At 53.0% G+C, this 57,671-nt stretch carries 49 protein-coding genes, 1 tRNA gene, 1 other RNA gene and 1 pseudogene (1 of these 52 only partly in view); 23 read left to right on the plus strand and 29 right to left on the minus strand.

Annotation, left to right across the window (positions count from 1 at the left end):
• Both IVG45_RS08875 and ade read right to left on the minus strand, forming a co-directional pair.
• Nucleotides 1-62 carry the beginning of a 2Fe-2S iron-sulfur cluster-binding protein gene (locus tag IVG45_RS08875; RefSeq protein WP_196437467.1) on the minus strand. Its footprint begins 1,363 nt before the window's first position, so only the first 62 of its 1,425 coding nucleotides appear in the window; it begins with the start codon at nt 60-62; the stop codon falls past the left edge of the window.
• A 3-nt stretch (nt 63-65) separates the two neighbouring features.
• Nucleotides 66-1,727, minus strand: a complete 1,662-nt coding sequence (gene ade, locus IVG45_RS08880) for an adenine deaminase (protein WP_196437468.1) — start codon at nt 1,725-1,727, stop codon at nt 66-68.
• A gap of 175 nt (nt 1,728-1,902) precedes the next feature.
• On the opposite strand from ade, the gene IVG45_RS08885 reads away from it, so the two are divergent.
• Nucleotides 1,903-2,427, plus strand: a complete 525-nt coding sequence (locus IVG45_RS08885; protein WP_196437469.1) for an O-acetyl-ADP-ribose deacetylase — start codon at nt 1,903-1,905, stop codon at nt 2,425-2,427.
• Here the strand turns inward: IVG45_RS08885 and IVG45_RS08890 are convergent.
• Complete coding sequence (locus tag IVG45_RS08890; protein ID WP_230874813.1) at nt 2,418-2,927, minus strand: class I SAM-dependent methyltransferase; 510 nt, start codon at nt 2,925-2,927, stop codon at nt 2,418-2,420. The two genes, IVG45_RS08885 and IVG45_RS08890, sit on opposite strands and share 10 nt — an antisense overlap.
• Nucleotides 2,928-3,134: 207 nt before the next feature.
• Here IVG45_RS08890 and IVG45_RS08895 point away from each other — a divergent pair.
• Nucleotides 3,135-3,211: transfer RNA gene (locus tag IVG45_RS08895), tRNA-Asp, on the plus strand.
• 126 nt (nt 3,212-3,337) lie between these two features.
• Nucleotides 3,338-3,766, plus strand: coding sequence for an Hsp20/alpha crystallin family protein (locus tag IVG45_RS08900; RefSeq protein WP_196437471.1), 429 nt, complete (start codon nt 3,338-3,340; stop codon nt 3,764-3,766).
• Between the two features lie 259 nt (nt 3,767-4,025).
• On the opposite strand, the gene IVG45_RS08905 is transcribed toward IVG45_RS08900, so the two are convergent.
• On the minus strand, nt 4,026-4,529 hold the full coding sequence (locus tag IVG45_RS08905; RefSeq protein ID WP_196437472.1) for an NUDIX hydrolase: 504 nt from the start codon (nt 4,527-4,529) through the stop codon (nt 4,026-4,028).
• A gap of 70 nt (nt 4,530-4,599) precedes the next feature.
• Here IVG45_RS08905 and IVG45_RS08910 point away from each other — a divergent pair, with 70 nt between their 5' ends.
• On the plus strand, nt 4,600-5,211 hold the full coding sequence (locus IVG45_RS08910) for a TetR/AcrR family transcriptional regulator (RefSeq protein ID WP_196437473.1): 612 nt from the start codon (nt 4,600-4,602) through the stop codon (nt 5,209-5,211).
• On the opposite strand, the gene lplT is transcribed toward IVG45_RS08910, so the two are convergent.
• Nucleotides 5,168-6,340 (minus strand): lysophospholipid transporter LplT, encoded by a 1,173-nt coding sequence (lplT, locus tag IVG45_RS08915; RefSeq protein WP_196437474.1) that lies wholly within the window; start codon nt 6,338-6,340, stop codon nt 5,168-5,170. The genes IVG45_RS08910 and lplT overlap by 44 nt on opposite strands.
• A 3-nt stretch (nt 6,341-6,343) precedes the next feature.
• A complete protein-coding gene (locus IVG45_RS08920; protein WP_196437968.1) occupies nt 6,344-8,497 on the minus strand; it encodes an AMP-binding protein in 2,154 nt (717 codons plus the stop codon).
• A gap of 55 nt (nt 8,498-8,552) precedes the next feature.
• Here IVG45_RS08920 and IVG45_RS08925 point away from each other — a divergent pair, with 55 nt between their 5' ends.
• Entirely contained in the window at nt 8,553-9,590 is a 1,038-nt protein-coding gene (locus tag IVG45_RS08925; RefSeq protein WP_196437125.1) for an IS630 family transposase, read from the plus strand.
• Nucleotides 9,591-9,830: 240 nt separating this feature from the next.
• Here the strand turns inward: IVG45_RS08925 and IVG45_RS08930 are convergent, their stop codons facing one another.
• The 10 genes from IVG45_RS08930 to IVG45_RS08975 all read right to left on the minus strand — a co-directional run bounded on the left by IVG45_RS08930 (nt 9,831) and on the right by IVG45_RS08975 (nt 22,265).
• Nucleotides 9,831-10,760 carry a glycosyltransferase family 2 protein gene (locus tag IVG45_RS08930; protein WP_230874814.1) on the minus strand — a complete coding sequence of 310 codons (930 nt, stop codon included), beginning with the start codon at nt 10,758-10,760 and terminating at the stop codon, nt 9,831-9,833.
• Nucleotides 10,753-11,955, minus strand: a complete 1,203-nt coding sequence (locus tag IVG45_RS08935) for a glycosyltransferase family 4 protein (protein WP_196437475.1) — start codon at nt 11,953-11,955, stop codon at nt 10,753-10,755. Before IVG45_RS08935 ends, IVG45_RS08930 begins: the two co-directional genes overlap by 8 nt.
• Nucleotides 11,956-11,992: 37 nt before the next feature.
• Nucleotides 11,993-12,847 (minus strand): glycosyltransferase family 2 protein, encoded by an 855-nt coding sequence (locus tag IVG45_RS08940; RefSeq protein WP_196437476.1) that lies wholly within the window; start codon nt 12,845-12,847, stop codon nt 11,993-11,995.
• Nucleotides 12,844-13,635 (minus strand): glycosyltransferase family 2 protein, encoded by a 792-nt coding sequence (locus IVG45_RS08945; RefSeq protein ID WP_196437477.1) that lies wholly within the window; start codon nt 13,633-13,635, stop codon nt 12,844-12,846. The genes IVG45_RS08940 and IVG45_RS08945 overlap by 4 nt, the downstream gene beginning before the upstream one ends.
• Nucleotides 13,636-13,645: 10 nt before the next feature.
• Entirely contained in the window at nt 13,646-14,590 is a 945-nt protein-coding gene (locus tag IVG45_RS08950; protein WP_196437478.1) for a class I SAM-dependent methyltransferase, read from the minus strand.
• 39 nt (nt 14,591-14,629) lie between these two features.
• Nucleotides 14,630-15,970 carry a lipopolysaccharide biosynthesis protein gene (locus IVG45_RS08955; RefSeq protein WP_196437479.1) on the minus strand — a complete coding sequence of 447 codons (1,341 nt, stop codon included), beginning with the start codon at nt 15,968-15,970 and terminating at the stop codon, nt 14,630-14,632.
• A gap of 11 nt (nt 15,971-15,981) precedes the next feature.
• On the minus strand, nt 15,982-17,232 hold the full coding sequence (locus tag IVG45_RS08960; RefSeq protein ID WP_196437480.1) for an O-antigen ligase family protein: 1,251 nt from the start codon (nt 17,230-17,232) through the stop codon (nt 15,982-15,984).
• Between the two features lie 3 nt (nt 17,233-17,235).
• Complete coding sequence (locus IVG45_RS08965) at nt 17,236-19,617, minus strand: polysaccharide biosynthesis tyrosine autokinase (RefSeq protein ID WP_230874815.1); 2,382 nt, start codon at nt 19,615-19,617, stop codon at nt 17,236-17,238.
• Nucleotides 19,618-19,729: 112 nt separating this feature from the next.
• Complete coding sequence (locus IVG45_RS08970; RefSeq protein ID WP_196437481.1) at nt 19,730-20,830, minus strand: polysaccharide biosynthesis/export family protein; 1,101 nt, start codon at nt 20,828-20,830, stop codon at nt 19,730-19,732.
• Nucleotides 20,831-20,843: 13 nt separating this feature from the next.
• A complete protein-coding gene (locus IVG45_RS08975) occupies nt 20,844-22,265 on the minus strand; it encodes an undecaprenyl-phosphate glucose phosphotransferase (protein WP_196437482.1) in 1,422 nt (473 codons plus the stop codon).
• 336 nt (nt 22,266-22,601) lie between these two features.
• Here IVG45_RS08975 and IVG45_RS08980 point away from each other — a divergent pair, with 336 nt between their 5' ends.
• The gene (locus IVG45_RS08980) at nt 22,602-23,462 is read left to right on the plus strand and encodes a transporter substrate-binding domain-containing protein (protein WP_196437483.1); all 861 of its coding nucleotides are present in this window, start codon (nt 22,602-22,604) and stop codon (nt 23,460-23,462) included.
• A gap of 9 nt (nt 23,463-23,471) precedes the next feature.
• Nucleotides 23,472-25,607 (plus strand): ATP-binding protein, encoded by a 2,136-nt coding sequence (locus IVG45_RS08985; protein WP_196437484.1) that lies wholly within the window; start codon nt 23,472-23,474, stop codon nt 25,605-25,607.
• A gap of 234 nt (nt 25,608-25,841) precedes the next feature.
• Here the strand turns inward: IVG45_RS08985 and IVG45_RS08990 are convergent, their stop codons facing one another.
• The gene (locus IVG45_RS08990; protein WP_196437485.1) at nt 25,842-26,603 is read right to left on the minus strand and encodes an ABC transporter permease; all 762 of its coding nucleotides are present in this window, start codon (nt 26,601-26,603) and stop codon (nt 25,842-25,844) included.
• Complete coding sequence (locus IVG45_RS08995) at nt 26,600-27,553, minus strand: ABC transporter ATP-binding protein (RefSeq protein ID WP_196437486.1); 954 nt, start codon at nt 27,551-27,553, stop codon at nt 26,600-26,602. Before IVG45_RS08995 ends, IVG45_RS08990 begins: the two co-directional genes overlap by 4 nt.
• A 241-nt stretch (nt 27,554-27,794) precedes the next feature.
• Here IVG45_RS08995 and IVG45_RS09000 point away from each other — a divergent pair, with 241 nt between their 5' ends.
• Both IVG45_RS09000 and IVG45_RS09005 read left to right on the plus strand, forming a co-directional pair.
• Complete coding sequence (locus IVG45_RS09000) at nt 27,795-28,844, plus strand: threonine aldolase family protein (protein ID WP_196437487.1); 1,050 nt, start codon at nt 27,795-27,797, stop codon at nt 28,842-28,844.
• A gap of 540 nt (nt 28,845-29,384) precedes the next feature.
• Nucleotides 29,385-33,086, plus strand: a complete 3,702-nt coding sequence (locus IVG45_RS09005) for an AAA family ATPase (protein WP_196437488.1) — start codon at nt 29,385-29,387, stop codon at nt 33,084-33,086.
• Between the two features lie 436 nt (nt 33,087-33,522).
• On the opposite strand, the gene dmeF is transcribed toward IVG45_RS09005, so the two are convergent.
• Nucleotides 33,523-34,482 carry a CDF family Co(II)/Ni(II) efflux transporter DmeF gene (gene dmeF / locus IVG45_RS09010; RefSeq protein ID WP_196437489.1) on the minus strand — a complete coding sequence of 320 codons (960 nt, stop codon included), beginning with the start codon at nt 34,480-34,482 and terminating at the stop codon, nt 33,523-33,525.
• A gap of 151 nt (nt 34,483-34,633) precedes the next feature.
• Between dmeF and IVG45_RS09015 the strand changes: the two genes are divergently transcribed.
• The 4 genes from IVG45_RS09015 to IVG45_RS09030 are packed head-to-tail and all read left to right on the plus strand — an operon-like array spanning nt 34,634 to nt 37,659.
• Complete coding sequence (locus IVG45_RS09015) at nt 34,634-35,065, plus strand: YeeE/YedE family protein (protein ID WP_196437490.1); 432 nt, start codon at nt 34,634-34,636, stop codon at nt 35,063-35,065.
• A complete protein-coding gene (locus tag IVG45_RS09020) occupies nt 35,062-35,478 on the plus strand; it encodes a YeeE/YedE family protein (protein WP_196437491.1) in 417 nt (138 codons plus the stop codon). The genes IVG45_RS09015 and IVG45_RS09020 overlap by 4 nt, the downstream gene beginning before the upstream one ends.
• Nucleotides 35,479-35,480: 2 nt before the next feature.
• Nucleotides 35,481-36,824, plus strand: a complete 1,344-nt coding sequence (gene xseA, locus IVG45_RS09025) for an exodeoxyribonuclease VII large subunit (protein WP_196437492.1) — start codon at nt 35,481-35,483, stop codon at nt 36,822-36,824.
• The gene (locus IVG45_RS09030) at nt 36,817-37,659 is read left to right on the plus strand and encodes a M23 family metallopeptidase (protein WP_196437493.1); all 843 of its coding nucleotides are present in this window, start codon (nt 36,817-36,819) and stop codon (nt 37,657-37,659) included. Before xseA ends, IVG45_RS09030 begins: the two co-directional genes overlap by 8 nt.
• 38 nt (nt 37,660-37,697) lie before the next feature.
• Here IVG45_RS09030 and IVG45_RS09035 read toward each other — a convergent pair whose 3' ends face one another.
• The 8 genes from IVG45_RS09035 to rluC all read right to left on the minus strand — a co-directional run bounded on the left by IVG45_RS09035 (nt 37,698) and on the right by rluC (nt 44,426).
• Complete coding sequence (locus tag IVG45_RS09035) at nt 37,698-38,873, minus strand: GGDEF domain-containing protein (RefSeq protein ID WP_196437494.1); 1,176 nt, start codon at nt 38,871-38,873, stop codon at nt 37,698-37,700.
• A 201-nt stretch (nt 38,874-39,074) separates the two neighbouring features.
• Nucleotides 39,075-39,671 (minus strand): recombination mediator RecR, encoded by a 597-nt coding sequence (recR, locus tag IVG45_RS09040; protein ID WP_196437495.1) that lies wholly within the window; start codon nt 39,669-39,671, stop codon nt 39,075-39,077.
• Between the two features lie 2 nt (nt 39,672-39,673).
• Nucleotides 39,674-39,997 carry a YbaB/EbfC family nucleoid-associated protein gene (locus IVG45_RS09045; protein WP_196437496.1) on the minus strand — a complete coding sequence of 108 codons (324 nt, stop codon included), beginning with the start codon at nt 39,995-39,997 and terminating at the stop codon, nt 39,674-39,676.
• 12 nt (nt 39,998-40,009) lie between these two features.
• Entirely contained in the window at nt 40,010-41,650 is a 1,641-nt protein-coding gene (gene dnaX / locus IVG45_RS09050; RefSeq protein WP_196437497.1) for a DNA polymerase III subunit gamma/tau, read from the minus strand.
• A gap of 34 nt (nt 41,651-41,684) precedes the next feature.
• Nucleotides 41,685-41,781, minus strand: an RNA gene (gene ffs, locus IVG45_RS09055) — signal recognition particle sRNA small type.
• Between the two features lie 74 nt (nt 41,782-41,855).
• On the minus strand, nt 41,856-42,824 hold the full coding sequence (gene sppA, locus IVG45_RS09060) for a signal peptide peptidase SppA (RefSeq protein ID WP_196437498.1): 969 nt from the start codon (nt 42,822-42,824) through the stop codon (nt 41,856-41,858).
• Between the two features lie 11 nt (nt 42,825-42,835).
• The gene (locus IVG45_RS09065) at nt 42,836-43,483 is read right to left on the minus strand and encodes an HAD-IA family hydrolase (RefSeq protein WP_196437499.1); all 648 of its coding nucleotides are present in this window, start codon (nt 43,481-43,483) and stop codon (nt 42,836-42,838) included.
• Nucleotides 43,467-44,426 carry a 23S rRNA pseudouridine(955/2504/2580) synthase RluC gene (gene rluC, locus IVG45_RS09070; RefSeq protein ID WP_196437500.1) on the minus strand — a complete coding sequence of 320 codons (960 nt, stop codon included), beginning with the start codon at nt 44,424-44,426 and terminating at the stop codon, nt 43,467-43,469. The genes IVG45_RS09065 and rluC overlap by 17 nt, the downstream gene beginning before the upstream one ends.
• 415 nt (nt 44,427-44,841) lie before the next feature.
• Between rluC and IVG45_RS09075 the strand changes: the two genes are divergently transcribed.
• The 9 genes from IVG45_RS09075 (at nt 44,842) to IVG45_RS09115 (ending at nt 55,723) form a co-directional block, all read left to right on the plus strand.
• Nucleotides 44,842-47,013 carry an Rne/Rng family ribonuclease gene (locus tag IVG45_RS09075; RefSeq protein ID WP_196437501.1) on the plus strand — a complete coding sequence of 724 codons (2,172 nt, stop codon included), beginning with the start codon at nt 44,842-44,844 and terminating at the stop codon, nt 47,011-47,013.
• Nucleotides 47,014-47,246: 233 nt separating this feature from the next.
• A complete protein-coding gene (locus tag IVG45_RS09080; RefSeq protein WP_196437502.1) occupies nt 47,247-48,833 on the plus strand; it encodes a peptide chain release factor 3 in 1,587 nt (528 codons plus the stop codon).
• A gap of 251 nt (nt 48,834-49,084) precedes the next feature.
• Nucleotides 49,085-49,768 carry a thiopurine S-methyltransferase gene (locus tag IVG45_RS09085; RefSeq protein WP_196437503.1) on the plus strand — a complete coding sequence of 228 codons (684 nt, stop codon included), beginning with the start codon at nt 49,085-49,087 and terminating at the stop codon, nt 49,766-49,768.
• A gap of 321 nt (nt 49,769-50,089) precedes the next feature.
• A complete protein-coding gene (locus IVG45_RS09090) occupies nt 50,090-50,242 on the plus strand; it encodes a hypothetical protein (RefSeq protein WP_196437504.1) in 153 nt (50 codons plus the stop codon).
• A gap of 9 nt (nt 50,243-50,251) precedes the next feature.
• Nucleotides 50,252-50,776 carry a cytochrome C oxidase subunit II gene (locus IVG45_RS09095; protein WP_196437505.1) on the plus strand — a complete coding sequence of 175 codons (525 nt, stop codon included), beginning with the start codon at nt 50,252-50,254 and terminating at the stop codon, nt 50,774-50,776.
• Complete coding sequence (locus IVG45_RS09100) at nt 50,769-52,388, plus strand: b(o/a)3-type cytochrome-c oxidase subunit 1 (RefSeq protein WP_196437506.1); 1,620 nt, start codon at nt 50,769-50,771, stop codon at nt 52,386-52,388. Before IVG45_RS09095 ends, IVG45_RS09100 begins: the two co-directional genes overlap by 8 nt.
• Before the next feature lie 2 nt (nt 52,389-52,390).
• Entirely contained in the window at nt 52,391-53,038 is a 648-nt protein-coding gene (locus IVG45_RS09105; RefSeq protein WP_196437507.1) for a c-type cytochrome, read from the plus strand.
• A 230-nt stretch (nt 53,039-53,268) separates the two neighbouring features.
• Nucleotides 53,269-54,060: an elongation factor-1 alpha gene (locus IVG45_RS09110; protein WP_196437508.1), complete on the plus strand. Its 792-nt coding sequence runs from the start codon at nt 53,269-53,271 to the stop codon at nt 54,058-54,060.
• 55 nt (nt 54,061-54,115) lie between these two features.
• Entirely contained in the window at nt 54,116-55,723 is a 1,608-nt protein-coding gene (locus IVG45_RS09115) for a methyl-accepting chemotaxis protein (RefSeq protein ID WP_196437509.1), read from the plus strand.
• An 87-nt stretch (nt 55,724-55,810) separates the two neighbouring features.
• Here IVG45_RS09115 and IVG45_RS09120 read toward each other — a convergent pair whose 3' ends face one another.
• Nucleotides 55,811-56,194, minus strand: coding sequence for a DUF302 domain-containing protein (locus tag IVG45_RS09120; RefSeq protein ID WP_196437510.1), 384 nt, complete (start codon nt 56,192-56,194; stop codon nt 55,811-55,813).
• A 173-nt stretch (nt 56,195-56,367) separates the two neighbouring features.
• On the minus strand, nt 56,368-56,790 hold the full coding sequence (locus tag IVG45_RS09125) for a hypothetical protein (RefSeq protein ID WP_196437511.1): 423 nt from the start codon (nt 56,788-56,790) through the stop codon (nt 56,368-56,370).
• A 321-nt stretch (nt 56,791-57,111) separates the two neighbouring features.
• Here IVG45_RS09125 and IVG45_RS09130 point away from each other — a divergent pair.
• Nucleotides 57,112-57,609, plus strand: a pseudogene (locus tag IVG45_RS09130) (transposase); the annotation flags it as partial.
• Nucleotides 57,610-57,671: the final 62 nt, after the last annotated feature.

Here is a 57,671-nt window from a genome sequence, read left to right on the forward strand (position 1 = left end):
GTAGCGGGCGCGGCATCGATTTCGACCCGCGTCCTGTTCAGTAAAAAAACGCTGGTGGCCATGGCTTAAACACTGACTGAAGTGAATTGAAAAGTCCGGCCGTCGAACAGACCTTTGTCACTTAATTTAAGCTCGGGAATCACCAGCAAGGCCATGAACGACAGTGTCATGAACGGCGCGCGCAAGGTCGAACCCATTCGTTTGGCGAGCGCGTCCAGTTCCGCGTAACGGGCCGCCACGCTATCGCCGTCGGCATCGCTCATCAATCCGGCGATCGGCAGCGGCAGGCTGTCGAAACTATCGTCATGAACGCAGGCGATGCCGCCCCGGCTATCGATAATGCCGTTCACGGCCCTGCAAATCGACTCGGCGTCGGTGCCGACGACTATGAGGTTATGCGAATCATGCGCGACGCTGGAAGCCAGCGCGCCCTGGCGCAAACCAAAGCCCTGGATGAAGGCAACCGCCGCTTGGCATGGCTGATAACGGTTCACCACGGTCAACCATAAAATATCGCGTTCCACATCCGGCATCAGCATGCCGTTGTTGACCCTGGGTTTCAGCTGTATTTGCCGTGTCAGCAATTCGCCATCCAGGGCTTGAATGACCCGAATCATGCCGCCATGATCGGCCAGCGCCAGATCAACCGGCTGAATTTTGCGGGCATCGAAGCGGTTGACCCGTTCCGATTTAATCGCCGGCAACAGGCTTTGGCCTTGGTCGGCGAGCAATTGGCCGGCTATCCAGGTCTTCAACGGTTTCAAGCTTTGCGGGTCGGCGACCAGCACCGCGTCCATGCTATCGCCGATGCGCAATTGACCTACCGATAGGCCATAGTGGCGGATGGGATTGATACAGGCGCATTGCAACACATCGAACAGGTCATGGCCCTTGGCGATAGCTCTGGCCGCCAACACATTGATGTGGCCGGCCAGCAGATCGTCCGGATGCTTGTCGTCGCTGCACAGCATGACTTGGTCCGGATAGCGGCTGATCAAGAAATGCAAGGCCACGAAATTACGGGCCGCCGAGCCTTCGCGGATCAAAATTTTCATGCCGAAGGCCAGTTTGGCTTCGGCCTCCCGCAAGTCGGAACACTCATGGTCCGTGCCGATGCCAGCCGCCGCGTAGCGGCCCGCATCTTCGCCGCACAGGCCCGGTGCGTGGCCATCAATGGGATAGCCGTACGCCCGCGCCAAATTCAGTTTTGCCAGGATGTCCGGATCGTCCGCCAATACGCCGGGATAATTCATCATTTCCGATAGGTAATGAATATCCTGGGTTTGGAACAAGGCTTTTAATTGCTCGCTGTCGAGCCGGGCGCCGGCGGTTTCGAACGGCGTTGCCGGCACACAGGACGGCGCGCCGAAAAAAAATTTGAATGGCGTCATCCGGGCATTTGTCAGCATGTATTCCACGCCTTCTATCCCCAGAACATTGGCGATTTCATGCGGATCGGACACCGTCGCCACCGTGCCATGCCGAACGGCCAAGCGGGCAAATTCGCAAGGCGTCAGCATCGAGCTTTCGATATGCACATGGGCATCGATGAAACCCGGCAACAGGTAAGCCAGTTCCGAATCCTGGCCGCCCAATTCAGTAATTGCGCTAATCACGCCGTCGCGCCAATGCAATTCCCCGGCAAAAATGCGTCTTTCAAGGACCTGGACTATGTTGGCGGTCAGCGAGCCATCGCGCGAGCCGGCTAGATAAGTATCGGAAGTCATGACCTACACCGCTTAATGTTAATTGGCTGAAATGGTTTGATCGTTTCCATTCTGTCAGACAAGTTTTAATATGGCCTAAAATTTACCGTAACAGTATAGAATCATCAGGGCAAGGAGCCGCTTTCAAGCCTACATTGATGTATTCACGGCGGAGTGATTTTTAAGGTATCAAACGATGAATCATCCAATCAGTGTGGTACAGGCCGACCTGACTTACTTGCCAGTCGACGCCATCGTCAATGCCGCCAACAGCTCGTTGTTGGGCGGTGGCGGAGTCGATGGCGCGATTCACCGCCGGGCCGGGCCACAATTGCTCGAGGAATGCAGGCAATTGGGCGGTTGTCCGACCGGTGAAGCCAAAATCACGGCCGGTTATCATCTACCGGCAAAATACGTGATCCATACCGTTGGCCCGGTCTGGCAAGATGGCAAACACGACGAACCGGCCCTGCTGGCAGCCTGTTACCGTAATTGCATGCAATTGGCCGAAAGCCATGCTATCCGCAGCATGGCGTTTCCCTGTATCAGCACCGGCATTTACGGCTATCCAAAACTATCGGCCGCCCGGATAGCCGTGGCCACGGTCAGCGATTATTTGCGCCGCCAGGGTTTGAATCTCCAGGTGACCTTCTGCTGTTTTTCCGCCAGCGACGCGGAAATATACCGCCAAATCTTGGCCGAATATCCGGATCAAGCCTGAGTCTGGAAAATTATCACATCCTTGCCGATAAATTCTACCCGGCATTGGTAGAGCTGCGCCAGCCATTGCATGGTCTCGGTGGAAAAAAAACTAATATGGGTAGGATCGTTTTTGTAATGCCATCGGCCGAAGGCTTCGGCATCGATCACCAGCTTGGTCATGATGGCCAGCAGCCCCAGCGGCTTGAGCATGGCAAACAAACGCTGAAACTCCCGCCCTGGCCGCCGAAAATGTTCCACCACTTCGGTGCAGGTGATGAAGTCATAGCTTTGTTGCAAATTTTGCGGATGTTTGGCGTAGTAAGGATCGTAGGTTTTGACCCTATGACCCCGCCGTGACAGCATACTCGCCAGTAATGGCCCTGGGCCGCAGCCGTAATCCAGACCGGCCGAATCCATTGGTAACCTGGCCAGTAATGGCGTGCTCAAACGCGACAGAAAACCTTGATAAGCGGGATCGTCCGCATCATTTTCGTGTAAGTCATAAATGGCTTTTTCCATTGTTGGCTCCAGATGCTGATACTCCGGCACAAACACTAGTTGACAACAACGACAGCGTAAATAATCGCGTTGCTTGTCCCGTTGAAACGCCGATGGGGTATCGCTGGCACAGAGTGGACAATGAATAATTGGCATGAATTTTGGCGAGTATAGTGATTAAACTTGACGAAGGCCGGATTTACTGTAGAATGCGCGGCTTACAACTGCGGAGCGGTAGTTCAGTTGGTTAGAATACCGGCCTGTCACGCCGGGGGTCGCGGGTTCGAGCCCCGTCCGCTCCGCCAATTTAGTTTTGCCCATCCGTTTTCCGACGCATTTTCGCGTATTTGCCTGACTTGAAATTCTCGATTCCGGCACCATAATTCCCCTGCAACTAAAACATTTTTCGTACAACGCAGAGGAGATTTGAAATGAGTAGCTTAAGCCCATTCGTTAGTCGCGGTCTGTTTGATGAATTGTTTCGCGATGTCAATCCCGGTTATTTTATCAAGCCTTTACATGGCGATCCGTTGCCGGCCCAAATCAAGGTCGATGTTAAGGAAAATCCCAACGAATATGTCGTTGAAGCGGAGATACCCGGCGCCGGCAAAGACAATATCCAAGTCAATATCGACGGCAATGTCGTCAGTATCCGCGCCGAAATCAGCCAAGTTGACAGCCAAACCAAGGACGATAAATTACTGCGTAGCGAACGCTATTACGGCGAAGTATCGCGTAGTTTTCAGCTACCGACCGACATCGACGAAACCACCAGCAAGGCCCGTTACGATAACGGCGTATTGACGCTAACCCTGCTGAAAAAGCAGAAACAAGGCGGCCAACGCATGTTGATCGAATAACGCGGTTCTGTTTCAGGGTGGACGATCATCGTCCACCCGATTTAAGGCTATTGCCGAGAAAGCTTGTACCCAATAGCGATACCCAATATATCGTTCACTGATGGGAGTCGCTAACGGACTTGTGCCGAGCGAAGCCGAAGCAGGCGCAGCGAATAGTTGACTTCGGCTCCTCTCAGTCAACGGCAGCTCAGCCAAACGACAGTCTTATCGGCGGTCAGTCAAAGACAGTTTCTTGGTGGGGGTAAATTTATTGCCCGACCTAAAGCTCTTCCGCTTCCCGGCAACGCCGCCAGATGATTTTAAAAGTCTCCGTCAACGTCGGGTCGTTTTCCTCAACCCGTTGATTCACTTCGTCCGGCTCCAGCCAACGGCTGTCATCGATTTCATCGGCGGCTGGACTGAATGGCCCGTTGTGCCGGCAACGATACACCTGGATAAACTCCATGCCCAATGCCGGCGTCGGCTCCAGCTTGAACAACTCGGTCAAACAGGCCGAAACGCCCAGTTCTTCCAGTAATTCTCTCGGCGCGCAATCGGCATAGGTTTCGCCGTCATCGACATGGCCGGCCGCCGAGCTATCCCACAGGCCTTTATTCAAGTCTTTTTTCATCGAACGCTTTTGCAGCAACAGCTGGCCCGAATCGTTAAAAACCAGAATATGCACCGCCCGGTGGCGCAAGGCCAAGGCGTGAATTTCACTGCGCGGGCGGCGATCGATGATGCGATCGTGCTGGTCGACAACGGCAAGGAGCTCATTATGCATGACTGACTATCGATTCCGGGTTAAAGGTCGTGTATGGTATCGCTTTTTGATTGCGCCTCGCAGAGCAAATATGGCCAGAAGAAGTGAACACACTCAAGAACAAATCCGGGAGATGGTGCTGAAGGCGGCGGAAAACATCGTCATCGAAGAGGGATTCAAGGCCTTGACCGTCCGCAAGGTGGCGATGGACATCGGTTATACGGTGGGCAGCATTTATATGGTCTATGCCAACATGGACGATTTGATCATGCATATCAAAGCCAAAACCCTGGACGAATTGGCCGAACATATGCGTAGTATCAAGCCACCCGCCAATGTCGAACAACATATCCAGTCCCTGGCCGACATCTACTTGGCGTTTGCCCACCAACATTTCAATCGATGGCGGATGATTTTCGATGCCCAAAGCGACGCCCCGGTGCCGGACTGGTATCAGCAAAAAGTGCAAAACATGTTTGTGATCGTCGAAGACCTGTTTCAACGCTTGCTGCCCGAGCAGTCGGCGGAACAGGTGCGGCTGGCGGCTCGCGCGCTTTGGTGCGGGGTACACGGGGTTTGCGTGCTATCGTTGAATGGCAGCCTGGGCGGAGTCGGCGCCGAAAACGCCGAAGCCACGATCGGTTTACTGGTACAAAATTTTATTCAGGGCTGGAAGCAGAAGGTGCATCAGGCAGATGCATAACCACCAGAAAAGTCGCCAACACCAATAAACCACCCAGCGCCAGCAGCGCCACAATCGGGCCGACCTGTTGCGAGGCCGCCAGGGTATAAGTGCCTACCGCCAGCAGCATCGCCGCATTTTGAAAGAAGTTCTGCAGCGCCACCGCCCCGCCGCTACCTATGCTTTGCTGCCCCAACTCCTGCAGAGCCGCGTTGATCGGCACGATAAACATCCCGCCGGCAGTCCCCATCAAGAACAACACGAATCGGGCCGGCCAAATCGCATCGGTAAAACTCAGCGCCATGATCAACAAGCCCATCAGATAGGCCGGAATCCGCGCCCGGCGCAGATGCTCCAACGGAATGATATGCGGCACTAAGGCCGAGCCGGCGATGATGCCCAGGGCCAGAAACAAGGTCAGATTAGCAATATCGCTGGCGTTATGCGTCATCAGCACCAGCGGCGCCCAGGCGATAATAATCACCCGCACACTGGCGGCGGCGGCCCAAAACAACGACGCGCCCAGCACCGCAAAGCGAGAACGCGGCAGCGATAAAAAGCTACCCACTTCCCGCGCAAACAGCACGATTTTCGAACCGGCTATCGGGGTTTTACTGATGTTGACCGGCAGAAACAACGTGGTGGCCGCCGAAATCAGGAACAAAACGACGGTGCCGATCAAGGCCCAACTGGTCGAATAATCGGCCACTTTGGCCCCCACCACCATCCCGGTCAGAATCGCTAGAATAGTCGAGCCTTCTATCCAGCTATTGGCTTTCACCAGACCGTTATGACCGGCCAGTTCCGGCAAAATGCCGTACTTGGCTGGACTATAAAGAGCGGCGCCGACACCGACGATACAATAGGCAATCAGCGGCTCGACTTTCAACAGCAACAATCCCGCACCGGCGGCCTTAATCAGATTGGCGATAATCAACACCCGCGACTTGGCATGATTGTCGGCGAAGGTTCCAACCCAGGGCGCCAATAACACAAAAGCCACCAGAAACACGCTTTGCAAGGCCGGCACATACCAGCCCGGCGGCTGGGCGGTTTGCATCACCAAGGCGATCACGGTAAACAAAATGGCGTTGTCGGCAAAGGCGGACAAGAATTGGGCGATCAGCAATGGGTAGATGTGTTTGCTCATGCTCTATGCCTCGTAGGACGTCAAGGCCGCGGCCTGCTTGGTTGATTCGATGTAATCGGTTTTCCCGGTGGGCAATACCGGAATCTTCTCGACCACGAACACTTTTTTCGGCAATGTGATTGAAGCCACACCAGGCGATGCCTCGGCCAGTTGCTTGGCTGTGGCATCGCGCCGGGTGGTCAACAGCACCAGTTGTTCGCCTTTTTTCGGGTCGGGCAGGCTGACCACGGCATGCTGGGCTTCCGGCCAGGCATTGCCGGCCAATTGCTCCACCGCCGTCAGCGACACCATTTCACCGCTGATCTTGGCGAAACGTTTGCTGCGGCCTTGAATGCTGATGAAGCCTTCGTCGTCGACTTGCACGATGTCGCCGGTGTCATACCAGCCTTCACCGTATAGTGAACAAGGCGGCACCAACACGCCCGGATTGTCCGGCAATAGATAGCCTTTCATGATGTTGGGGCCGGCCACATGCAACTTGCCGCCGTGCTCGATGCCCGGCACCGGTTCCAGCTTATACAACATGTCAGGCATGAAGCGGCCGACGGTGCCGGCCTTGTAATCCATCGGCGTGTTGACCGAAGTGACCGGCGCGGTTTCGGTGGCGCCGTAACCTTCGAGGATGCGAATGCCGAATTTATCCAGCCACATCGCCCGGGTACTCTCCTGCAATTTTTCGGCACCGGCCACCACGTAACGCATGCTGAAAAAATCGTAAGCGTGGGCTTTTTTGGCATAGGCCGCCAAGAAGGTATTGGTGCCGAACATAATGGTGGCGCCGACTTCGTAGGCCATTTCCGGCACGACCGCATAATGCAGCGGAGATGGATAAAAAAACGTGGTCATGCCGTTCATCACCGGCAACAGGGTCCCGATGGTAAAACCGAAGGAATGAAACATCGGCAAAAAATTCAACACCACATCGGTCGGATTGAAGTCTATCCTGGATTTGACTTGCTGATGATTGGCCAACACATTGGCATGCGACAGCACCACCCCTTTCGGCGCGCCTTCCGAACCGGAGGTAAACAGCACCACTGCGGCATCATCGGCATCGTAGGCATGGCTTTTGTACCAGTAGTCGGCGGTTTTGGCCTCGATCACGGCCTTGAATTTATCGACTAGCGTTAGCGATGCCGCCAGGTCTTCCAGATATACCAGCTTTACATGCTTGGATAGGGCCTCTGCTTCGTGCTCCAAATGCGCCAGCCCGATGAATTTGCGCGAACTCAGTACCAACTTGATTTTGCCGGTATGGCAGGCCGAGGCCATGCCGGCCGAACCGATGGAATAATTCAACATCCCCGGCACGCGTCCGTACAACTGCAAACCCAAGATCGCACACAGGGTTTTGGTCGAATTGGGCAACAACACGCCGACGTTTTCCCCGTCGACGGTCAGGGGGCGCACCAACTGGCCGAGAATGATGCTACGGGTGATCAAATCATCGTAGCTCAACGGTTTGCGTTCCAGGTCTTCGGCCACAGTATGACGGCCGCCATGAGTCCGGCGAGCCTCCAGCAAGGCCGAGAACAGCGTTTGCTGGTAATGGCTGGTGGCAAACAACATTTCGGTCATGATGTCGGCCAGAATATGACCACTCTGCTTACGTCTGACCTTGCCGGTAAATTTGCCGTGGGTATCGATCCGGGTCGGCGGCATGATATGAATGGTGATAGCCGGAAACCAGCGCAAACGCACGATGTTTCTGAGCTTGGAAAAGTGGCTGTACTGCGCGCCGTCGATGCGTATCGGCAGGATCGTGGCGCCGGATTTGTCGGCCACCATGCCGGTGCCGTCGTAAATTTTCATCATCGAGCCGGTCACCGTGATCCGGCCTTCGGGAAAAATCACGGTTTTGGTGTCGTGTTGCAGATGATGGATCAGGGCTTTTAACGACAATGGATGGGTGGGGTCCATCGGAAATACTTTGGATAAACGCAGGAAAGGTTTTAACCACCAGCGTTCGGAAATTTGGGTGTTGATGGCAAAGGTAATGTCATCGGGTAAAAAAACCCCTAGTAATAACGGATCCAGAAAGGATACGTGATTGGCGACGATCAATACCCTGTCGCCGGCTCGAGCGTAATTATCGAGGCCGATGACCTTAACCTTGAATAGTAATGTCAGTAGCCAGTGTAGAAATTTCTTTAACATATAGATACGGCCCCATGAAGTTTGAACTAAGGCGTTCATTGATTGTCTTGATGGCATGGATAAAGAAGACGCAAGATATCAAACACTGGCGCAACTGCATGAAAGGCGAAAGCAGGTCGTGCGATTGCATAATAAAGGCATCAAGATCATGGCCATTGTCGGCTTGACGGGCCTGACCTATCCGACGGTCAGGCGAACGTTGGATTTGTATCAGCAAGGTGGTTGGCGAGCGATAAGTCCGACGAGCCGGGGCCGAGAAAAAGGCCAAGGTCGCATGCTAAACGCTGAGCAAGAACAGCAGATTCAGCGAGCCATCATCGACAAACGCCCGGAACAATTGAAAATGGATTTCTGTTTATGGAGCCGGGCCGCCGTGATGCAACTCATTGAACAGGAATATGGGATAAAACTGCCGGTGAGAACCGTGGGCAAATATCTGGCCCGCTGGGGGTTTACGCCGCAAAAACCCATCAAAAAGGCTTACGAACAACGCCCTGAAGCGGTTCAGGCTTGGCTGAATGAACAGTATCCCGCCATTGCGGCCAAGGCAAAAGCCGAAGGCGGCGAAATTCACTGGGGCGATGAAACCGCATTGACCAACACCGATGTGCGAGGCAGAAGCTATGCGCCAGCAGGACAGACTCCGGTGACTTATGCGCCAGGCGGCAAACGCGAAAAACTCTCCATGATTGCCACCGTCACCAATCAAGGAAAAACCCGTTGGATGATCATTGACGAAGCCTTCAACGCCGACAAACTCATCGAATTCCTTCAGGCGCTGATCAAGGATGCCGGCAAAAAAGTCTTTCTGATCGTCGATAACCTGCGCGTCCATCATGCCAAGCCGGTCAAGGCTTGGTTGGCAGAACACAGCCACCAAATCGAAATGTTTTATTTACCCAGCTATAGCCCGGAACTGAATCCAGAAGAACGCTTGAATGCCGATCTGAAGCAGGCGATGGGCAAAAAAGTCCCGGTCAGAACCAAAGCCAAATTGCGCGATGCCGCGAATGAACACATGGTGCGATTAGAACAATCCCCTGATAGGGTTCGGAGTTTCTTTCAGGATCAACCGGTGAAGTATGCCGCTTAAAACTTCATGGGGCCGGATCAATAGTATGCCTCCTGGGGGCGCATCTTATCAGACGAATTGCGATTTGCAGGCGATACTATAAGGCTTAATTAAACTATGTTCAATTTATTATTGGTTTTCCCCCTTGTTGTTTGAGGTTGAAATACGCTGTTGGCTTCGATTGCACCGTTGGCTGAGCGGAGCCGAAGCCAACGTAGACTTCGGCTCCGCTCAGCCAACGAAAAAGCCCTTCAACAGACCTCAATTTGCGCGCTGAAAGCGCCAATAAGCCTTATGCAGACTCAGGCATTGGCTGACGACGACGGGCAAGCGATCTTGCAAGGTGGCGCCCATTTTGTATCCCAGCCATTTCAAACCTGTTCTGAGGATGGCCGAAGGGATCAGTCCCGGGGCGAATTTGAGTAAATAGAGCATTTCGGACCGCACAAAGCGCAAACCCTCGCCCGAAGCGCCACCGAATGTTTGTTGCAGCCATGGCGTTTGCGCATGGAATACGCCGATGTCGAAGTAACGTTTAAATTCGTCGCTAAAACCGTAATCGTGCGAATGAAACACCCTAGCCTCGGCGCAATAGGCGATTTTCCAATCGGCAAGCAACAGCTTGCCGGCCACCCAGGTATCTTCGTTCATAATGGTGTTCAAAGGAAAACCGCCGACCTGCATCAAGGCGGCGCGCCGATAACCGGCAAACGAGTTGGAGATAAACACGGTTTTGATGCCAAAAACGCCGCGATCTTCCAATCCGCGCAGCTGACTCCGATCGGGATAATTAAATAAGCGGGCGTGCGCGCCAATCGGCCCGGCGTTTTGATGCGGCAGCTGGCGGCCATAGGCCGCGCCCACCCGTGGATTTTCGAATGCCGCCAGCAAATTCTGGATCGCTTCCGCATCCGCCAATAAGGCATCCTGGGTCAGAAACAGAATCAGATCGATATCGGGCATTAAATCCACGCCCCACTGCCGGGTACCGCCGTGATTAAACGCCGATTTGGCTATTACCTGAATCTCAAATCCCCGTTCCCGCGCCAATGCCACCGTATCATCGTTGGAGGATGAGTCGATCAACAGCAAACGATCCGGTTTCCGGGTTTGTTGCACTAACGCGTCAAGCCAGGCAAGCCAAAGCCCGCCGGCATTCAAGGTGGGCACGATCAGCCCGGTTTTAATCATAGGAAGCTCCTTGGCTTAATTGATCAGCGGTTTTGGTCCGAAGCGGTTTCATCATGACTTGCCAGATTCGCTCCCCCAGTCTGACCGGATTTAATTGCTGTTCAACATAATCGCGGCCGCTTGAGGACATGCGTTGCCACTCCGATTCATTCAAGGCTTGCGCCTTTTGCAGCGCTGCGCAAACGGCAGCTTCATTTCGATCGAAAACCAGACCTGCGCCTAAGGCTTCGATATGATCCCAGGCCAAGCCCTTGGCCACCAAAACCGGCCTGCCGGCGGCCAAGGCTTCCGCCACCACGTTGCCGAAATTCTCGCGCATGCCGCCAGCCTGCTCCAAACCGGACGGTAATACCAGGAAATGACTGGCCGCCAGTAAATCCATCACGCCGGTTCGCTCCAGATACCCCCGATAGCTGATTGCACCCTGGGCTTGTTCCAGCAAGGCCTGAAATTCCTTGAAATATTCGCCATCGACACTGCGTCCGGCAATTACCAACCTATCCGCCGGCCGGCGCACTTTCAACCAGGCCCGAATAAAGGCATTGATACCCTTTTCCTGCTGCACATGCCCCAGGAAACACAGTTGCATGCCTTGTTCGGCCGGGTACGGAGCCACTTCAATATCCCGGCTGTCAATGCCGTTCGGTACCAGTAAAATACGGGCATCTTGGCCCAACACATTGCGCACGCCTTCGGCTTCGGTATCGCTGGTGCAATGCACCGCTATTGCCCGGCGCAAAGTCGGAAAGGTCAACAGTTTGTAATACAACCATTTATGCGGCTTGCGCCGGCGTATCAATTCGACATGTTCCGGCATCAAACCGCCATGCACGGCCACCATGAACGGCTTTCCGAGCAGGCTACAAAACACGGCCGCCAGGGTCGAGGGCCAGGTGGCAATGCCGTGGATATAAATTACCGGAGCCCGCAGACACAATTTGAATAATTTGGCTATTGCACCCAGGCCAAAGCCCCAGCGCCGGAAGCCATAGCAGCGGTACAATCCGACATCGACCTTGGCGCCAAAATCCACTTCGTCGGGACGCAAGCGACCGGCAATGGATTCGTCCGAAGCCACCAAGGCCATATCATGCCCACTTGCCGCCCAAGCTCTGGTCAATACCCCGCACGTCACCGACACCCCGCCGTAACCTTGGGCCGGCGGCACATGCGTGGTCACAATTCCTACATCCATCTTGTTTCTCCCGATTTAAGCCGTGAATAATTTTGTTTCATCTGCCATAGGCCATAAAGCCGCGCCAGATGCCGATCAGGTTGTAAAACGAATACGACAGCTTGCCGGGATTCAGCGTCAGCAGGGCCAGCGTCATCTTCAATACCGGGGCCACCAGCATCTTGCGCAGGATGTAATAAGTGATGAACAAATCATGCTCATTGGCGAATTTGCGTATGTAAGCGCCGATACCGGTGGAATACTTCAACATGCGGGCGGTGCCCAGCGTGTAATGATCCTTATCGGCATGGTAAATCTTGATTCTTGGCGTATAAAAAGCCTTACCGCCGGCCCGCAACAAACGATACAACAGCTCAAAGCCTTCGGCGCCGGCATATTTGGAGCCGATGCCGAAATCGTGATCCAGATGGAATTGCTGTCTATCGACCCTATCCAGCGCAAAAAACTGGGTAAATTCCACCCCCATCATGTTCAGCCGGGAAAAATAACGGGCTCTGCGGCTGTTGACGCCTATGCTGAAACGGGTATCGGAAAAATCGTACGATCCCACCACCAGAATCGACAGTTTTTGCCGGTTTACGAATTCGCGCACGACTTTTCTGAGTACGTCCTTGTCATATACGCAATCGTCATCCGGAAAAGCGACGATCTGTCCCCGCGCCAAGCCGATACCGTGATCCCTGGCCCTGGCGTTACCGACAAAATCAACCTTCACATGCTTCAAATCCAGGGATTTTGCAAACATTTGCATGATGTTATCGATCTTGCCGTCTTTATTTTGATCGATGACGATCAGCTCGAAATTCCGGTAGCTCTGAAACAGCAGCGACTTCAAAAAATCCAATAATTCCAAATCCCTGCCCAGGGTGGCCAATACCAGTGACACTTTCATGAGTCTCTCCTTGCCTGATTAGCGGCTTTTGCTTGTACATAAATGGTGGCTTCATACCAGGTGAACATCAACGCGAATTCCAGACCAGCCATGCCGTCCATAAAGCCTCCCCTCAAGATAAAGTGATATAAAAAGCGGGCGATGATGCGTAGCCAGGACCGCCCCAACAACACACTCAAGCGGCCGCGGGTGGTCATCACCGCGCCGTGGGTGGGTTGCAGCCGCACTTCTTGCGCGGCCTTGTCGACATGCTTATGCATCCATTCGATGATCTCGCCGTGATAGAAATAATGCTCGTAGGCCAGTTCGGTATAAGCGATGCGGCAGCTGTCGGTCACCGCTTCGCCGTGGCCGGTATGGTTACGAACGAAGCGTACCGTTTCCCGCCGCGCCAGCCTTGGGTGATAAATCGGATAACCCGGCGCATGATTCAGGCGTTTACCGCGTAAATACAGTATCGACGGCACCATCAACACATCGGCCTGCTCCAGCTTCAGTTCCCCGGCATCGAAGCTCTGGTAAAACGCCGCTGGATAGACTTCGTCGGCATCGACAAACAACAACCAGGGTGTACCGATGTCGCATCGATCCATGGCAAAGTTACGTTGCTCGGCGAAGCCGGGCCAGGGATTGCTATAAATCCTACAACCGCGTTCCTTGGCGATCGCCAGCGTGTTGTCGCTACTGCCGGAATCGACGATCACGATCGGATAACGCGCCGGAATCGCCGCCAAACAGCGCGGCAGGTTCGCTTCTTCGTTTTTGGTCAAAATAACCACGGTCAACATAGCTAAACTTTTATCCCTTCACCGCATACACGTTGATATAAATTCCCAATCCCAATGTGTTCATTAATCGGGAAAATGGTTGTTGCAGCCTTTTGACCAAAGCATCAACCGCCAACGCCGTCCGGCCGCTTAATTTCAGCCGCTTCGACAAGGCATTAAACGGGATGCGGGTGATCTGTTCGGTTTTCACAATGCGTAAGCCGTTCCGTTCCAACAGGACTTTCAAGCCTTGTTCGGTAAAATAATTGACATGTTCCGGCACCCATAAGCAGGCGTTATCCCGCGTTCCCAGCAGCTTGACCAAAAACGAGTCGTAATTGGGTACCGCGCAAGCCAAGACGCCACCCGCAGCCAATAAACCGGAAACCTTTTTGATGGCCGTATCCGGTTGCAACAGATGCTCCAATACCTGCGACATCACCACCGCGCCGAACTTTTGCTCGGTTTGATATTGTTCAAACATTACCGGCAAGGGTTCATGCCCATTCAATGCTCTGAACACCCGGTTTTCGTATTGGCCGGGATTGATACTGACCGTGCCATAACCTTGGCGACGTAAAGCCTGAGTGTAAAAACCGAATCCGGAGCCGATGTCCAGCGCCAGCCGATTGCCGGACCGGTTGAGCCGATCGGCCTCGGTGCTCATGCGTTCGGCGTCGACCATACAGTTGGGAAACTCGACCTCTTTCGCCAATACTTGTTCCAAGCTGACCGGTTGGGTCAACGCTTGGCCGGAATACTGATAGATGGCTTGCAGCCACCGCGGATCCGGCGGCTGATTCAAAAAGCCGGTGCCGCAACAGTCGCAGCGAAAAATATCAAACGCCTCGTGTGTTTCACTGTGCGTGTACTGATAGGTTTTCCGGCGCCAATAGCTGATTTTCTCGCCGCCACAGCTGACGCAGCTGTGTAAGGTTTGTCCATAGGTGCCGGTCAGGCTCGATGCGTAATTCATGGTATGTCTCTTTGATCAGCGGTTATGACGAATACAGGTTTAAGGATCGGGATGCAACACGGCTGGAACTAAGCTTTGTTCAGGCAAGCCTATTCCACGGTGGCTATAGCCCGGCGCCTTGCGCCAGGGTTTGGCCAACAACGCCAACACTAGCGCTTCGATACCGAAATATAGCGGATTGGCGATCGCGGCCCCCGCTAAGCCGTAATGGCCTACCAACAGCGGCAGGCTGATCGCTGCTGCCAGCGCGCCGCAAATCCGCCCTTTTAATACGGACTGCGTGCGTTTTTTCGCCAGCAAGGGTTGCGCCAGCACAGTTCCCAGCGCACTCAACGCCGCTCCAACCGCGATGGCGGGCATCAACACCACGGAGGCCTGATAGGACTCGGCCAATAACAAGGCCGCGACCCAATCCTTGCACAGCATTACCAAAACAACGCCGAGGACGCCGACGCCAAAAACGCTGGCCAACCACAGCTTCAACACCGAAAAGGCTTCCTTGGTATTGGCCTCGGCAAAGCACTGGAAATAAGCCGGTTGAAACGTGCGCAGCAATACCATCGCGCTGCGATTGAAGGCTTCGTTGATAATGGTGTAACTGGCGGCATACAGCCCCACCTCGGCGGCGGTCAGCATATAGCCGATCACGTAACGATCGCCCAGGCCGTTGATCCAAAAAATTAATTCCATCGGGATCAACGGCAAGGCATAGGCCCAAACCTGGCGTTTGAATTGCGCGGCCACCAAGGCCTGATTGAGATGATGGCTCCCTGTCTCGCCGCCATGCACGATGGACCACAGTGTATTGGAGGCTACGCTGGCGAAGATGTAACCCAGCAATACCGCTCCCGGATTTTGACCTCCGCCCCAAACCAAACCAATCGCCAACAAGGGCCGCAGCACGCTGTCGGTTGTTTGCCAAAAACTGGCGCCGCGTTGCTTGCGTTCGCCTATCAATAATTGAATACCCAATTCGCGTCGCACGGTGACCGCCAGCAGTAGCCCGGTCAGTGCAAACAAGCCGAATTCAGCACCGGCCCAATAACAATAGATTCCGCCACCCAGCATCAATAGGGCCATCGCCGTCGCGGTGGATTTGGCCGTCAGATTGAACACGGTCCTGTGTAATGCGCCTCGTTCCCGCTGATTGCGGCATTCCGGTATCAGCCGCATGCCGGCGCAAATAAAGGGATAGGAAAACACCGCCACCCCGAGCGCGACAAAACCGTTCAACAAGGCCACCTGGCCGAAAATATCGGGCGTGACCAGTTCGGTCATCACCCGCGTACCCAGCAGCAAGGCCAGCGCCGACATCACCTGGCCGGATAATGCCCAGAAAGCGTCACCTAATAAGCGTTTTTGTTTCAATACACCGAACATAAGCTCATCCGTCACGACCAACGTTGGCGATAAGCCGGGGATAACACCGGACCCGCCGGAACTGTAGCTGCACCAGGCTTGCGTCGGGTGCCCAGCACACTACCCCACAAAAACATCAACAAGGCATTCTGTGGAAAATACTCCCACATATTGAATGTCAGCCCCGCAACGAAAATAAACATCACCACCAAGCCTTTATGGGCGTGGACAGACATCCGTGTCGTGATCCACAAAAACAGCAGATAGGCCAGTAACCCGATCAATCCGTAACCATTCAACAAAAATAAATACAGGCTGTCGGAGTCAAACTGCCCCGGAAAATGCTCGGCGCCAAACAGGATATTGATGGTATTGGAACTCAAACCTAGCCCCCAGCCGAACAGCAAATCCATCGGATCGTGAATATGATTGGCAAACACTCGCTGCCACAAATCGATTCGGCCATCCTGGGTCGGATCGGCATCATCCCGGCCGCTCAACATCGGGCTCGAAGCCAGCAACAGCGCCGCCACCGCCAAAATCGGCGCGGGCATGATCAAGGCCCAACGATCACGCGGCCGCAACACCGCATATATCTGAAAAAACATCACCAGCAGCGAGCTGATAAACGCGGTACGCGAGCCGCTCAACAAGGCCAGAAACACACTAACAGCCAGCCAGTTGCGCATGCCCGGCACCAGCGAAAATACCAAGGCGCAAGTCGCCATGCAGGCGCCGAATAAATTGGGGCTGACGAAGGTGCCGAACGGCCGCCCTCCCCCCAAAAAAGACACGCCGAACAAGGGCGGCGCCCATAAAGCCTGGGCAATCGCCAATACCGTCTGCAAGGCGATGAAATAGCGCAGATAGCTGGCGAATTTAACCAGCACATAATCGCCTGCCCCCAAACGGCTGGTGACGAATCCTATCAACGCCAGCGGCAGATATTCGAACACCCTCAGACCAGCCATCGGCACCACCAGCGGCAAGTCCAGGTACAGAGCATAGCCCACTTCGAACAATACATAGCTGGCGATAACGGCCATGAACGCCAGCACCGAACTGGTCAAGGCGCCTTGGCGCAGCCTCGGTTCCAAAAACGCATAGACAATCAATACCAGCAGCATGGCTTCGCGTAGGATACGCAAACCGAAATCCTGCTGGCCGTAGACTTCCTTGACCCCTTTCCAGGCCGACTCCACCTGCGGCAAGGCCGCCACGGTAGAGGCACAAACCAACAGGAACAACAGCGCCGGCAAGTCTTTTTCCAGACGAATCCGCATAGTTTAAGCCCGCACACTCTCTTCGACGGCTTCATCCTCGGCCATCACCGGCAGAAACTCGGCATCCTGCGGCTTGCTCATCCAATCGCCCCAATTCTGGAAACGGGCATGCCACGGCGTGGAATCATTATTCCGCATGTCGCTACGTGGGTAAGCATAGCCGTAATAGGGGTAATACGAAGAGCCTTCCTTCATGTCGTTGATGATGAAGCCATTCGGTTTCACGCCCACTTGCTGCAAACGCCGGAAACTGACTTCCAATTCCTGCGCGGTGTAACGGCCTTCCTTGACCACCAGAAAAGTCGCGTCGGCATGTTTGCCCATGATTGCGGCATCGGTGGCACCCAGAATCGGCGGCGAATCGATCACGATATGGTTGTAAAAACTTTTCAATTGCTCCAGCGTTTCGGCCAGGTCGCCCAGCACCAGCAACTCGGCCGGATTCAACACCATGTTGCCCCTGGGGATCAAGTCCACGCCGATTTCCGGCAGACTGACGATCACCTCGCCCAGCGTGGCTTTACCGGACAGCAAATCGGACAGTCCCGGTTGTTTATTGATGGAAAAGGTTTCGTGCAAGCGGCCGTTGCGCATGTCGGCATCAATGATCAATACCCTTTTCTTGATACTGGCCAACAGGGCCGACAGGTTGGTGCTGACGAAGGACTTGCCCATGCCGGGCGCCGGACTGCTGACCATGATGACCTTACTCATGTCGCTGGCCAGGGTCGCTTCCAAGGTTGTGCGCAAGCCTCGCAACGATTCCACCGAAATATCCAGCGGGTCCTGGCTGACCAAAATACCCGGTTCGCGATCCTTGCCTTGATCGATCAAACGCGCCAGTTGCCGCTGCTTCTTGCTATGCGGTATCGCGGCGAACAACGGCATGCCGACTTGATATTCCAGCAAGGCCGGATAATTGTCATGCCGTTGCAGCGAATGGCGTAAAAACACCAGTGCCGAGCCCAGGCTCAAACCCAACAAACCGGCAATCGCCAACAACAGGCCCGGCTTGGGCCAGTAGGGTTTTTCCGGAGTCACCGCGAAATCGACGATGCGCGAGTTGCCCAAGGAACCCGCCGCCGCGATCCGCTGTTCCTGCGCGCTATTCAGCAACGAGGTATACAGCTCGGTGTTGACCTGCACATCCCGCGCCAGACTGACCATATTTTGTTGGGTTTTGGGCAAATCCTTGATCCGTTTTTCCAGGGCGGCCAACTTGCCATTGACGCGTTTAATTTGAGCATTGGTGGCGATCATGTCGGGATGCTCGGCTTCCAGACGTTGATTCTGCTCGTCGTACTTTTGTTTCAGTTGAATGCTCAAGGTCTCCATTTCGGAAGCCTGTTTCAGCAATATCTCGGCTTCGGCGGAAATATCGACCGCGCCGTGTTGTTGCCGGTAAGCACTCAAGCCCTGCTCGGCTTTTTCCAGGCGTTCCTTGACGATAGGCAACTGGTCTTCCAGGAAGCTCAATTTTTGCGAGGCTTCGGCCGATTCCCAATTCACCGTCGCGTTAACGTAAATATTGGCAATGTCGTTGACCGATTTAGCCAGTTGTTCGGGATCGCGGCCCTTCAGTTCGACGCTAAGAATATCGGTATCCTTGGATACTTCCTGCACCGCGAAGGCTTTTTGCAAGGTCTCTATGGCCGCCAACGAGGTCTTGCGGGTCAATTCAAATTGGGTGCCCGGATGCGCGACCAACTCGCCCAGTTTGATCATCACCGGCTGGCTCTCGCCGATGTCGGCGCTAACCAAGTCTCCCACCACGCCTTCCGCCAATGCCTGATCCTTGGGTCCGCGTAATTGAAACCGGCCCTCTTCCAGCGCAATCAGGGTAAATTCCTTATGCAAATAACGATCCGGCACTTCGAATTGATCGATTTTCAATTGTTCGCCGCCCCAGGCCCAGCGGCTGAATCCCCACCAAGGTTGGGCAATGCCCTCGTGCTTGTCGTGCTTGCGGGCCAGGGTTTCGCCGATGACGGGAAAATAACGCGGTGAATACTCGACCATCAGATTCAGATCTTCCACCACCTTGCCCAAGACCGAACGCGAGCGCAAAATTTCCACTTCGCGCTGGGCACGAGGGTTTTCCGCTTCGGTGGAGGCACTGTTCGCCTCGCTGCGTATAGTGGTGGCAAGCAGCGCCTTGTTCTTGTCGATCCGGAGCAAGGCATCGGCCTTGTAAGTACGCGGCGCCAACACCAAATACACGGCGGTCACGCTCAGCACGGCCGCCAGCGCCAACAGAATGGTTTTTCTGCCTTCGATCAGCAGATCGACATAATCGCGGATACTGACGCCCTGCTCTTCTATCCTAGCCTGGTTAATCGGCGTAAATACCGGTGTGGCTTCATTTTGAGAATACATAGTTTTCATAACCTATTCGTTTGAAAATGATCAGTTCCCCTGTTTGAAAAAGAGGGGCTAGGGGAGATTATTTAAATAAATCCCCCTCGGTCCCCCTTTTTCAAAGGGGGAAAATCAATATCTACATCCCCATCATCGCGGCTTGCGACATGATCGCGGTGAACGAGCCCGGTAAAATCTGGTTCAGCACGCGCGACCATTGCGTCACGCCGGCCGTACCCACAAACAGTGTGTCGTGGGCCTGTAACGGAAATTGATCGGCTAAAATCATCGCATCCGGTGATTCGGCATTCAGTTGAAAAATCTCGGGATGCATATCGCCGGCGCGAATCACATAGATATCGCCGGGCCGCGAAGTATTGAAGTCCACCCCGGAAGCTTCGGCCAACGCCTGCGACAAGCTCATACGGCCCTTATTGATCTGTATCGCCTGCTGGCGATTGGCCTCGCCCATCACAAACACTTTGCTGTCTTTTTGATCGGCTATGTTCAGCACATCGCCGTCTTGCAACAGCAGGTTCTGGGTAGTCTGGCCTTTTTCATACAACGATTGCACATCCAGCTTGTAGAGTTTGCCGTCGCGGGCCAACGCCACATTGGCAAAATCGGAGTCCTTGGTAGCGCCGCCGGCGCGGCTAATGGCCTCGGCAACGGTCATCGGGGTTTCGTTCAGGGCGAGTACGCCAGGGTTTTTGACTTCCCCCACCACCGCTACCCGATGCGCTTGAAACGACAGCACGCGAATATCGAGTTTGACCTTTTTGAAATATTTGGACAGCTCGCGGGTCAAGTCCTCGCGCGCTTCGCTGACCGTCTTGCCGGCGACATGAATATTGCCGACATAGGGGTAATACAGGTCGCCATTCTCGTCCACTACCTTACCGGCCAACTCGGGCATGATTTTCTCGCCGCCGGGATCATTCAGTTCCGGATGCTCCCACACCGTGATTTGCAATCTGTCTTGAGGGCCGATGCGATAGCTGGTTTTGCTGCTATCCAGTGGTGGAAAGTTGTTGACCACTTGGCGCCGAGCCGTTTCGCGTTCGATGATCAGGTCGGCGGTAATCGGCACGATACGGGTTTTTTCCTTGACCAGTTGACCATCCTTCATGGTCGGCAACTCGATCTCAGTCATGTCGCCATCGCTATTCATATCCATACCCGGCGCCAAAAAACAGCCTGGTAACAGCAAAGCCAGCATGATGGGAATCAATCTAAACATGGCAAATATTTCCTTAATAAGCATTTTTATTGATGAAGCCGGTCAACACGGTACGGAAGGCGATTTCCAAATCGAACCAAACCGACCAGTGCTGGATGTAATACAAATCGTGTTCGATGCGCTGATTTAAATCGGTGTCGCCCCGCCAGCCGTTGACTTGAGCCCAGCCGGTGATGCCGGCCTTGACCATGTGTTTTTTCATGTAATTGGGCACTTGCTCTTTAAAGACTTCGACGAAATCCGGCCGTTCGGGACGCGGACCGACCAAGGACATATCGCCCCTCAGCACATTGATCAGCTGCGGCAGTTCGTCCAGACTGGTCTTGCGCAAGAAGGCACCGAAAGGGGTCGCTCTATTTTCGCCAGGCTTGGCCCACACCGCACCGGTCTTGGCTTCAGTGCCCACCGGCATCGAGCGAAACTTCAGCATCGTGAACTTGCGGTTGTTCCAGCCCACCCGTTCTTGTTGATAGAACACCGGCCCGCGCGAACTCAATTTCACGCCCATGGCGATGATCAACATCAGCGGACTGATCAGCAGCAATAGAATCAAGGCCAGCAAGCGGTCTTCCATTTCCTTGATATAGCGATTAATGCCGTGCAGCGGCGACACCGAGACATCCAGGGTCGGTATACCGGCCACTGTATTCAGACTCAGAAACTTGCTTTGCTTGAAGGCGAAGCAATCGATCACCAGCCGGATACTGACCGGCAAATGCCTTAATTCGTGTTGCACCCGTTCGGCCAGCGATGCGCCGGGGAAAGCCACCCAAACTTCGTCCACCGCTTGCTTGGAAATCAAACCGGTCAAATCGCTTAATTTGCCCAAACGCGGCAGCGAAAAATCACCGACATCCAGCCTGTCTTCCAAGCGGTCATCGACAAAACCGACCACCTGCAATCCGGCCCAGGACGACTGATTCAACTGCCGGCTAACGGCAACCGCCATCTGATTCAAGCCGACCAAAATGATACGGCCCTGGCTCCAACCCCTGGCGCGCAACCACTTCAGGACTTGAGCCAGCACGCCACGAGCCGCCAACATAAACACCAGCCCCAATGCGCCCCAGGAAGCGATCCAGCGGTAACTGGAACCGAACCAGAAATGTAATCTGACCAGGGCCACGATGGACACTACCGCCAGCAAGGCCAACAACCAAGCGCGGACGATGCGCGGAATTTCGCCGCGCATCGCATCGTTGCGCCAGGGCCGATACACTTGGCCGATTTCAAAAAAGATGATAGCGCCCAAAATGCCTAAGGCAATCACGAAGCGGTAATGCTGATCGATCACGAATTCGCGCAACCAAAAATAGTGCGCCAGCCAGGCGGCTCCCAATAACATGACCACATCGATAACCCTCAACAACAGGATCACCGTGTGCCCGTATTGCTTGAACAACCCGTTGAAGATATTTCCCAAACTGAGTGGCATATTTGCTAAACCCCTGTTTCGTCTTTGTACAATGAAGAATCCTGGCACCTTTGGATGCCACCCAAAGCAACCGATGAAACTGGTTGCCACGCTTAGGGACAAAGCTTACAGAGGCAAGATGAGAACAATCCGTGGATTGGATTAAGATCGGATGAAAGCAGAATTAGATTTATATGAAGCCAGACGCTACATTGTCAGCTTATTTAGTGGCAAGGCATCTAGCCAGGAAACTGTACAAATGTGTTAGGCTTTTACCTCTTTCAATGACTCGGGACAGGTCTGTCTGGTTGATCGAGCAAACCCCAGGACTCAATGCTTACAGCAAGAGCATGCCTCATGTTTAGCCCACGTTTTTTTTACCGCTTATTAAGTTGCCTAGCCGCGCTAATTTTGTGGTCTAGTCATGCCTCCGGCAAGGAAGCTTTGACCTGGGGCGTCTTGAACTTTCCGCCCTTTCAAATATTGGAAGGTTCGCGTCAAGGTAGCGGCAGTTTCGATGGCGAACTGCAAAGGTTGATCGCCCGCATGCCGGAGTACGCACACGACGTGGTACCGATGAGTTTTGCCCGCCGCCGCGAGGATTTCATTGCCGGTGCCAATCTTTGTACGCCCGGAATATTCAAGCCCCCTGCCCAAGCTTTGAATCTGGCCATCTCGATGCCGGCGTTGACGCATTTGGACAATAGAATTGTTTTCCTCAAGGACAAGGCCAAGTTGTTCGGCGAAGATAATCCGATAGCCCTCGATACGCTATTCAGCAACGAAAAACTGGTCGGCGCCGTGGTGCCGGGCCGTTCATACGCGCCCAACATAGACGAAGCCATTCAGCGCTTTCGAGGCAAACCCAACCTGATGATACGCCCACTTGAAACCCGGCAATTATTTGAAATGCTGCTGAACGGCGACCTTGATTACCTGATTCTGTTTTCCCACGAAGCCGCCTTCCTCGCTGACCAATCCGGCGGCTCGGAACTCATCATGAATCGTCCCATTGCCGGAACGCCTCCATACCTATACACGCATGTCGCTTGCACCGGCAACGCCTGGGGACAGGCCATCATCGCCAAAATCAACGCCATCCTGCTGTCGGAACGCGAACAAGCGCAATACCGAAGCTATTCGGAGCGCTGGTATCCAATCGAGGACCGGGAAAAAGTGCGCGGCTACTATCCGAATATGCTCAAGGAACTCAAATAGGTTAATGGTATGCCCAGCATCAAGTCACTTGCCGGCCGTCTGTTCAAACTGGTTTTTGGCTGGTATCTACTGTTGGCGATATTGGTCACCTGCTTTCAACTCGGCTTCGAATTCTTATTGATCAGGTCCACCATTGGCGCCGATATGGCGGCGCTAGGACAATCCTTTACACCGGCCGTTGCCGACGCCATTTGGACTTTCGATCAGCCCCTGCTCGATTCGCTGATCAACGGCATGGGCCAGGCATCGATCATCACCGGCGCCAAGATTGAAAACAGCCGGGGCGACATCCTAGCCAAAGTAGGCCGACTTCCTGATGCGAATGAAGCCAAATCCGATGATTTTCTGGCCCCGTTTCAGATGCATGAGCTGTCGCTGTGGTCCAAACCGCTAACGGAAAGCCATGTCAGCCGCGAGCTGGGAAAAATGGTGCTCTACAGCGACCGTAACGTGGTATTGGTCAGAATCAAGTACAGTTTCATGGTCATCCTGATCAACTCCTTGGTCAAAACCGCGGGGCTATGGTTGATCTTTTATTGGGCCATTACCTGGCGTCTGTCCAAGCCCTTGACCAAGCTTTCCCAAACCGTGTCCACCCTGAATTTCAGAGCCGATGAGATCGAACCGGTACCGATAGAATATCGCGAACAAGACGAGGTGGGACAACTGGTCGCATCCTTGAACGATATGCGCCTCCGGCTTTACACCGCGCATCGGGAACTGGAACAAAAGGTTGTCGATCTGGCGCAAGCCCGCGATGTCGCGGAGGCGGCCAATCGCGCCAAGAGCATTTTCCTGGCCAACATGAGCCACGAACTGCGCACGCCCTTGAATGCCATCCTCGGCTTCTCCAGCATGATGCGCAAGGATACGCAACTTCCCGAGAGTCCGAGAAAAAACCTAGACATCATCAACCGTAGCGGCGAACACCTGCTGGCCCTGATCAACGACATACTCGAAAAGGCCAAAATCGATGCGGGCCGTTTGCAACCGAGGGAAACGCCGTTCGATCTGGACGATATGCTGCGCGATGTGGTGGACACCATGCATTTGCAAGTCCAAGAAAAGGGGCTGCAATTACTGATAGACCCATCCTCCTCATTTCCGCGTTTTATCATCGGCGACCGTGATTGCCTGCGCCAAGTGTTGATCAACCTGATCGGTAACGCCATTAAATTTACCCAACAGGGTAGCATTCTGGTCCGCCTGGGTACTCGACGGGACGAGTCCCCCCGCCTATGGATCGAAATCGAGGACACGGGGCCCGGCATCGCACCGGAAGATCAACAACGGATTTTCGAACCTTTTGTGCAACTGGGCGAACATAGCCTCAATAAAGGCACCGGGCTCGGACTCTCCATCGCCCGCCAATATCTTGAAATGATGGGTGGCGGCATTGAGCTGGAAAGCAATCCAGGCAAGGGTGCGCGGTTCAGGATAGATTTGCCGCTGAAGGAAGCCAGCGAAATCACTGTCATACCCCAACCGGTACAGGCAGGACAAGACGTAGTGGGCCTGGCTCCCGGCCAACCCGAATACCGTATCCTGATCATCGAAGATCAGTCGGAAAACCAGCTGCTGCTATCCAAGCTGATGGAAACCCTTGGTCTGCGGATCAAAATTGCTGTGAACGGCGAACAAGGCGTACAACTGTTCCAGAGTTGGCAACCCCATCTGATTTGGATGAATCACCGCCCACCCGTTATCGATGGATGCGATACCGCCAGGGCAATCCGCCGACTCCCCGGCGGCAAGGCAATAAAAATCGTTGCAATCACCCCATCCGACTTCATGGCGCATCGTGATGAACTACTTAACACCGGAATGGACGATGTAGTCAGCAAACCCTATCGAGCCCACGAAATCCATGGCTGTTTATCGAAGCAACTAGGCTTGCGGTTTATTTATGAAATAGCCCCCGAACAACAAGCACTATCGACAAAATTAAGCCCCGAGATGCTCTTGGTTGTACCGAAAGAACTACGCCAGCAGCTGCAGCATGCATTGGAAAGCCTGGATACAGAGCTGATTGACCGTATGGTTGAGCAGATTGGCCCCTACGATCAAAACCTGAAAGCAGTACTGGTCAAGTTAACCGACAATTTTGACTTTCCGGCCATTTTAAAAGTGTTACGGAACAACTGAGGCTATCAAATTGTACCTATTGCCGATGTCAAAATTACCGTTGGCCGAGCGGATTCAAGGTTTGCTGAACGAAGTCGAAGCAAATTGTTGACTTCGACTCCGCTCAGTCAACCACGGTTTTTTAGGGCAGCGGTAAATTCATTGCCATGATTTACCCAGGAAATCGCCGAACAACCCGACATCCCAGCCAAGAATGCCGGCGGGTCTTTTTTATTATCGTCACTAATCGTCGTCTCAGTTTCTAATCTTGTATCCGCTCTTGAACACCCACCAGACAAAAGTCAGGCAGATGATCAGGAAGCCGAAGGTCATGGCGATACTCATCCCAACATCGACGTCGGCTATACCATAAAAACTCCAGCGAAAGCCGCTGATCAAATACACCACCGGATTGAACAGGGTGATCTTTTGCCACAAGGGCGGCAACATATTGATTGAATAGAAAGCGCCGCCCAGGAAGGTCAGCGGAGTAACGACCAACATCGGTACTACTTGGAGTTTCTGAAAACTGTCGGCCCACAGGCCGATGATGAAGCCGAATAGGCTGAAAGTTACGGCTGTCAGCAACAGAAAGCCTATCATCCATACGGGATGAGCAATCTCGTAGGGCACAAAAATGCGAGCGGTACCTAGAATCAACAGGCCCAACATCACCGACTTGGTCGCCGCCGCACCGACATAGCCGATCAAGACTTCGACCCATGAAACCGGCGCCGACAGCAGCTCGTAAATAGTCCCTGCCCATTTGGGCATGTAGATGCCGAAAGAAGCGTTGGATATGCTTTCGTTCAGAAGATTCAGCATCACCAAGCCGGGAATGATGAAGGCGCCGTAAGCGATGCTGTCGATGTCGCCCATCCGCGAACCGATGGCTTTGCCGAAGACGATGAAGTACAGCGAGGTGGTCAGCACCGGCGCGACGATGCTTTGCGCCAGAGTACGAAAGGTGCGCGCCATTTCGAAGCGGTAAATGGCGCGTATGCCGTAGATATTCATGCCATAGCCCCCTTGGGCCGATGTACCAGACTGACGAAGATGTCCTCCAGCGAACTCTCGCTGGAACGTAAATCCTTGAATTCGATGCCGTGCTCGCCCAACGAACGCAGCAGCTCGGCAATACCGGTTTCCTCTTCCTGGCTGTCGAAACTATAAACCAGGGTATCTCCATCGTCGCAGAGCGCCAACGACCAAGCAGCAAGCTCGGCCGGGATAGAGGCCATGCGCTGCCTCAGACTCAGGGTGAGTTGCTTCTTGCCGAGCTTACGCATCAATACCGCTTTGTCCTCGACCACGATCAGTTCGCCCTTATTGATGACGCCGATGCGATCGGCCATATCTTCGGCTTCCTCGATGTAATGCGTGGTCAGAATGATGGTGGTGCCGTTTTCGCGCAGCTCGCGCACCATGCGCCACATGTCGTGGCGTAACTCCACATCGACGCCGGCACTCGGCTCGTCGAGGAATAATATCGTCGGCTCATGCGCCAGGGCCTTGGCAATCAGCACCCGGCGTTTCATGCCGCCGGACAGCGCCATGATTTTCTCGCCGCGCTTGTCCCACAGAGACAAATCGCGCAGCACTTTTTCCAGGTGGGCCGGGTTGGGCGCCTTGCCGAACAGTCCCCGGCTGAATGCGATCGTGGCCCAGACCGACTCGAACGCGTCGGTATGCAATTCTTGCGGCACCAAGCCAATGCTGGCCCGTGCCGCGCGATAATTTCGCACGGTGTCGTGACCGTCGGCAATGATGGTGCCGGAACTGGCATTGACGATGCCGCAGATGATGCCGATCAATGTGGTCTTGCCGGCACCGTTGGGACCGAGCAAGGCGAATATCTCGCCGCGCTTGATGTCCAGGTCGATATTTTTCAGCGCTTGGAAACCGCCGGCATAAGTCTTGTTAACGCCGCGCACGGAGATGATGGAGACGGAAGTAGAGTCATTCATGGCTGCGGATGAGGCATCAAAAGTTTCCACACGTCCCCCAACGGCACCGGGCTCTGGCTGTGTATCAAAATCCGCCGATAAATATTGTGAATGTTCATGGTGGCCTAGTTTCTAGTAATTGTTCCGACTATAGAGTATAAAACCCATGCCTTACAAGGCGGCTTTGTGTTTCCCCGACAAACAGCGCAAGGACTTCACGCACCAATCCGACTGTTTAAATAATCTGTCCCTACATTCCACTATGAATTTTGCATCCGATAATTGGGCCGGTGCTCACCCGGCGATTTCGCAACGCTTGATGGAAGCCGCGGCCGGATTTTCGGCGCCTTATGGCGAAAGCACGCTGGATCGCAAGATCGAGCAAAGGTTTAACGAGCTATTCGAACGTGAAGTGGCGGTGTACTTTGTCAGCACCGGCACAGCCGCTAATTCGCTGGCCCTGGCCGCCGTCAACCGTCCGGGCGGGGTTTCCTTTTGTCACCGAGAAGCCCACATGCTGGAAGATGAATGCGGCGCGCCGGAGTTTTTTACCCATGGCGCGCGTCTGGCGCCGGTGGACGGAGACAACGGTAAAATCGATCCTCGCAATCTCAAAGCCGAAATCCAGCGTTTTCCGCCTAATTTTGTCCACGTGGGTCAACCGATGGCGATTTCCATCACCCAAGCCACCGAAATCGGCACGCTTTACCAGCCCGATGAAATTACCGCCGTCGCCGAGATAGCGCAAACTTACAACTTACCCTTGCATATGGACGGCGCCCGCTTTGCCAATGCGCTGGTGGCTTTGAACCTGACACCGGCCGAAATGAGCTGGAAACTCGGCGTGGACATCGTCTCATTCGGCGCCACCAAAAACGGTTGCTGGTGCGCCGAAGCCCTGGTCTTCATGAATCCGGAACTGGCCAAGGATTTGCCTTTCATTCGTAAACGCGCCGCGCAACTGGTTTCTAAAAGCCGGTTTATCGCCTGTCAATTTGATGCCTATTTACACGATGATTTGTGGCTGGACTTGGCCCGTTATGCCAATACGATGGCCGAACGTTTGCAAAACGGCATCGTTGCCTCTAAACGAGCCCGTTTAGCCTGGCAGCCGGAAGCCAATGAAGTGTTTTGCGTGTTGGATAAAACGCATGCGGATCAGCTTCGGGAAAAAGGTGCCGTTTTTTACCCATGGAACCCTCCACGCGCAAAACCCGGCCTGTTAGAACAACACCAGGTGCTGGTCCGATTGGTCACCAGCTTTGCGACCGAGACTGATCAAGTCGATCGATTTCTTGAGTTTTTGGGTTGAAGGTCGATTTTCAGGTTCACCTGGCATTGAATTGAACTTGGCGGCTGCAGTTTTCGGCCGAAATTTTTCAAAAAATCGACTGACAAAAATCGACCCAAAGCGACAATCGGTTTAATTTTGGCAATGACCGCAAATAGACAATAAGCCGATGCTGGGTTTGCACAGGTAGGCTGGGTTGAATGATAATGAAACCCAGCTTTGAAGCCGAAAAGTTTTGAAATTCAAAAAACATTTTTGGATGCAAAGAAACTTGGCGATTTCAAAGCATCCGCTGGGTTTCGCGTTGCTCTACCCAGCCTACGGCCATGAAGGTTTAAACCAAGAATGTCTGTCTGAAAAATATACTATCACCTTTATACAGTCATTTTTCATCCAAGGGTGCGATAGCGTAGCATATCCAATGCAGAGTGTTTCGCTATATGACCTAACAGATTGGATATTTCTTATTGTATCCTTGAATAAAATTAAACAAGCTATTTCTTTGTAAGCTATATCTTTTAAAGAAAAGAAAATAATATAGAAATTAACACTAAATTTATAATGACAGCTACTACAAGATGTTTTAGAGCCTGCAGTAAGTTATTTGTTCAGCATGCATTAGGCGATATGTTGAAAAGCAATGAATATAATGACATCGATGAGCAACTTGATTCGATTCTATTATTGTCAGATAGGGTTTTAGCTGCGTTCATTGAAGATAGAGAATTTGGTCGGATATCGAAAATAGCCGACCTTCTAAAGGATATTAATGCAACCGTTAAAAATCAAAGCGAAAACATAAGTATATTTGAAGAACTTCTCCAGAATACGGAGCTATGGCTTAAGCTTTTGTTGTGGTTAGTTGATCCGGCAAAATCAACCAGTTTAAAAAGCAACCCTCAAAGTTATACTCTTTTCCCTTGTATACGAGAGCTTGGTCTTCTGACTCAAGCTGAACTAGACACGAAAGAAAATGATGTAAAAAATATTTCAGACGAAGTAAGAATATTAATATACTGGAATCGAAAAGATAGAAATTATTTAACTCACGCCACCTATGAAATTCCTGATTATATAAAAGCAAGATTTCCATCTGTAGCGTTAATAACTTTATTAGCCCCGGTATATAAGCATCAAGAGGTTATAAAAGCGAAGTTACAAGGCTTAATCACCAATCCATTTCCTGAAGAAGCGAACGAATTAATAGCGATGGTAGCGAGTGAGAAAAAGAGGCATCTTGAGCATTTTAATGCACGAGAAAAATGGGTAAATAAGCTATCTGAATATTTAAAACCCAAGCCTGATTCTTCAAAACCATATTTATTGTTGAGTGGATATGAAGGAATTGGAAAATCTGCGTTGGTTTCCAAATTAACAGATGAATTATCAAAATCAAATGCGTCCATAGGCCACTATGCTGGTAGTGTAAGAAAATTAGCCCCCTGGCTGCCTGATGTCATTTTGCATTTTGGTAAACAGTCAAATCACCCAACAACAATTGTTCGGTCGTTAATTGCCCAAGCTAATACACTTCTTCTTGAGCCCGAAGCATTGCCAGAATATGAGACCAATAAATCACATCATGAATGGTCAGAAAAACGTGCTTATTCACCCTTGAAAAGAGATACATCGCAAGAAGATGGTTATGATGAATCTGATAGATATCAGCAAGACATTAATAACAATACAATTACCGATATAAAACAGTATCGACAATTATTGTATTTAATATTTGAAAAGATAGCACAAGAACATGGGGCGTTTGTTTTAATTATCGATGCGCTCGATGAGATAAGTTCTGATGGCACAACCTTAGATTTTCTACCCGAGCGCTTGCCTAATAATGTATCCGCGTTATTGACTGCACGCCAAAACACACCGGTCATAAATTGGCTAAAAAGTAACCGAGATGTAACCAGTCTTCATTTGGATGAGCTGGAAAAAGAAGAAATTCATTTAATTACACATCTTGAGCCTGAAAATAGTCTTAATTCCAAAATATGGGAAGCCAGCAAAGGATGGCCATTATTGGTTGTAGAAACAGCAAAATATATACATCAAAATGATAAGCCTTCTGACAAAATCCCTTTTTATGATAAAGCAGATAGCGTCTTTGATCGGCAAACAAGGCAATGGAAAGATATTAATGAGGTATTGCAGCTTCTTTCCATATTCGAGCCAGCAATTCCAATTGATTTAGTATTTATTCAATCATATTTAGAGTTCAAATTTAAAAATAGATACTATAGCCAGCCAGAGTTAAGGGGGTTATTGTCTCCCATCGCCTCGCAGATAGAAGGTTTGGAAATAGGTCAAGTCAAATTAGCGCTAAAAGCTTTTGCGGAATATGTTCGCGAACGTTATTGGAGTACAATTGACTTGGAACGTATCCTACAATCTATTACAGAATGGTTGTCTGAAAATGAGGAAGTTAACGCTAAGGTAGTGGCTGAATTTTTAAAATACTGGACTGATTCATCGCAAGTCAAAAAACCAAAATTATGTAAAGTTGCGGCCTTACTTGTTGATAGACTAATCAAGAATCGATCGCCTGACTTTCTATTTGATGTTTATAGATATGCTCAAGAGAAAAGAAATAAAAGAGATAAAATATTAAGCTTTGCAGCTTCTTTTTTAGAAGCCGCTGCAGTTAATAGACACGTTAAAGCCATGAGGATATTCGGATCCCGCCTAGTAGATGGTAGAGGTTTGGACATGGATAAGGAAAAAGGCGAAAAATGGCTTATCGATGCTGCTAATAGTGGTGATGTTGATTCAATGTTGAATTACGCAATGCGACTTATCAACGGGTATGGAGTGAATAATGACGTAATTCTAGGTGAAAAGTTAATTCGCAAAGCAGCAGAAAACGGTAATTGCAATGCTCAAAACCTTCTAGCAAATTTATTACTTAATGGAAATCAAATTTCCAGGAACTCAGAGGAAGGCGAGGAATTGCTTCGTCGGTTATCAGAAGAGGGAAATGAGGAAGCTATTTATGTCCTTGCTAGTCGTCTACTGGATGGAAAGGGGCTAGATAAAAATGCAGATGAAGGCGAATACTTGTTACAGGAACTGGTTGATAACGGAAATAAAAAAGCAATATTTACAATGGCAAGACGCTTGCTAGAAGGCAACGGTTTAGAACAAAATATCAGCAAAGGATATTCATTGTTAGAGAACCTTGCTAAATCAGGCAGTATTAGTGCAATGATTGAGCTTGGTACTCGTTTAATGGATGGAAGAAACATTCCTCAGCAAATTGATGCCGGGCAAAAATGGTTGCAGAAAGCAATTGATGCAGATAGTAAAGATGCAATGCGAATTATGGCTAACCGGTTATTGGATGGGAAAAACATAAATCAAAATATTCAAGAGGGGCAACGTCTTTTGTATGCGGCTGCAAATGCCGACGATTCCGAATCTATGCTATTACTCGGTGATCGACTGATTAAAGGGGAAGTCCTTACAAAAAACCTTAAGCAAGGAGAAGCCTGGCTAAAAAAATCCGCTGAAACCGGAAATGATGACGCGATGTTCCTTTTAGGCTCCAAATACCTTGAAGGAAATGGCCTTCATAAAAAACCTGCGCAAGGCGCAGAGTGGCTCAGAAAGTCCGCAGAAGAAGGAAATATCGACGCGATGTATACTCTTGGCACAGCTTTGTTAGATGGCGATCATTTAAAGCAAGATATATCCAAGGGTAAAAAATGGCTTAGCATGGCTCTTTCTAAGGGCAGCAAATATGCTGCTTATGCTTTGGCACTCGATTCTTACACGAATAATAATTTTGCTGATGCTGCGAAATTCTTTTTGCACGGTCATGATTTGGGGGATATGGATTCTACCAACAGTTTAGCCTATATGGCCCGGAGAGGAGAAATACCAGTATTTGATGAACTGCCTTCAATTACAGATCTGTTTAATTCTCTGATAAACAATAACTCGCCTTTTGGGCTAGTTAATTACTCACTTGCTTTGGCGTCCGGCTATCTTTACCCCAAAGACTGGCTAGGAGCTGATAAGATAATATCATCCCTAAAGCTTGTCGCAGGAGATAGCGATAAGATTCAACAAATTATTAATTGGTGGCATAAGGAACTGGCTTTGAAGAATGATGCTGAAGGTCATTTAGTTATTGGTTGGCTTTTACGGCATGGCTTATCTGAGGATCCAGATAAACTATCTCTTATAGAACGTCTGAGGCGTGCACGCGAGGGAGGCTGGGATGTTCCAGAATGGATGGAATCCATTCCTGTATAAGGCCATAAGTTGCGCTGCTATAGGGTGCTGCCGTCAGGCGCACCGTTCGCGATTGTTGCGCCTCGCATGGCTCGGCACAACCTATAGGCGGGCGCACATTTTGGGATTACGGCTGGCAGCTTTGATCAATCAACAGACCTTCGTCATAAAAACCATCCGTCCGCTCTTGGCCGACTGCCGCCGGCCAAACCATAAGCATGAATACCCTCTTATCGACCAAGCTCAGATATATAGGGCACAATGGCGACAACGTATTGCATCATTTATCAAAAAGGCTATCGCCTATTGCACCCTATAGAAACACCTTATCGCCTTGATCGAGTCGATCGATTTCTTGAGCTTTTGCGGTAATGGCCGATTTTGAAAGTTTAGCCCCTCATTGAAACTGGCGGTCAGAATGATTCGGGGGAGGGATTATCCGGCGCAGTCACGACGCCTATTCGGCAACACACTCATCACCCACGCACGCATTGACCTCGACCGTGACATGGTCCAGATGCACGAAACTGGCCAACAAGGTTTTGTAATAACTGGGCGGCCTTGGAAAGCGGGTCACCAGCACAATAATGGCAGCATGATGCGACGGGCTGATGCGCCAGATATGTATATCACTGACTCGGCATTCACCGTCTTCTTCCAAGGTATCCAAAATGGCGCGCCGGTAATGTTCGTCTATACCTTGATCCAGTAACACCGGACTGGTTTCCTTGATCAAGCCCCAGGCCCAGACCAAAATCACCAGCGCGCCGACAAAGCCCATCACCGAATCCAGCCAATCCCAGTCATAATATTTGCCGGCCAATAAGGCCACGATCGCCAATACCGAGGTCATCGCATCGGCCATCACATGCAGGTAAGCGGCGCGTAGATTATGGTCGTGGTGGTGGTGATGGTGTTCATGATCGTGATGATGTTCATGTTCATGATGGTGGTGCTCGTGGTGATGATCGCTCAGCAACAATGCACTCAACAAATTGATCACCAAGCCGGCGACCGCGACCAGAATCGCTTCATCAAATTGGATGGCTTGCGGAGCGACCAATCTTTCGGCCGATTCGGCCATCATCATAAACGCCACCATCGCCAGCGCCACCGAACTGGCAAATCCACCCAATACGCTGACTTTAGCCGGGCTAAAGGCGAAGGTTTGGTCCTGTTCGTGGACACGACTATAGCGATAGGCGAAAATCGCAATCATGAAGGCCATCACATGAGTGGACATGTGCCAGCCATCCGCCAGCAGGGCCATGGAATGAAATTGCATGCCGGCCACAATTTCCACCAGCATGGTGGTGAAGGTCAGTACCAACACCCATTTGGTACGACTCTCGCCCCTGCGATTGATGCGGGCAAAATTATGCGAGTGCTGCCAATTATTTAATTGATGTTCGTGCATGATGATCCTGTTATCCCTGGCGAAACAGTTGCGACGCTTCGGATTTTAACCCAACCCGGCGCTTCCATCGGCATCTATCTGAAATCGCGCTGCAAACCAGCTCAATCCGCCGTAAAATAGAACCTTTGTCTTTGTTTACGGGAAAGCGATTTTGCAAAACTTCACCCCTGTTTCCGCCCTGCTCGGCGGCGCACTGATTGGCTTCAGCGCAGTGTTACTACTCTGGTTTAACGGCCGAATTGCCGGCATCAGCAGCATCATGAGCGGTCTGTTTACCACCGGCGGCGCTAACCGGCACTGGCGTATCAGCTTTTTAATCGGCTTGATGTTGGGCGCCGCCATTTGGCAATTTTATATGCCGGAAGTCCTGCAATTTCGCCAAGGTTACCCCCTATCATTGATCATGGCCGGCGGCTTTCTGGTCGGACTCGGCACACGCATCGGCAGCGGCTGCACCAGCGGCCACGGCATCTGCGGTATCGCCCTACTCTCACCGCGCTCGATCGCCGCCACCTTGACCTTCATGGCTAGCGGCTTGTTGACCGTTTATCTGATCCGTCACCTGTTCGGGATGGGCGCATGATGAATCTGATTTTGGCATTAGTTGCCGGCACGATTTTCGGTTTGGGCTTGTCCGTGTCGCAAATGATCAACCCGGATAAAGTGCTGGGTTTTCTGGACATCAGCGGCGACTGGGATCCGAGTCTGGCGCTGGTAATGGCCGGCGCCTTGGCGCTAGCGATACCCGGCTTCCGCTGGGTACGCCGGCATGATAAGCCGGTGCTGGACAGCCGCTTCCATGTCACCGATAAAACCGCGCTGGACAAACCCTTGCTGATCGGAGCCGCCGTGTTCGGCGTCGGCTGGGGCATGACCGGTTATTGCCCCGGCCCCGCTTTCGCCAGCCTGGCGCTGGGCAATACTGAAGCCATCGTGATGGTTGTCAGTATTTACGCCGGCTTCTGGGCCGCCGGCTTTTTCAACCGCAATCAATAACCGTGGCCGCGTCGGAACCGATTTACAGCGTTTCCCAGCTGAACCGCGAAGCCAAACGCCTGCTGGCGACCCACTTCATGACGGTCAGGGTGGAAGGCGAAGTTTCCAACTTCAGCGCGCCGTCATCCGGGCACTGGTACTTCACATTGAAAGACGCGCAGGCCCAAGTGCGTTGCGCGATGTTTCGGGGCCAACAGTCACGGCTTGGTTTCAAACCCGGCAACGGCGACATGGTGATAGCCAATGCCCAGGTCAGCCTGTACGAACCACGCGGCGACTATCAGTTAGTGATCGAACACCTGGAACAGGCCGGCGACGGCGCCTTGCGCCAAGCTTTCGAGCGTTTGAAAATCAAATTGCTGAACGAAGGCCTATTCGATGAACATCGTAAACAACCTATCCCGCTGATTCCCAATCAAATCGGCGTCATCACCTCGGCCAGCGGCGCGGCGATACACGATATTTTGACTGTATTGAAGCGCCGCTTTCCGGCGATTCCGGTCTTGATTTACCCGGTCGCGGTACAAGGCGACTCGGCCAAATTCGAGATCAGCGCGGCGCTGGAGCTGGCCAACCGGCAAGCCGAGGTCGATGTGATCATCCTGGCTCGCGGCGGCGGCTCGCTGGAGGATTTATGGGCCTTCAACGAAGAAATAGTCGCCCGCGCGATTGCCGCCAGCCGAATACCGGTGATTTCCGGGGTCGGCCATGAAGTGGATTTCACTATCGCCGATTTCGTGGCCGATTTGCGCGCACCGACTCCCTCGGCAGCCGCCGAACATGCGGTACCCCATCAAGACGAATGGCTGGGCGGCTTCAAATTCATGGAAAACCAGCTGATCGAAAAGCTGAACCGCCTGCTGATTCAGCAACGGCAGCGCCTGACCTGGCTGAACAAATCCCTGCAGTTGCAGCATCCGGGCGAAAAACTGCAACGCAACGCCCAGCGCCTGGACGAACTGGAACAACGGCTGAATAAATCCATACAACAATCGCTGCGGCAACGCGGGCAAGAATTGGCGCTGAACAGTCAAAAACTCAAGCAATTCCAGCCCAGCGATAAAATAATGCAGCACAGCCAACAACTGCATTATTACCGGCAACGCCTGCAACGGGCGATACAACTCAAGCTAGCCTCACTCAAGCAACGCCAAGCCGGCATCGGCCACACTCTGCATGCGGTCAGCCCGCTGGCCACGCTCGATCGCGGCTACGCCATCGTTCAACAACACGGCAGCGGCAACATCCTAAAATCGGTCGCCGACATCGGCGACAACGATCTGATCGACACGCGTCTGGCAAAAGGCCGCATCGTCAGCCAAGTAAAGGAAATTATCCATGATTAAACGACTCGGTTTGTTGTTTTGTCTGCCGGCGCTGTGTCTGGCCGACCCGCTGCCGCAAGCCGCCCCGGTACCGGGCGGCATCGCCGAAATCGCGATAGGTGACATTAGCCAGCCGGCGCCCAAAGCCTACTTCAACAAGCAACGATTACTAGTCACGCCGCATAACGGCCAATGGCTGGCCTTGGTCGGCATCCCGCTCGACGCCGTTGCCGGCATGCAAAATATTGTTATCGAACGAACTGATGGCCGCGAGCAAATCGCTTTCAGCATCAACAACAAAAAATATCCGGAACAGCGGCTGACCATCAAAAACAAACGCATGGTCGATGAAATGACGCCGGCGGATTTACAGCGTATCGAAAGCGAAAAAATCGAAATGGCCCGGATCAAAACCGTCTGGAGCGACCGGCCGGCCGATACCAACTTCCTGGCACCGGTCGACGGCCGTTTGAGCAGCCTATTCGGCTTGAAGCGATTTTTTAACAACCAGCCACGCAATCCGCATAACGGCCTGGACATTGCCGCCGCGACCGGCACCGACATCCTGGCCCCGGCATCGGCAACCGTGATCGGCGTGGGCAATTACTACTTCAACGGTAATACGGTCTTTCTGGATCACGGCCAGGGTTTGATCAGCGCCTATCTGCACATGAGCGAAATCGGCGTCAGTCTCGGACAGACCATCAAACAAGGCCAACGCCTCGGCGCGGTTGGCGCCACCGGCCGAGTCACCGGCCCGCATTTGCATTGGATAGTCTATTTAAACCAGGAAACCGTCGATCCGGCTTTATTTATCGGCCAAGACCTACCGCGCTTGGCGGCAAGGAATAAATGAGGGTTGCCCGAGAGCAAGTATTCCGGCCCATCATGGCGTTAGGCGTATGCATGCACGGAATGCATGATTACCCGATTGCGGCCATCCCGCTTGGCCCGGTACATGGCTTTATCGGCGGCCACAACCAGCGAGCTGAATTCCAGTCCGGCATGGACTGAATCAGCGATCCCAATGCTGATGGTGCTGCACAGAACTTCGCCACCGAACTCGATCAACGTTGTAGCAAAGGCTTGCCGCAACCGGTCCGCCAATATGCAGGCATCCTTCTCCAGGCTAGCCGGTAGCAAAATACAAAATTCCTCGCCTCCGTAACGCGCAAGGTAGTCGTCGCCACGTATCGATTGTTGCGCTATCGCGGTCAAACGCTTCAATACCTCGTCTCCAACCTGATGACCATAGCGATCATTGATGGACTTGAAATGATCCACATCGATCATCATGATCGCAAGCGGTTCTCCGGTACGGGAACAACGCGCCAGCAAGCGGGCGGCTTCCTGTTCCAGGCTTCGCCTGTTCATGACTCCGGTTAATGCATCGGTTGCAGCCATTTTTTGATGATCCGCAGCCAGTCGGTAATTCAACATCAGCACAAATCCGAACACAATACACATTTGCGCCATGCTGCCTATAAAAAACGAGGCCGGATTTAGCGGTATCCGCGAATAAAGCCCATAGCTATTGGCTGGCAACATAAAAATGAAGATTGCCCTGACCAAAAACAAACCAGCGAGCAGCGCGAATGACGCCCCGGTAAACCAATACGCGGTACGCAACGGTTGTTCCAGCCGCATGAATAAAGCCCGCGCGCTGGCCGCGTTGATTAAGCAAAGCAATAATGAATTGGCGATGGCTCGGGAATGAATGTCGGGATAAAGAACCGCGAACCAGATATTTTGATAAAACGCCAGGCCGGCCATCAACCATGGAATATATTTATTGCATTGTCCGGTCTTAAATACCTGGATACCGTTGTATTGAAAAGCGGCCCCCACCAGCGCCAACGCTGCACCAAAGACCAAAGCCCATGGGTTAGCCGGTGGAGCGAGTTGGGTATAGGAAAAAGCCAATCCTAAGCCGATGTACAAACTGCCGGCCGCCCATTGCCGCACCCCACGGATGTTGCCGGCATGTAATCCGACCAGCGCCAGCAAGCCGGAAAACAGCAAGCTCAGCGCCGAAATCATCACCATCATCGTACGAAGATCGAGATTCATTGGCTGGATTACCCTAGGCGAGAAGGTGCATTATTGATTCAGTTCAAACAGTTGGCTTGGTGTTAATTCTACGCCTAAACATCAAGCAAGCCGCATGGATTGAAAAAAAATTGTAAGCGGAAGCTTACGGCCAGCCGCCGCCGATACAAGCAAGCCCCCCCCACGGAAAGGGTTTGAACCCAAACGAGCCGTTCAGCCCGATTAAAACTCGCGCCGGCCGTTGAAAGCGTGAGCCAAGGTACCGCTGTCGATGAATTCCAGCTCGCCGCCCATCGGCACCCCATGGGCGATACGGGTAGCGCGGATATTGAATTTGTTGGCGATTTCGCCGATAAAATGCGCGGTGGCCTGGCCTTCGATGGTGGAATTGGTAGCCAGAATAATTTCCTGGATGGCACCACTAGCCAAACGCTGTTCCAGCAAATCGATACCCAGTTGATCGGGACCGATGCCATCCAAAGGCGACAGGCGGCCGTGCAATACAAAATATTTGCCTTTAAAACTGGTGGCTTGATCGACCACCCAAACATCCGCGGCGCTTTCCACCACGCAGAGCAAGTCAGGGTCGCGCAGCGGATTGGCGCAGACATCGCAGACCTCGGATTCGGTCAGGGTACGGCAATCGCGGCAATAGCCAATGTTATCCATGGCTTGCGCCAGTATCCGGCTCAACTGCCTGCCGCCGTCGCGATTGCGTTGCAGCAATTGAAACGCCATGCGCTGCGCCGATTTCCGCCCGACACCGGGCAAGCAGCACAAGCTTTGGATCAGCTCTTTCAGCAAACCCTGGTTTTGCATGATTAGAACGGCATCTGAAATCCGGGAGGCAACGGCACGCCGGCGGTGACATCGGCCATTTTGTCCTTTTTCATTTTGCCGACTTTGTGCACGGCATCATTAATCGCCGCCGCCACCAAATCTTCCAGCATGTCTTTATCGTCGCCCAGCAAGGACGGATCGATATGGACCTTGCGCACTTCGCGCTTACCGGTCATCAAGATCGTCACCAATCCGCCGCCGGATTCACCTTGTACCTCCATCGCTTCCAGTTCCGCTTGGGCTTTTTTGAAGTTATCCTGCATTTTTTGGGCTTGCTGCATGATGCCAGCGAGTGCGTTTTTCATGGTATCTCCCATCTAGTTGAGCGGTTCTATGCTGCCAGGCATGATTCTGGCGTCAAAATTTTCTTTTAAGGCCTGAACATTAGGATCGGCGTTGATGGCATCCACCGCCGCCTGTTGCCGGTCTTCGCGGGCTTTTTGTATTTCCAATGCCGGCGTCATTTGCTGACTGATTTGCGGCGTGATTTGCAGTTTTAAAGGCTTGCCGTAATATTTTTGCAGCGCCTCGCGTAATTTTTCTTCGGCGATGGTGCCTACCCGCTGAAATCCAGGGTCGATCAGTAAGCGGCAAACATTATCGTCCATGCCGTCCAGCACACAGTTATTGGCCAATTCGCGGGTGCGGCCGCCGATTTTCAAGGCGGCGATAATATCACTCCAACTACCGGGTTCGGCACTGCGTTCGGCGACTGGGGGCGGCGATAAGGTCAAATCATTGGATGCCGCCGGCATGGCGACCTGTGGTGTATGCGCGGGAGCGGCAGTTTGCGGCACCGAGGGCCGAGGCGCGACGGCTGGTTCCGGCTGCTGAAAGGAGGCGGGTTTAGCCGCCGATGGTGTTTCAGTTTCGCTGGATTGCGGGCGAAAGGTCAGCATTCTGAGCATCACCATTTCAAAACCGCTACGCGGGTCGGGCGCCAAATCCAGATCACGCTGGCCGATCAAACCGATTTGATAAAACAGTTGCACATCTTCCGGCAATAAGGCTTTAGCCAGATTGGCCAGCAATTGCGGATCGAATTCATGATCGACAAAATCCGGCAGTTGCTGACGCAAGGCCACTCGATGCAAGACCCGCAGGATTTGCTGCAGAATATCGGCAAAATCCGGGGTCAATTCCGCCACCTCGGCGATGGTATCCAACACCCTCCGGCCGTCTTGAGCCGCCAAGGCTTGTAAAATATCGTCTATCGGCTGCTGGGCGACGGCACCGAGCATGCCGCTCACATCGGCCAGATTGACGCTGCCGCTGCCGTATACGATGGCCTGATCCAGCAAACTCAAACCATCGCGCATGCTGCCGTCGGCGGCCCTGGCCAACAGTTTGATCGCAGCCGGTTCGAAGCCAATTTGTTCCTGGGCCAGGATGTAGCCCATCTGCTTTTCGATCTGATCCGGCAATAGGCGCTTTAAATTGAACTGTAAACAGCGCGACAGCACCGTGACCGGAATTTTGTGCGGATCGGTGGTGGCCAGCAAAAATTTGACGTGGGGCGGTGGCTCTTCCAGGGTTTTCAACAAGGCGTTGAAGCTGTGCCCGGACAACATGTGCACTTCGTCGATCAAATAGACTTTGTAGCGGCCTTGATTGGGCGCGTATTGGGCATTATCGAGCAAATCGCGGGTATCTTCGACCTTGGTCCGCGACGCCGCGTCGACCTCGATCAAGTCCATGAAACGGCCTTGTTCGAAATCCCGGCATACCGGACATACGCCGCAAGGGTTGCTGTCCTGTAGATTTTCGCAATTGATGGCTTTGGCCAGAATCCGGGCAACCGTGGTTTTTCCCACCCCGCGGGTACCGGTGAATAAATAGGCGTGATGCAATCTATCATGCTGCAAGGCATGAATCAGCGATTGACTGACGTGCTCCTGGCCGACTAGCTGTGTAAAGTTACTGGGACGCCATTTTCTGGCAAGAACCTGATAAGCCATTAGCGAGGAGAAAAGGGGACTGTTTGGGCGGATACTGTGCCAGCCACATCCCGGCACACGCATCCGCTGCTACCGTTGCTTCCTTCCGGACCTGGCGGGGTTTACAGCGTATCGTTGCGAGAGGACCGACACAGTAACCATAAAACATCAGCCGAAAGCTGAAGAGCAGGCATTATGCCTAAAATGCACCGCCTTGGCAAGCCAATTATTGAAAATTGATGGATTTAACCGCCGTACCTAGTGCATGGGCAAACGAAGCGCCAAATTTACCGGCCAATCGATCGATCAAACGTTCTTGCGGGGTAAAGTTTAATTGCTCCTCGGTGCCTATCACTTCGCGCGCAACCGAATCGACACTGCCGAAATCGTCCGCTAGACCGAGCTTGACGCCTTCTTCGCCGGTCCAAACCAAGCCGGAGAACATGTCCGGAGTTTCTTTCAATCGATCGCCACGCCCCTGCTTGACGGCGGCGATGAATTGTTGATGCACCTGATCCAACAGGGATTGCATATGCTTGGTTTCCTGTTCCTTCACCGGCGAAAACGGGTCCAGCAAGGCCTTATGCTCGCCGGCGGTCAACAAGCGGCGTTCGACACCCAACTTTTCCAGGACATTACTAAAACCGAAACCGTTCATTATCACGCCGATGGAACCGATCAGACTGGCTTGGCTGACATAAATCTTGTCGCTGGCCGAAGCGATATAGTAGCCGCCGGATGCGCACATATCTCCCACCACCGAATAAATCGGCATATCCGGATGCTCGGCTTTTTGCCGGCGGATTTCATCGTAAATATAGGCCGACTGCACCGCGCTGCCGCCCGGCGAATTGATGTTCAGGATGATGCCCTTGGTGTTCTTGTCCTTGACAGCATCACGCAAGCCCTCGATCACCGTAGTGGCATTAGCCGACTCGCCTTCGGCAATCATGCCCAGCACATCGATTACGGCCGCATGCTGCTTACCGGAACTGATTTCGGCTTCGAAGCGCGGATAAACCAGCAACCCCAGCGCCACGGCCAGATAAGCAAAAGTTAAAAACTTAAAAAAAATTCCCCAGCGCCTGGCCTTTTTCTGTTCATCAATGGCCGAAAACGCCAGTTTTTCCAAAACCTGTTTTTCCCACCCCGCGGCGCCTTGCTCGGATGTATTCGGATGCTGTTGATTTTCCATGTTTGGATCTCTTAAATAATGTCTAATAACTCAGTCGGATAGGATAGACAACACAAGGGGCGAAATTGTTGCAATGTCGATTCGGAATGTGCGCCACAAGTCACGCCGACCGCGACGACTTGCGCGTTCAACGCCATTTGCAAGTCATGTACCGAGTCGCCGACCATCAAGGTCCGCTGCTTGTCGACGCCCAATTCAGCCACGATCTGATCGATCATCAACGGATTGGGCTTGGACGCGGTTTGATCGGAGCAACGCGTGGTGCAAAACAAATCGGCCAGACCGGTAGCCTCAATGGCCTTGGCCAAACCGGAAGCCTTTTTGCCGGTGGCCACCGCCAATCGGTAACCCTGGCGTCTGAATTGCCGCAACATGTCGGAAACTCCCGGAAACAAATCGTCCGGACTGATTTGTTTGGAGAAAAAATTTTGACTGTAATGCGCGGCAAGCTTGGCGCGGGTCTCCTCGTCAGCCACAGGAAACAGTGTCTCGATCGCCTTCTCGATACTTAAACCGATAATGTCCCTGGCCGCCTGCGGCTCGGGTACCGGGCAACCATAATGCGCGGCGGCCCGCTGAATACACTGAACGATCCAGTCGATCGAATCGACCAAGGTGCCGTCCCAATCGAAAATAATCAAATCAAAGCGGTTTTTCATGGCTCAGCAAATCTTGTAAATCGTCGGGCAACGGTGCGACAAAATGCAACTCGGCACCGGTCACCGGATGGGCGAATTGCAATTGCTCGGCATGCAAAAAAAGCCGCTTATAACCGCGTTTTTTAAAAGCCTTGTTGATCTCGCTTTCGCCGTAACGGTCGTCGGCCACAATCGGATGCCCCAGCCAGGCCGCATGCACCCGAATCTGATGCGTACGGCCGGTTTTGGGGGCCGCATGCACCAGGGTGGCATCCTGAAATTGTTTCAAGCGGGTAAACAAGGTCTCGGCCGACTTGCCGGCCTGGCTGACCGTTACCATGCGTTCGCCGCCTTGATTGACGTTTTTCAGCAGCGGCACGTCGACCAGCTGCTTTTTGCGCTTGAACTGACCGGCCAACAAAGCCAGATAGGTTTTCCGAATCCCATCGCCTCGAAACAACTCATGCAGCACCTTCAAAACCGAACGTTTTTTGGCAATCAGCAAACAACCGGAGGTTTCCTTGTCCAGCCTGTGCACCAATTCCAAAAACTTTTGTTGCGGCCTGATTTGCCGCAAGGCTTCAATTACCCCGGATTGCACGCCGCTGCCGCCATGCACGGCGAAGCCCGAGGGTTTATTCAGCACGATAAAACCGTCGTCCTCGAACAAGATGTGGTTTTCCAGACTGTATTTCAAGGTGGGTTGAACGATAACCTCATCGGCCTTCTCGGCGACTCTGACCGGCGGAATCCTGACGATGTCGCCCAAAACCAATTTATAACTGACCTCGACCCTCCCCTTATTGACCCTGACCTCGCCTTTTCTAACCATCCGATAAATTCGAGTTTTGGGTACGCCCTTAAGGTAACCGATGAGAAAATTATCGAGTCGCTGCTCGCAATTGGCTTCGGTGATTTCCAGCCATTGCACTTGTGGATTGATCTGGTCGTTAGCGGTTTTCATGCCATAAATAATAACAATTTATCTCCAATCCATGTTTAAAATTGCTGCTGCCGGTAAAGATTGCTATATTAAGATAGTTTATCGATGGATAGACTTAACAAAAATAATTAGCCCATGGCCGGACGTTATACGTCCTTGCCAACTAAAGAATTTTTTCGGGTTTTATCGCTCAACCCATGATGAGCGACTGCATCCTTAAAGCACAGAGCACAGTTAAACAGATCGCCCTATCCAAGCGCCGCCCCTCGGCATGTCCGATGATAATCCGCTGCTCCACAACGACGCTCCGCCGTTTTCAGTCAGCCTGGCCGCTCCTTTAAAGATAAAGATCAAGGTGGGAAAGCCACCTTTATCCGCGACAGACAAGCTGTTTAATTCTCTTAGCAAGGATACATATAACAACAAGGATAATTGAATGAAAAGAATGCTTATCAACGCCACGCAGCCCGAAGAGCTGCGAGTGGCATTGGTAGATGGTCAAAAACTGTATGATTTTGACATCGAAGTCCCTTCAAAAGAACAAAAAAAATCCAACATTTACAAAGGCATCATCACCAGGGTAGAACCCAGTCTCGAAGCAGCCTTCGTCAATTACGGCTCCGAAAAACACGGTTTTCTGCCGTTCAAGGAAATCGCGCCGGAATACCGAAACAGCGGCGAATCCGAAGAAAAAACCAATAAAATCGGCATCCGCGAAGGCCAGGAAATCGTCGTTCAGATCGAAAAAGAAGAACGCGGCAACAAAGGCGCCGCCCTCACCACCTACATCAGCTTGGCCGGCACCTATCTGGTGTTGATGCCCAACAATCCCAAAGCCGGCGGCATTTCCAGACGCATAGAAGGCGAGAATCGCAGCGAATTACGCGAAACCATGGCCGGCCTGGAAATCCCGGACAGCATGGGCTTAATCATTCGCACCGCCGGTTCCGACAAAAACGTCGAGGAGCTGCAGTGGGACTTGAACTACCTGCTGCAACTCTGGGAAGCCATCGACCGCTCCAGCAGCGAGCAAACAGCACCGTTCCTGATCTTTCAGGAAAGCAACGTGATTATCCGCGCCTTGCGCGACCATTTGCGCGGCGACATCGACGAAATCCTGATCGACCAGGAAGGCGCCTTCAAACTGGTGCACAACTTCCTCAAACAGGTGATGCCGCATAACCTGCAAAAAGCCAAGCTGTATCAGGACAGCGTACCGCTGTTCAGCCGCTACCAGATCGAAACCCAGATCGAAATGGCCTACAAGCGCGAAGTGTCGCTGCCGTCCGGCGGCTCCATCGTCATTGATCACACCGAAGCCTTGACCTCGATCGATATTAACTCGGCCCGCGCCACCAAGGGCAGCGACATTGAGGAAACCGCGCTGAACACCAACCTGGAAGCATCCGACGAAATCGCCCGCCAACTGCGTTTGCGCGACTTGGGCGGATTGTTTGTGATCGATTTCATCGACATGATGTCGAATAAAAATCAGCGCGAAGTCGAAAACCGCCTGCGCGACGCCTTGAAAATCGACCGAGCGCGCATCCAAACCGGTCGTATCTCGCGTTTCGGTTTGATGGAAATGTCCAGACAACGGCTGCGTCCTTCGCTGGGCGACTCGACCCAACTGACCTGCCCACGCTGCAAGGGTCAAGGCACGATCCGCAACGTCGAATCGGTCACGCTGGCCGTACTACGCCTGATCGAAGAGGAAGCGATGAAAAAAGGCACCGAGCGCGTCATCGCCCACCTGCCCATCGACTGCGCCACCTTTTTGCTGAACGAAAAACGCTCGGCCATCCAGGAACTGGAAACCCGGCTGAAAGTCAGCATCGTGGTATTGCCCAGCAAACACATCGAAACACCGGCTTACGACATCGAGCGCATCAAATCCCTGGAAGGCATGGAAGATAAACCCAGCCACCTGCAAATCAAGGAAGACGACATCACTGTACCCGACTTTGCCAAACAAACCGGCCCCAAAGCCGAGCGCGCGGCGGTGAAGGAATTTTTACCGGACGCCCCCGCCCCGGTACAAAACAAAAAGACCTCAACCAGCCTGATACAACGTTTCTGGCAACGCCTGATCGGCCAAAGCAAGGTAGCGGAAATTGCGGAATCTTCCACTAAAACCAGCGAAGGCGAAGGCAAGTCCAAATCATCCGCCCGCAACAATCGCCGCGACCGAGATCGTCCAAGCGGAGGCCGTAACAACCCGCGCAGGAACAACAAACGCGGCTTCAATCCCGCCCAACCGGTTGAAGCCGGCGCCAACGCCGAAGACAACAGCTCGACCGCAATCGAATCGGTGGCGGATACCAGCGACAACGCCGCAAGCAAAACCTCGCCAACCGGTGACCGTCCCGCTCGCAGAGGCCGCAATCGCCGCCGTAATCCACGCAACGCCGGCGAAAGAAGACCCGAGCAAAGCCAGGGGGAATCCGATAGCCAAGAGCGCATCTCCTCGCCGGTAAACAGCGCCGGCGACGATCAACCACGTCCCTATGCGGCGGACTTTGCCGAACGTAAGCAACGTTCCAGCGCGGAACAGCAAGAATCCAGACCCAGCGAAAGTCATCAACCGACATCCGCTGCCGAAGACTAAGCGGAATCGATGGCACCGGCTTCAAACCTTCATTGGTTTGAAGCCGGATTGCCGGGCCGAAATACCTCCCCCCCATTCCGCCTACCAGCCCGGTAAACTCCCGATTGGATTTACAAACCCCTTGTCACAAACCTTAGCGGTTCTTTTACAAATAAAACCGATTTAACCCCTCTTATTTTTTCCCGAAAAAAACGCGATAATAAGCAATTGATATACCAATCATTTAACAAACCATGACACTCTCCGAAATCGCCACCGAAGGCGGCAGACGCCGCACCTTTGCCATCATTTCCCACCCAGACGCCGGTAAAACCACCATCACCGAAAAACTGCTGCTGTTCGGCGGCGCGATTCAGCTGGCCGGTTCGGTCAAGGGCCGCAAGGCTGCGCGCCATGCCACGTCCGACTGGATGGAAATGGAAAAGGAACGGGGAATTTCGGTCACCACCTCGGTGATGCAGTTCGAGCACAACGATTGCATCATCAACCTGCTGGACACGCCGGGCCACGAAGACTTCTCCGAGGACACCTACCGCACCCTGACCGCCGTCGATTCGGCGTTGATGGTGATCGACGTCGCCAAGGGCGTCGAGGATAGAACCATCAAATTGATGGAAGTCTGCCGCTTGCGCGACACCCCTATCCTGACCTTCATCAACAAGCTGGACCGCGAGGGCCGCGAACCGATCGAGCTCTTGGACGAGGTCGAAAGCGTGCTGAAAATCGAATGCGCGCCGATGACTTGGCCGATCGGCATGGGCAAGCGTTTCAAGGGCGTCTATCAATTGTATAAAGACGAGATATTGTTATTCAGCCCGCACCACGGCGGCCGCATCGCCAAGGCCGAAATCGTCAAGGGCTTGAACAACCCCCACCTGGATGAGCTACTGGGCTATCAGGCTGAGGAACTGCGCGAGGAAATCGAACTGGTCAAGGGCGCCAGCCACGAATTCGACCATGGCAAATATCTGCGCGGCGAACAAACGCCGGTGTTTTTCGGCTCGGCAATCAACAACTTCGGCATCATCGAATTGCTTGATGCCTTTGCCGAATACGCGCCCGGCCCGAGGCCCCGCAAGGCCGAACAGCGCGAGGTCGAGCCGAGCGAGGAAAAATTCGCCGGCTTCGTTTTCAAGATCCAGGCCAACATGGACCCGGCCCACCGTGATCGGGTGGCCTTCATGCGTATTTGCTCCGGCAAGTTCGACAAGGGCATGAAAATGCATCATGTGCGGATCGGCAAGAGCATCCAAGTCGCTAACGCGATCACCTTCCAGGCCGACAGCCGCAAGAACGTCGAGGAAGCCTATCCGGGCGACATCATCGGCCTGCACAACCACGGCACCATTCAGGTCGGCGATACCTTCACTCAGGGCGAGAATCTTAAATTCGGCGGCATCCCCTACTTCGCCCCGGAGTTGTTCCGCCGCGTGGTATTGAAAGACCCGCTACGCGCCAAGGCTTTGCAAAAAGGTCTGGTGCAACTGACCGAGGAAGGCGCGACCCAGTTATTCAAGCCACTGAAAAATAATGATTTGATCTTGGGCGCCGTGGGTATTTTGCAGTTCGATGTAACGGCGCATCGCTTGAAAAACGAATACAACGTGGAATGCGTCTACGATGCCTCGCCGATCAACACCGTGCGCTGGGTCAGCGCCAAGAATCCAGCCAAGCTGGAAGAATTCAAGAACAAGGCTTTCGAAAACCTGGCCGAGGACGGCGGCGGTTACCTAGTCTATCTGGCCAGCAGCCGAGTCAATCTGCAACTGACCGAGGAACGTTGGCCGGATATTAGCTTTAGCGCGACCCGGGAACTTTGATTCACGGCCTCTTGAAGAGTAGCCCTCGGCGGTCTATGGCGCTGCCGAGATTACCCCCTCTTACCTCAAGTTTCCCTCTCTTCCACACGTTATTTCCAACCCGGCAAGCGCCAAGCGTGATACTCTGACCCCGGAGCCGGTTGGAATTCGGACCCAAGCAAGTGCCTTATCGGCCTGCATGCCTCTTCAGGTGAAGCGCTGTGCCCGTTCGATCAGAACCTTATCGACACAAGCCATCACCATGAGTAAACATGACCAGTCCCGACAACCCCCTCTGGCTGCAATTTTGGCGCGACCAGCGCGACGACTTTCACCAGGAGGCGGTCAATCCGCTGTTAATCAAGTTTTGGCCCAGCCTGAAGCTGGCGCGGGATAGCCGGGTATTTGTGCCGCTTTGCGGCAAAAGCCTGGATATGATCTGGCTGTTACAACAAGGCTATGAGGTGGTTGGGGTCGAGTTGAGTCCGGTGGCGGTTCAGGCTTTTTTCCAGGAAAACAGGCTCAAGCCTAGCCGCAAAAAACAAGGTAAATTCACGGTTTGGTGGCACGGCAAACTCAGCATTCTGTGCGGCGATTATTTTTCGCTCACCGAAGCCGATATCGGCCCGATCGATACGGTATACGACCGGGCGGCCCTGACCGCGCTACCGGAAACTATCCGAGCCCATTATGTAAACCACTTGCAACGCATCATTCCTGACAACTGCACGATTTTCCTGCTGACCACCGAGGATGCGGAGGCTAATCAAACGCTGGCTCAGACGCTGGGCGTTGCCGAAGAAATCAGCGCGCTGTATCAACGCAATTTTACGATCGATTTGGCTCACGTCGACAGTGTGTTCGAGCTAAATCCCGGTGCGCCGGATCAATCCGCCGAACGCACCGAATATAAAGTGTATTGCCTGCGTAATAAACCGGCCGTAGCCTTTATTTGAAAGGTTTTAAAAAACACGCTCACTCGCGGCGCCAAACCCGCCAGCAATTTCGCGTCAATCACCCCGTGTCCGGTCAATGACTCCCGGCTGACAGGGGTTTGGCTGCACTCACCCATGCAGCAGCTCTCAATCACGCATAACAACCTCTCCCAACCCCATAAAATCATTAAAGTATTACTTTGGATAAGTTGAAACTTGCCTGTATGATTGTTCCCAGCAATGAAAAGGCTAAAAGTCATCGGCAAGAATGACGAAGCCACTACTCCCCGCCGTTCATTGCCAACATAATTCCAATAAAAAACGCATACGGGAAGGAAAGACATGAACAATATCTCGGAAGAAGAACGCCAAAAAATACTGGCCAGCTCGCCGGTCGGCACCTGGGCCTTGATGCTGATTGTCGGCGGCGGCATGGTGATCGCCTGGCTACTGATGTACTACGGGGTGTTTCTACCCCGCGGCCATATCGGATAGGAGGCTGCCATGCATATCGATCAACTGGAAAAAAAATGGGCCGGCATTTCCCTGGGGATTGCCGGCCTTTTTGTCGTCGTCATCCTGACTTCGGCCTTGTTTCACGGCATCCATGCCCCGAGTAACGTCGAAACCATAGATTCGGCCCGCCTGCATTTGTCCAAGGAATTTGCCGAAGATAATCTCGGCGCCCAAAAAAATCCCGATGGCAGTCTGACGGTGCGGATGGTAGCCGGCCGCTATGGCTTTTATCCCAAAACCCTGACTCTGCCGTCAGACACTCATATCACCTTTCGCTGGGTCAGCCTGGACGTGATTCACGGCGTACACATTCCGATGACCAATATGAGCACGATGATCGTGCCCGGCTACGTGGCGCAGGTAAAAACCGAGCTGCACCATACCGGCGATTATCCGCTGCTGTGCAACGAATATTGCGGCATGGGCCATGCGCATATGTGGAGCAATATCAAGGTGATTAGCAAGGCAGAGTGGGAAGCGCTTAATAACAATGGGGGAGCGCATCATGGATAACGCAGTCGAGAAAAAATTGGCGCTGACCCATCTGTGGGTCGCATTCGGCGCTTTCGCGCTGGCCTCGGTGATGGGTTTGTATCAGGTCATCGAACGTAGCGGCTTTTTCGGTTTTCTGGAGTCGCGCGAGGTCTATTACGCCTCGGTCAGTACCCATGGGGTGTTGATGGGCTTCGTGCTGACCTTCTTCTTTATCATGGGTTTTGGCTATTACGTCGCCACCAGCAGTTTGAAGCTGCCGGTGTGGAATAAAACCTTCGCCTGGACCGGCTTCGGCGTGGCGCTGACCGGCGTGGTACTGGCGGCCTTACCGCTGCTGGCCGGCCGGGCATCGGTGCTGTATACCTTCTATCCGCCGCTGATGGCGCATCCGATTTTTTATATCGGCGCCACCTTGCTGGTAGTCGGCTCCTGGTTCTGGTGTGTGTCGATGATCGTCATGTACATGCAATGGAAGAAGGCCAACCCCGGCCTGCCGGTGCCGCTGGCGATGTTCGCCACCACCGCCAACGCTATCTTGTGGCTGTGGACCAGCGTCGGCGTCGCGGCCGAAGTATTGTTCCAATTGATTCCCTGGGCCTTGGGCTGGATAGACACGATTGATGACGGCTTAGCACGAACCCTGTTTGCCTGGACCCTGCACCCCATCGTCTACTTCTGGCTGATCCCGACCTATACCGCTTTTTACACCCTGGTGCCGAAACAGGCCGGCGGCTTTGTGTTCAGTGACGAAATGGCCCGGGCCGCGTTCATCCTGCTGGTGGTATTCAGCTTGCCGATCGGCTTTCACCACCTTTATATGGATCCTGAACAAAGCCACGGCTGGAAACTGCTGCATGCGGTCGGCACCTTCGTGGTGACCTTGCCGACCTTCATTACCGGCTTTACCGTAATCGCCTCGCTGGAAATCGCCGGCCGTCTGAACGGCGGCAAGGGCCTGTTCGGCTGGATCGCCGCCCTGCCCTGGACCAATCCGATGGTGCTGGCCATCATACTCGGCTTGTTGATGCTGATCTTCGGCGGTTTCGGCGGCCTGATCAACGCCAGCTATGCGATGAATGCGATGGTGCATAACACCGCCTGGGTATCCGGCCATTTCCATCTGATCTTCGGCGGCACCACCATCATCATGTATTTCGGCATCGCCTATTACTTCTGGCCGGTGTTGACCGGCAAGCCGCTGCATTGTCCATCAATGGCAATTACCCAGTTGTGGACCTGGTTCGTCGGCATGATCATCCTGACCACGCCTTGGCACATCCTGGGCTTGCTGGGCCAACCGCGCCGCATCGATAGCGTCAATTACAACAATCTGTTGACGCTGTCCTGGGAACCTTACGAAGCGACGATGATATTCGGCGGCGCGATCCTGATCTACTCTTCCGGATTGCTGATTTACAACCTGTATAAAACCCAGGTCGGCAGCGAAAGCTACCAAGGCGAAGTGGAATACGCCGAACCGATCCATGCGGTGACCAATTTGCCCAACTATTTGAACAGCTTTAGCCTGTGGAACATCGTCATCGCCGTATTCATGTTGATTGCCTTCGGTTACCCGATCCTGCAATTCTTCTTGATGGAAACCTTTGGTTCAGGCAGATGGGGGGTCTGATCATGAAAAAAATCATTCTAACCACAGCCTTATTGTTACCTACGCTGGTAAGCGCTCAACCATCCTCGCAAGTGGCGTGGAGCGCCGATCAGATTAATTTCGTCAAGGCCGGCAACCTGCGGAAAGGCCAGGAACTGGCCAAAACTTGCGCCGCCTGCCATGGCGACAAAGGCATCAGCGTTTCGCCGACTTATCCGTCCTTGGCCGGGCAATTGCCGACTTACCTCTACAAACAGCTGCAGGATTACAGCAACGGCGACCGCCAGGATCCGATGATGACCGCTGTCGCCAAGGGTATGAGCCAACAAGACAGCGCGGATTTGGCTGCCTGGTTCGGCTCGCAACAGCCGGCTTTTCAATCACGTAGCGTTATGGTGTATGAGCAGGCGGAAAATCTGGTGAAAAACGGCAGCACCGACCGGGTGTTACCGCCTTGCGAAGTCTGCCACGGCGCCGACGGCAAGGGCCAAGCGGTCGATTTACCGGGAGTTTCCGGTCAAAATGCCGCTTATATTTCGGCCACGCTGAGGGCCTTCAAGGCCGGCGAGCGTCATAACGACATCTACAGCCGAATGCGCCTGCTTGCCGAAAGCCTGACCGAGCAGGAAATTGAAGAACTGGGGTTTTATTATCAAAACATCAAAAACTAAACGTCTGTCGATATAGCGCGGGCCGGCATGTATTGTGCCCGCCTGCCTTAGGCGATTTTTTGAGAAAGATCATACCCATTGTCAGTCCTTCGTTCGCTGTGCGAAGCCGAAGTAGTCGAAGCGAATGATTGACTTCGACTCCGCTCAGTCAACGGCAAATATCTCGGACCGGGTAACTTTATTTCCATAAATAGCCTTAGCCCTTTTGCTCACAACCTTTTGGATTGCTTATGTCCAACGAATGCAATGTACCCGCTAAATATGCCTACAGGGGCGCCAATCTAACCAGTTTCGGCACCTCGATCAAATTACTGTTTACCGGTTATTTGGTCACCATCGCCGCCGGTTATCTGATGGCGCTGATACAAATTCTGTTTACCCACGGCATGGCCGACGGCAAATTCGGTTTGTCGCTGAATGATGTGGTATATAGCTACTACGGCGATCGTTCCGGCTCGGTACTGGAATCGAAACTGAATGGCTCGATGAAATTCAACGCTCCCGACCAAGAGCGCTTCAAACTGATTCAATGGGTGCGTGACGGCGCCTCGGAAGCCGAATACAACGCCAGTATCAAAACTATCGTCGATCAAAATTGCGTGATTTGCCACAACGCGGGCGCTAACTCGTTGCCGGATTTTTCCCAATTCGCCAACCTTAAAAAAGTCTCGGAATCCAGCGAGGGCGCCACCTTTCAATCACTAACCCGTTTGTCTCACATCCATTTATTCGGCATCAGCTTCATCTTCATGTTCGTCGGCATTATATTCAGCTTCAGTACCGGCGTGCCCTGCTGTTACAAGTATCCGGCGATAGTAATGCCTTACCTGTTTTTATTGATCGACATCGCCTCCTGGTGGCTGACCAAACTGAACCCGCATTTCGCCTGGCTGGTGATCATAGCCGGTTTTGGGCTGGGGATTTCCTTTGCCTTCATGTGGTGCGTATCGATGTACCAGATGTGGATACTGGGCGGCGTCCTCGGCCAGTCGGACCGGCGCAATGCGATCATGCGTGATTGATTGCCCGCTTCCACCCATCCTTAATCTAAACTAATTTCGTATAAAGTGAGCCGTCATGGATAACCCCGCATCCATCCAATCCAAAATCCTGTTAAGCATCGCCAGCGTGTTCCTGCTGCTGATGTCGGTCAGTATCCTATTCATGGCCGATCGACAAAAACAAATGATACAAACCCTGGCCACCGATAAGGCTCACGATATTGCCCACGGTTATTTCGACGGCCTGAACGCAATGATGCTGGCCGGCTCGATGACCCAAAGCCGATTTTTACGCGAGAAGATCGAATCCCATGCCGACGTGACCGATGCCCGTTTGATTCGCGGAAAAGCCATCGTCGACGTATTCGGCCCCGGCGCGCCCGAGCAAGTTCCGGCCGACGAACTGGATCAACAAGCTCTGGCCGGCAACGCGGTCACCGTCAAAAGCGGCAGCGCCACGGGTGAAGGCATTACGATACTGGAACCCGTCATCGCCAGCAGCAACTTTAAGGGCACCAACTGCCTGAACTGCCATGCGGTGCCGGAAGGCACCGTCATGGGCGCGGTACGTATTTCCTATTCGCTGACCAATCTGCATGCCAAAATCAATGAAGACATCCTGATTGCCGGCCTGATCGCCGCGGTTTTATTCATTGCCGGCATGACGCTGATCACTTTTCTGATGCGAAAAATCGTGGTCAAGCCGCTGGCTGAAATTCGTAATACCATGAACCTGATCAGCCAGAATGCCGATTTACGCCAACGACTGACGATAGATTCCAACGACGAAATCGGCCAACTCAGTACCTCATTCAATGCGATGCTAAGCAACTTTGCCAACAGCCTGAATCAGGTATCGGAAACCAGTCTGGAATTGAGTAACGCCACCGCAAAAATTTCCAGCGTTGCCAGCCAAACCACGGCGGCGGCTAAACAGCAAAACCAAGAAACCGAATCGGTTTTACATGCCATCAACCAACTGGAATCCTCGGTCAAGGATGTGCGCAGCGGAGCTGGCGGAGCCGCCCAGGCCTCGATCGAAGCCGATCAACAAGCCGCCAAGGGCGCCGCCACCACCAAAAACGCCATCGACGGCATTTATGAATTGGTGGCCGAAATTGAACGCGCATCGGAAGTCATCAAACGCCTGGACGAAAAAAGCAAGGGCGTCGGCTCGGTATTGGATGTGATTAAAGGCCTGGCGGAACAAACCAACCTGCTGGCACTCAACGCCGCCATTGAGGCGGCCCGGGCCGGCGAACAAGGCCGAGGCTTTGCCGTGGTGGCGGATGAAGTCAGAACCTTGGCTACCCGCTCGCACAAAGCCACCGAGGAAATCGAAAGTATCATCGAACAACTGCAACACGAAGCCAAGGATGCGGTGGCCGTGATGGAAAATGCCAAGCTCAGCGCCGAACAACGCCGCTCACAAGTTCAGAGCGCCGACGAAGGCTTGAACCTGATTGCGTCCAGGGTAGCGCACATTCGCCAATTGAATGCGCAAATGGCGGACGCCGCCGACAACCAGAACCAGGTCGCCCAGCACGTCAGCCAAAGCGTCGCCAACATCGGCCGCTTGACCGATCGCACCGCCCAGGACGCCGCGCAAACCAATGCCGCCAGTCACGAACTGGTTAAGTTGGCTAATCGCCTGAACCAATTAGTCGCGCAGTTCAAGCGATAATGGATCGGGATTCCGTCAAAAATAAGTTCCCGATATTCGAATGTCCTGGGGCGAATTGATTCGTCCTGGGCGATTAAAATCACCCAATCATTTCGCCTCGTCAACCATTCGCTTGGTTTTCTCCTCGATTTCCCTGGCAATTTGCGCCAATGCGGCATCCTGGGATAGCGCCGCAAGCATTTCGGCCGGCTTGATCAGGCCGATCTTCGTTTTACCTTTGTCCGTGAACACCGAGATACGGCACGGTAGCGCCATGTTTAGACGCATATCGGTTGAAAGAACCTTCGCAGCTTGCCCCGGATTGCAGACCTCGAAAATCTTGCACTGCTCATCAAATGAAATACCTTTACCGCGAAGGGTGGTTCCTAAGTCGTGGACATGCAGCACCCCGAAATCGTGCCGTTTAACCGCGGCATCGAGGTCCACCGACGCCTGTTCGAATGATTTGCCGGTCTCAACAATGTAGTACATGGGTCATCTCCATCTTTTCAAAACTAGACATTAAAGCAGACATTCGTTTCTCCTCGTGTTTTTCAGTTGCATCCAGACCTGTTTCCATGCCTAACGAGCTAAAGGGCGGGCGCGCGACGGTAGCGGAGGATACCGGCAAACGCAGGTTGCCAGGCGTTTGGTTGACCGAATGGTTAGGCCAAGCAGCGGAAACGAAAGAAGACATACGGTGCAACGGCAACCCAGACTAGGACAACGACCCAGACTCGCCCCTCGAAAATGTTGTAATTCGCGAGCAATTCAGACCAAGAGTGTCCGCCGACAAAGTGGAAGAAGAGAAATTCAAATGCCACCGTAAGCGCGGCCCACGCCAGGCCGATGGTAATGGCGTCGTGCGCGGAAGACGGCGGGTAAAAGCGAATGAAGACCCAGATAACTGCCCCGAGCGACAGAACACTTGTCACCGTGGACACCTGATGCGCGGTAAGCTCACTCATGTGTTTGCCATAGCTGAGGTCGCGCGCGGCACCATTTGCTATTGAAACAAGCAGCATGACGAACCATGCGGCGAGGTATTTCCAAGTATCCAAAACATCCATGATGAATGATGTAGGCATGGCCTAACGTTTGAATCCACAGACCAGCGCAGCTTTTCGCGCAAGTTCGGTGAAATAATGGGTTGGGCCGCGCACTATGACAGCCCCCAGTGCTTTTCCAATCGAAAAACCTCATCAAGCAGCATTTGTTTTCGCACATCTTCGCCTCTGCCTCCACCAGCATACATCGAGCGAGGTACTTCGAATTTTTCGATTATTTCCTTCGCCATGTGCGACCGTAGGCTTGAATATTCAGCCCGCGTAGATTAGCGACAGCGTAATCGTACGAATTTGAAAACAACTTTCCTCCGATTACGCTGTCGCTATTCGGAGCTACGTGGACTAGAGGCGATCATACAACAAGGACTGGTACTCCCAGCCCGTTACCCCGAAAGCTGGGTCGTCGACGTCAAGTCGGTCGGCAGCGGCGACAAGGCGTTGGTTTATCTTGGCCGCTATCTTTATAAAGGCGTCATCCAGGAAAACGACATTGTCGCCTGCCGCGACGGTCAGGTGACCTTCCGTTATCAGGACAGCAAGAGCCGCCAGATGCGGACTCGAACGCTGCCCGGCGCCCAGTTCCTTTGGCTGATTCTCCGGCATGTCTTGCCCAAGGGTTTCAGGCGGGCCCGCAACTTCGGTTTTTTGCACCCCAACAGCAAACGACTGATCGGCTTGCTGCAATACCTGCTCGGTTTGAATCCAAACCGGGCACTGGCATGGCTGAGAAAACGGCCACCACTCACCTGCGCCTGCTGCGGCGGAGACATGCGGATTGTGAAAACACGCATCCCGGCGATCTTACGCCGCCAGACAATGCCCACCGGCCAACCGGGTTGAGGGGGCCACAGGCTATGTAAACGATTAACGAAACCGGCCATACGATCATCGGCCTTTTCAAG

It is taken from the genome of Methylomonas sp. LL1, from assembly GCF_015711015.1.
Lineage (GTDB): Bacteria > Pseudomonadota > Gammaproteobacteria > Methylococcales > Methylomonadaceae > Methylomonas.

Coding starts and splice junctions, on each gene's coding strand:
- IVG45_RS08945 (WP_196437477.1), bottom strand. CDS start 13,635: ATGTTGACCGTGGTTATTTTGACCAAAAACGAAGAAGCGAACCTGCCG.
- IVG45_RS08950 (WP_196437478.1), bottom strand. CDS start 14,590: ATGAATTACGCATCGAGCCTGACCGGCACCTATGGACAAACCTTACAC.
- IVG45_RS09105 (WP_196437507.1), top strand. CDS start 52,391: ATGAAAAAAATCATTCTAACCACAGCCTTATTGTTACCTACGCTGGTA.
- IVG45_RS09020 (WP_196437491.1), top strand. CDS start 35,062: ATGATGAATCTGATTTTGGCATTAGTTGCCGGCACGATTTTCGGTTTG.
- IVG45_RS09085 (WP_196437503.1), top strand. CDS start 49,085: ATGACCAGTCCCGACAACCCCCTCTGGCTGCAATTTTGGCGCGACCAG.
- rluC (WP_196437500.1), bottom strand. CDS start 44,426: ATGAAAACCGCTAACGACCAGATCAATCCACAAGTGCAATGGCTGGAA.
- IVG45_RS09065 (WP_196437499.1), bottom strand. CDS start 43,483: ATGAAAAACCGCTTTGATTTGATTATTTTCGATTGGGACGGCACCTTG.
- IVG45_RS08980 (WP_196437483.1), top strand. CDS start 22,602: ATGTTTAGCCCACGTTTTTTTTACCGCTTATTAAGTTGCCTAGCCGCG.
- IVG45_RS08960 (WP_196437480.1), bottom strand. CDS start 17,232: ATGCGGATTCGTCTGGAAAAAGACTTGCCGGCGCTGTTGTTCCTGTTG.
- IVG45_RS08990 (WP_196437485.1), bottom strand. CDS start 26,603: ATGAATATCTACGGCATACGCGCCATTTACCGCTTCGAAATGGCGCGC.
- IVG45_RS08975 (WP_196437482.1), bottom strand. CDS start 22,265: ATGCCACTCAGTTTGGGAAATATCTTCAACGGGTTGTTCAAGCAATAC.
- IVG45_RS09000 (WP_196437487.1), top strand. CDS start 27,795: ATGAATTTTGCATCCGATAATTGGGCCGGTGCTCACCCGGCGATTTCG.
- recR (WP_196437495.1), bottom strand. CDS start 39,671: ATGCAAAACCAGGGTTTGCTGAAAGAGCTGATCCAAAGCTTGTGCTGC.
- dmeF (WP_196437489.1), bottom strand. CDS start 34,482: ATGCACGAACATCAATTAAATAATTGGCAGCACTCGCATAATTTTGCC.
- IVG45_RS09030 (WP_196437493.1), top strand. CDS start 36,817: ATGATTAAACGACTCGGTTTGTTGTTTTGTCTGCCGGCGCTGTGTCTG.
- IVG45_RS08910 (WP_196437473.1), top strand. CDS start 4,600: ATGGCCAGAAGAAGTGAACACACTCAAGAACAAATCCGGGAGATGGTG.
- IVG45_RS08955 (WP_196437479.1), bottom strand. CDS start 15,970: ATGTTCGGTGTATTGAAACAAAAACGCTTATTAGGTGACGCTTTCTGG.
- IVG45_RS08970 (WP_196437481.1), bottom strand. CDS start 20,830: ATGTTTAGATTGATTCCCATCATGCTGGCTTTGCTGTTACCAGGCTGT.
- IVG45_RS08940 (WP_196437476.1), bottom strand. CDS start 12,847: ATGAAAGTGTCACTGGTATTGGCCACCCTGGGCAGGGATTTGGAATTA.
- IVG45_RS09100 (WP_196437506.1), top strand. CDS start 50,769: ATGGATAACGCAGTCGAGAAAAAATTGGCGCTGACCCATCTGTGGGTC.
- IVG45_RS08930 (WP_230874814.1), bottom strand. CDS start 10,760: ATGATTAAAACCGGGCTGATCGTGCCCACCTTGAATGCCGGCGGGCTT.
- IVG45_RS09125 (WP_196437511.1), bottom strand. CDS start 56,790: ATGCCTACATCATTCATCATGGATGTTTTGGATACTTGGAAATACCTC.
- IVG45_RS09075 (WP_196437501.1), top strand. CDS start 44,842: ATGAAAAGAATGCTTATCAACGCCACGCAGCCCGAAGAGCTGCGAGTG.
- IVG45_RS09005 (WP_196437488.1), top strand. CDS start 29,385: ATGACAGCTACTACAAGATGTTTTAGAGCCTGCAGTAAGTTATTTGTT.
- IVG45_RS08920 (WP_196437968.1), bottom strand. CDS start 8,497: ATGTTAAAGAAATTTCTACACTGGCTACTGACATTACTATTCAAGGTT.
- IVG45_RS09035 (WP_196437494.1), bottom strand. CDS start 38,873: ATGAATCTCGATCTTCGTACGATGATGGTGATGATTTCGGCGCTGAGC.
- IVG45_RS08925 (WP_196437125.1), top strand. CDS start 8,553: ATGGATAAAGAAGACGCAAGATATCAAACACTGGCGCAACTGCATGAA.
- IVG45_RS09120 (WP_196437510.1), bottom strand. CDS start 56,194: ATGTACTACATTGTTGAGACCGGCAAATCATTCGAACAGGCGTCGGTG.
- IVG45_RS09090 (WP_196437504.1), top strand. CDS start 50,090: ATGAACAATATCTCGGAAGAAGAACGCCAAAAAATACTGGCCAGCTCG.
- IVG45_RS08935 (WP_196437475.1), bottom strand. CDS start 11,955: ATGGATGTAGGAATTGTGACCACGCATGTGCCGCCGGCCCAAGGTTAC.
- IVG45_RS09115 (WP_196437509.1), top strand. CDS start 54,116: ATGGATAACCCCGCATCCATCCAATCCAAAATCCTGTTAAGCATCGCC.
- IVG45_RS09095 (WP_196437505.1), top strand. CDS start 50,252: ATGCATATCGATCAACTGGAAAAAAAATGGGCCGGCATTTCCCTGGGG.
- ade (WP_196437468.1), bottom strand. CDS start 1,727: ATGACTTCCGATACTTATCTAGCCGGCTCGCGCGATGGCTCGCTGACC.
- IVG45_RS08965 (WP_230874815.1), bottom strand. CDS start 19,617: ATGAAAACTATGTATTCTCAAAATGAAGCCACACCGGTATTTACGCCG.
- IVG45_RS08985 (WP_196437484.1), top strand. CDS start 23,472: ATGCCCAGCATCAAGTCACTTGCCGGCCGTCTGTTCAAACTGGTTTTT.
- IVG45_RS09110 (WP_196437508.1), top strand. CDS start 53,269: ATGTCCAACGAATGCAATGTACCCGCTAAATATGCCTACAGGGGCGCC.
- IVG45_RS08995 (WP_196437486.1), bottom strand. CDS start 27,553: ATGAATGACTCTACTTCCGTCTCCATCATCTCCGTGCGCGGCGTTAAC.
- IVG45_RS08885 (WP_196437469.1), top strand. CDS start 1,903: ATGAATCATCCAATCAGTGTGGTACAGGCCGACCTGACTTACTTGCCA.
- sppA (WP_196437498.1), bottom strand. CDS start 42,824: ATGGAAAATCAACAGCATCCGAATACATCCGAGCAAGGCGCCGCGGGG.
- IVG45_RS08905 (WP_196437472.1), bottom strand. CDS start 4,529: ATGCATAATGAGCTCCTTGCCGTTGTCGACCAGCACGATCGCATCATC.
- IVG45_RS08900 (WP_196437471.1), top strand. CDS start 3,338: ATGAGTAGCTTAAGCCCATTCGTTAGTCGCGGTCTGTTTGATGAATTG.
- IVG45_RS09080 (WP_196437502.1), top strand. CDS start 47,247: ATGACACTCTCCGAAATCGCCACCGAAGGCGGCAGACGCCGCACCTTT.
- lplT (WP_196437474.1), bottom strand. CDS start 6,340: ATGAGCAAACACATCTACCCATTGCTGATCGCCCAATTCTTGTCCGCC.
- dnaX (WP_196437497.1), bottom strand. CDS start 41,650: ATGGCTTATCAGGTTCTTGCCAGAAAATGGCGTCCCAGTAACTTTACA.
- IVG45_RS09045 (WP_196437496.1), bottom strand. CDS start 39,997: ATGAAAAACGCACTCGCTGGCATCATGCAGCAAGCCCAAAAAATGCAG.
- IVG45_RS08890 (WP_230874813.1), bottom strand. CDS start 2,927: ATGGAAAAAGCCATTTATGACTTACACGAAAATGATGCGGACGATCCC.